The 57,671-nt window shown below is 55.4% G+C and carries 44 protein-coding genes and 1 pseudogene (2 of these 45 only partly in view); 39 read left to right on the top strand and 6 right to left on the bottom strand.

The features are described from left to right. The 4 genes in view from NSQ80_RS15005 to NSQ80_RS14990 are tightly spaced (at most 41 nt apart) and all read left to right on the top strand, a layout consistent with a single transcriptional unit that may run on beyond the window. Positions 1-1,127: the 3' portion of a hypothetical protein gene (locus NSQ80_RS15005; RefSeq protein WP_339302175.1), read on the top strand. 769 nt of this gene lie to the left of the window's left edge; 1,127 of the gene's 1,896 nt are visible here — the last part of the coding sequence; its start codon lies beyond the left edge, outside the window; its stop codon occupies positions 1,125-1,127. 41 nt (positions 1,128-1,168) lie between these two features. Continuing rightward, complete coding sequence (locus NSQ80_RS15000) at positions 1,169-3,409, top strand: glycoside hydrolase family 88 protein (protein ID WP_339299674.1); 2,241 nt, start codon at positions 1,169-1,171, stop codon at positions 3,407-3,409. Between the two features lie 3 nt (positions 3,410-3,412). Further along, on the top strand, positions 3,413-4,957 hold the full coding sequence (locus tag NSQ80_RS14995) for a hypothetical protein (RefSeq protein WP_339299672.1): 1,545 nt from the start codon (positions 3,413-3,415) through the stop codon (positions 4,955-4,957). Positions 4,958-4,981: 24 nt separating this feature from the next. Further along, positions 4,982-5,110 carry a hypothetical protein gene (locus NSQ80_RS14990; protein ID WP_339299670.1) on the top strand — a complete coding sequence of 43 codons (129 nt, stop codon included), beginning with the start codon at positions 4,982-4,984 and terminating at the stop codon, positions 5,108-5,110. Positions 5,111-5,150: 40 nt separating this feature from the next. Here NSQ80_RS14990 and NSQ80_RS14985 read toward each other — a convergent pair whose 3' ends face one another. Beyond that, a complete protein-coding gene (locus NSQ80_RS14985) occupies positions 5,151-5,993 on the bottom strand; it encodes an AraC family transcriptional regulator (RefSeq protein ID WP_260070988.1) in 843 nt (280 codons plus the stop codon). A 212-nt stretch (positions 5,994-6,205) separates the two neighbouring features. On the opposite strand from NSQ80_RS14985, the gene NSQ80_RS14980 reads away from it, so the two are divergent. The 11 genes from NSQ80_RS14980 to NSQ80_RS14930 all read left to right on the top strand — a co-directional run bounded on the left by NSQ80_RS14980 (position 6,206) and on the right by NSQ80_RS14930 (position 18,947). After that, positions 6,206-7,996: an L-fucose isomerase gene (locus NSQ80_RS14980; protein ID WP_339299668.1), complete on the top strand. Its 1,791-nt coding sequence runs from the start codon at positions 6,206-6,208 to the stop codon at positions 7,994-7,996. A 53-nt stretch (positions 7,997-8,049) separates the two neighbouring features. Continuing rightward, positions 8,050-8,709, top strand: coding sequence for a class II aldolase/adducin family protein (locus tag NSQ80_RS14975; RefSeq protein WP_323077231.1), 660 nt, complete (start codon positions 8,050-8,052; stop codon positions 8,707-8,709). 17 nt (positions 8,710-8,726) lie between these two features. Continuing rightward, entirely contained in the window at positions 8,727-10,301 is a 1,575-nt protein-coding gene (locus NSQ80_RS14970) for a rhamnulokinase family protein (protein WP_339299666.1), read from the top strand. Then, positions 10,295-10,726 (top strand): L-fucose mutarotase, encoded by a 432-nt coding sequence (fucU, locus tag NSQ80_RS14965; protein ID WP_009224239.1) that lies wholly within the window; start codon positions 10,295-10,297, stop codon positions 10,724-10,726. The genes NSQ80_RS14970 and fucU overlap by 7 nt, the downstream gene beginning before the upstream one ends. 124 nt (positions 10,727-10,850) lie before the next feature. Continuing rightward, on the top strand, positions 10,851-11,585 hold the full coding sequence (locus NSQ80_RS14960; RefSeq protein ID WP_323077227.1) for an SDR family NAD(P)-dependent oxidoreductase: 735 nt from the start codon (positions 10,851-10,853) through the stop codon (positions 11,583-11,585). Between the two features lie 56 nt (positions 11,586-11,641). Then, complete coding sequence (locus tag NSQ80_RS14955) at positions 11,642-12,619, top strand: aldo/keto reductase (RefSeq protein WP_323077225.1); 978 nt, start codon at positions 11,642-11,644, stop codon at positions 12,617-12,619. A 21-nt stretch (positions 12,620-12,640) separates the two neighbouring features. Then, entirely contained in the window at positions 12,641-13,294 is a 654-nt protein-coding gene (locus tag NSQ80_RS14950; protein ID WP_009224236.1) for a ThuA domain-containing protein, read from the top strand. 503 nt (positions 13,295-13,797) lie between these two features. Then, positions 13,798-15,879, top strand: a complete 2,082-nt coding sequence (locus NSQ80_RS14945) for a bifunctional aldolase/short-chain dehydrogenase (RefSeq protein WP_339299663.1) — start codon at positions 13,798-13,800, stop codon at positions 15,877-15,879. A 116-nt stretch (positions 15,880-15,995) separates the two neighbouring features. After that, positions 15,996-16,724 (top strand): (Fe-S)-binding protein, encoded by a 729-nt coding sequence (locus NSQ80_RS14940; RefSeq protein ID WP_036644777.1) that lies wholly within the window; start codon positions 15,996-15,998, stop codon positions 16,722-16,724. Continuing rightward, positions 16,721-18,232 carry a LutB/LldF family L-lactate oxidation iron-sulfur protein gene (locus tag NSQ80_RS14935; RefSeq protein ID WP_339299661.1) on the top strand — a complete coding sequence of 504 codons (1,512 nt, stop codon included), beginning with the start codon at positions 16,721-16,723 and terminating at the stop codon, positions 18,230-18,232. The genes NSQ80_RS14940 and NSQ80_RS14935 overlap by 4 nt, the downstream gene beginning before the upstream one ends. Continuing rightward, entirely contained in the window at positions 18,216-18,947 is a 732-nt protein-coding gene (locus NSQ80_RS14930; protein WP_009224232.1) for a lactate utilization protein C, read from the top strand. The genes NSQ80_RS14935 and NSQ80_RS14930 overlap by 17 nt, the downstream gene beginning before the upstream one ends. A 21-nt stretch (positions 18,948-18,968) precedes the next feature. Here the strand turns inward: NSQ80_RS14930 and NSQ80_RS14925 are convergent, their stop codons facing one another. Then, on the bottom strand, positions 18,969-19,724 hold the full coding sequence (locus NSQ80_RS14925) for a DeoR/GlpR family DNA-binding transcription regulator (RefSeq protein ID WP_036644643.1): 756 nt from the start codon (positions 19,722-19,724) through the stop codon (positions 18,969-18,971). Positions 19,725-19,980: 256 nt separating this feature from the next. Between NSQ80_RS14925 and rhaB the strand changes: the two genes are divergently transcribed. The 8 genes from rhaB (at position 19,981) to NSQ80_RS14885 (ending at position 31,209) form a co-directional block, all read left to right on the top strand. Beyond that, on the top strand, positions 19,981-21,438 hold the full coding sequence (gene rhaB, locus NSQ80_RS14920) for a rhamnulokinase (protein WP_339299659.1): 1,458 nt from the start codon (positions 19,981-19,983) through the stop codon (positions 21,436-21,438). A gap of 66 nt (positions 21,439-21,504) precedes the next feature. Beyond that, positions 21,505-22,761, top strand: coding sequence for an L-rhamnose isomerase (gene rhaA / locus NSQ80_RS14915; RefSeq protein ID WP_339299657.1), 1,257 nt, complete (start codon positions 21,505-21,507; stop codon positions 22,759-22,761). Positions 22,762-22,817: 56 nt separating this feature from the next. Next, positions 22,818-23,672, top strand: coding sequence for a rhamnulose-1-phosphate aldolase (rhaD, locus tag NSQ80_RS14910; RefSeq protein ID WP_009224227.1), 855 nt, complete (start codon positions 22,818-22,820; stop codon positions 23,670-23,672). A gap of 826 nt (positions 23,673-24,498) precedes the next feature. After that, a complete protein-coding gene (gene araA / locus NSQ80_RS14905) occupies positions 24,499-25,986 on the top strand; it encodes an L-arabinose isomerase (RefSeq protein ID WP_339299656.1) in 1,488 nt (495 codons plus the stop codon). A gap of 152 nt (positions 25,987-26,138) precedes the next feature. Then, on the top strand, positions 26,139-27,239 hold the full coding sequence (locus NSQ80_RS14900) for a GntR family transcriptional regulator (RefSeq protein ID WP_009224225.1): 1,101 nt from the start codon (positions 26,139-26,141) through the stop codon (positions 27,237-27,239). A gap of 165 nt (positions 27,240-27,404) precedes the next feature. Then, positions 27,405-28,100 carry an L-ribulose-5-phosphate 4-epimerase gene (araD, locus tag NSQ80_RS14895; protein ID WP_009224224.1) on the top strand — a complete coding sequence of 232 codons (696 nt, stop codon included), beginning with the start codon at positions 27,405-27,407 and terminating at the stop codon, positions 28,098-28,100. 25 nt (positions 28,101-28,125) lie between these two features. Then, positions 28,126-29,802, top strand: coding sequence for a ribulokinase (locus tag NSQ80_RS14890; protein ID WP_260070999.1), 1,677 nt, complete (start codon positions 28,126-28,128; stop codon positions 29,800-29,802). 252 nt (positions 29,803-30,054) lie between these two features. Then, a complete protein-coding gene (locus NSQ80_RS14885; protein WP_339299653.1) occupies positions 30,055-31,209 on the top strand; it encodes a sn-glycerol-1-phosphate dehydrogenase in 1,155 nt (384 codons plus the stop codon). A gap of 376 nt (positions 31,210-31,585) precedes the next feature. Here NSQ80_RS14885 and NSQ80_RS14880 read toward each other — a convergent pair whose 3' ends face one another. After that, complete coding sequence (locus NSQ80_RS14880; RefSeq protein ID WP_323077214.1) at positions 31,586-32,455, bottom strand: LysR family transcriptional regulator; 870 nt, start codon at positions 32,453-32,455, stop codon at positions 31,586-31,588. Positions 32,456-32,861: 406 nt separating this feature from the next. On the opposite strand from NSQ80_RS14880, the gene NSQ80_RS14875 reads away from it, so the two are divergent. The 3 genes and pseudogenes from NSQ80_RS14875 (at position 32,862) to NSQ80_RS14865 (ending at position 35,923) form a co-directional block, all read left to right on the top strand. Then, on the top strand, positions 32,862-34,106 hold the full coding sequence (locus tag NSQ80_RS14875) for an IS110 family transposase (protein WP_016310842.1): 1,245 nt from the start codon (positions 32,862-32,864) through the stop codon (positions 34,104-34,106). 289 nt (positions 34,107-34,395) lie between these two features. Continuing rightward, positions 34,396-35,304, top strand: coding sequence for an EamA family transporter (locus NSQ80_RS14870; protein WP_339299647.1), 909 nt, complete (start codon positions 34,396-34,398; stop codon positions 35,302-35,304). Then, a pseudogene (locus NSQ80_RS14865) lies at positions 35,301-35,923 on the top strand (SDR family oxidoreductase). Before NSQ80_RS14870 ends, NSQ80_RS14865 begins: the two are co-directional and overlap by 4 nt. Positions 35,924-35,997: 74 nt before the next feature. Here NSQ80_RS14865 and NSQ80_RS14860 read toward each other — a convergent pair. Then, positions 35,998-36,915: a winged helix-turn-helix transcriptional regulator gene (locus NSQ80_RS14860; protein ID WP_009224218.1), complete on the bottom strand. Its 918-nt coding sequence runs from the start codon at positions 36,913-36,915 to the stop codon at positions 35,998-36,000. A 377-nt stretch (positions 36,916-37,292) separates the two neighbouring features. Here NSQ80_RS14860 and NSQ80_RS14855 point away from each other — a divergent pair, with 377 nt between their 5' ends. From NSQ80_RS14855 to NSQ80_RS14800, 12 genes are all read left to right on the top strand, one after another. Further along, positions 37,293-38,813, top strand: coding sequence for an alpha-N-arabinofuranosidase (locus tag NSQ80_RS14855; RefSeq protein WP_036644638.1), 1,521 nt, complete (start codon positions 37,293-37,295; stop codon positions 38,811-38,813). 185 nt (positions 38,814-38,998) lie between these two features. Then, the gene (locus tag NSQ80_RS14850) at positions 38,999-40,330 is read left to right on the top strand and encodes an extracellular solute-binding protein (RefSeq protein ID WP_009224216.1); all 1,332 of its coding nucleotides are present in this window, start codon (positions 38,999-39,001) and stop codon (positions 40,328-40,330) included. A 58-nt stretch (positions 40,331-40,388) separates the two neighbouring features. Beyond that, positions 40,389-41,288 carry a sugar ABC transporter permease gene (locus NSQ80_RS14845; RefSeq protein ID WP_009224215.1) on the top strand — a complete coding sequence of 300 codons (900 nt, stop codon included), beginning with the start codon at positions 40,389-40,391 and terminating at the stop codon, positions 41,286-41,288. After that, on the top strand, positions 41,285-42,127 hold the full coding sequence (locus NSQ80_RS14840; RefSeq protein ID WP_009224214.1) for a carbohydrate ABC transporter permease: 843 nt from the start codon (positions 41,285-41,287) through the stop codon (positions 42,125-42,127). The genes NSQ80_RS14845 and NSQ80_RS14840 overlap by 4 nt, the downstream gene beginning before the upstream one ends. 87 nt (positions 42,128-42,214) lie before the next feature. Next, positions 42,215-43,462, top strand: coding sequence for an extracellular solute-binding protein (locus NSQ80_RS14835; protein ID WP_085168789.1), 1,248 nt, complete (start codon positions 42,215-42,217; stop codon positions 43,460-43,462). Between the two features lie 88 nt (positions 43,463-43,550). Then, positions 43,551-44,426, top strand: a complete 876-nt coding sequence (locus tag NSQ80_RS14830; protein ID WP_009224212.1) for a sugar ABC transporter permease — start codon at positions 43,551-43,553, stop codon at positions 44,424-44,426. Between the two features lie 48 nt (positions 44,427-44,474). Further along, positions 44,475-45,320: a carbohydrate ABC transporter permease gene (locus tag NSQ80_RS14825; protein WP_009224211.1), complete on the top strand. Its 846-nt coding sequence runs from the start codon at positions 44,475-44,477 to the stop codon at positions 45,318-45,320. Between the two features lie 25 nt (positions 45,321-45,345). Further along, entirely contained in the window at positions 45,346-46,836 is a 1,491-nt protein-coding gene (locus NSQ80_RS14820) for an alpha-N-arabinofuranosidase (RefSeq protein WP_028537418.1), read from the top strand. A 37-nt stretch (positions 46,837-46,873) separates the two neighbouring features. Next, the gene (locus tag NSQ80_RS14815) at positions 46,874-48,883 is read left to right on the top strand and encodes a glycoside hydrolase family 43 protein (protein ID WP_339302174.1); all 2,010 of its coding nucleotides are present in this window, start codon (positions 46,874-46,876) and stop codon (positions 48,881-48,883) included. Next, positions 48,880-49,437, top strand: coding sequence for a LamG domain-containing protein (locus tag NSQ80_RS14810; RefSeq protein ID WP_339299642.1), 558 nt, complete (start codon positions 48,880-48,882; stop codon positions 49,435-49,437). Before NSQ80_RS14815 ends, NSQ80_RS14810 begins: the two co-directional genes overlap by 4 nt. A gap of 23 nt (positions 49,438-49,460) precedes the next feature. Next, on the top strand, positions 49,461-50,432 hold the full coding sequence (locus tag NSQ80_RS14805) for a family 43 glycosylhydrolase (RefSeq protein ID WP_339299640.1): 972 nt from the start codon (positions 49,461-49,463) through the stop codon (positions 50,430-50,432). 277 nt (positions 50,433-50,709) lie between these two features. Next, positions 50,710-52,272, top strand: a complete 1,563-nt coding sequence (locus NSQ80_RS14800; RefSeq protein WP_127575715.1) for a response regulator transcription factor — start codon at positions 50,710-50,712, stop codon at positions 52,270-52,272. A gap of 279 nt (positions 52,273-52,551) precedes the next feature. Here the strand turns inward: NSQ80_RS14800 and NSQ80_RS14795 are convergent, their stop codons facing one another. Continuing rightward, positions 52,552-53,454: an IS1595 family transposase gene (locus NSQ80_RS14795; RefSeq protein ID WP_339299637.1), complete on the bottom strand. Its 903-nt coding sequence runs from the start codon at positions 53,452-53,454 to the stop codon at positions 52,552-52,554. A 594-nt stretch (positions 53,455-54,048) separates the two neighbouring features. Between NSQ80_RS14795 and NSQ80_RS14790 the strand changes: the two genes are divergently transcribed. Continuing rightward, positions 54,049-56,910, top strand: a complete 2,862-nt coding sequence (locus NSQ80_RS14790; RefSeq protein ID WP_339299635.1) for a glycoside hydrolase family 3 C-terminal domain-containing protein — start codon at positions 54,049-54,051, stop codon at positions 56,908-56,910. A 52-nt stretch (positions 56,911-56,962) separates the two neighbouring features. On the opposite strand, the gene NSQ80_RS14785 is transcribed toward NSQ80_RS14790, so the two are convergent. Then, positions 56,963-57,671, bottom strand: partial view of an AraC family transcriptional regulator gene (locus NSQ80_RS14785; RefSeq protein WP_339299633.1) — the 3' portion only. Its footprint extends 197 nt past the window's final position; the window shows 709 of its 906 coding nt (coding positions 198-906); its start codon lies beyond the right edge, outside the window; the stop codon is at positions 56,963-56,965.

Below are 57,671 nucleotides of genomic sequence, written 5' to 3'. Positions count from 1 at the left end.
ATTTTGGCAGTCCGTTTGATTTAAGCGGGTATTTCCTCGCCGCCAAATGGCTCGCGTACCGCGACAAAGACCCGCTCTTCGAGGCCATCGCCGAGTTGGCCGGCCGTTCGCTAAGGCATCCGGGCGGCTTGCCGAACCATGCGCTTCTGGGATTGCTTCGTTATCCTGAGCTCCGTCAGCCGGCGGTCCCGCCTGTCCCTTTGCCGGAAGACTATCGGGTCGTTCTCAACCGCAGTTTTCCGCGTGAACACTATTTAAGCGGTATGGAGGCGGCCGGGCATCACGGGCGTATTTATCACAGCAAGCTGCATCCCGATTTCGGCGCGCCGATCGCTCGGCATCGTCACGGGAAAACGAGTGCAACCGTGATGGCGGAAGCGAATTCCTTCTTTGCCTTGCGACACGGCAACGTGCGGCTGCTGGCGGTGCAGCTTGCATCTGCGTTTGCGCCAGGGTACGTGAAACTGGAGCAGATGGAGGAACTGGAGCTAGAGCAGGGAAAAAGCCAGGAGCAGTCGCAGAAGCAAGGGGAGGGACTGTTGAAGAAGCAGGCGGCTGAGGAGATACAGGAGCAGAGGAACGTGCAGGGACAAGGTAAGGCGCAGGAGAATGAGCAGGAGCGAGGGCTAAGGGCAAAGTCAGGCTACCGTTTAACTGCAACGGAACGAAAGGGATACTATGCCCCTGTTGCGAAGGAGCTCTTGCCCGAAACGGCTAGAGGGCCGGTGAGTCCCTGGTATTTGCTGCCCCATCATCGGCGGGAAGTTACCCATGAGCAGCAGCATCGGGTCGAAGTCGAGGTCTTGGAGACCGCGGAGGGATGGAGCCTTCGCGTTCAATGCGCTCGCGAGGAGCCGATTTTGACGCAGCTTACGTTCCTCTTTGGCCAGGAAACCGAGATGACGGGCGGCGAGGCGGTGGAACAAGCGGAAAACGGCATGTTGTTCTGGAAGCAAGGCAAGGTCCGCTTATCATCCGGTGAGGATTGGATTGAGCTAAATGGCGGCGTGATGGAGCATAAGGCCGCGGGGCTAAATAACACCGGAGTTCCCGTCAATTGCCGGGCACTCGTCGTCAACCTGTTGACGCCTTATGACCGGACGTTTGAACTCAAGCTGTCACACTAAACAAAGACATGGCTATGGATAGAAGGGAAGGAGACATCAACTTGGGCGAATATATCGAGGATCGGGAGAGTTCCTATTATTGGTTCGGTGACGAAGACGAACGGATTTTGGAAGTGATCGCCGCAAGGTATATCGGGGCGAATCCGCCGATCCCGTTTGCGCTGCGCACTTTCTCCAAAACGGGAATTTTGCAGACGGCAGAGGGCTTGTATGACATGGACTTTCCCGCCAAGCTTCCGCATGCGGAGGATGGTGATTACGTCTATGCGTACGGGCTGGTCTGGAGTGACGGGGAGCGGGCGATCGACGGTGTCTTGGAGCCGTTGGGGCCGGTGCGGCTGTTCGTAAACGAGAAGTTGGAATACCGTTCTACGGTTGTTGACGAACTCGACCCCAAGGCGCGAATTAAGGTGCCGCTCGTATTCACCTCGGGCTGGAACACACTGCTGATCGAGGCGCGAAAAACTCCCTCCGGCTTCGGCTGCCGGTTCGGGGCCGATGAAGCGAAGGTACGGATTCTGCAGGTCTTAGCCCCGTTTGCCGACCGGCAGGGGAGTGCTGGCTGGGTGTATTCCGAGCCGGTGAAGACGGCCTGCTTCGGTGGAAGCGACCAAGGCCAGGCTTATCCGGATTGGCAAGGATCTGAAGCGGCGACTGGGTTGAAATGGTTTCCGGCAGTAAAATGGCCGGAACAATCACAAGGACTGCCGAATCTGGAACGAATCTGTGGCAATCCGGCTCAGCCTGCAGCGGCTTATGCCTGGAGCTCGGTCCGTATCCCGGCCTCCGCCGATCGCATCGAGCTGAGCGGAACCGTTCGGGGAACGACGCACATCTGGGTGGATGATAGTCTTGCCACCACGGTTACGGGCGGCGGACCGTTCCATGTTCAAACCGAGGTTCAGCCGGGAGTTCGGCAGATCGTGGTGCGAACGGAAAACGCAAAAGAAGGCTGGGGCTTCGAGCTGGCAGCGGAAGCCGGTGGGAAGCCGCTGGCTTTCACTGAACCGGTGAAGGTTCATGGAAATCCTGGCACGTGGTTGTACCTGGGCCCCCTTCCGGCGGAAAGGATGCTAAAGCCGCAAGAGGTCCGTACGCTCAAGAAACCGTTGGACGGCTTAGGCGGCTGTATTTACTGGGCGGTGGATGCTCCGGAGACGCGCGTCCGGCCTTTTTACGAGAATGCGATGTTAAGCAATAAGTGGACGACCGAAGGGGCAACTAATTTCGGACGCTGGGATTATCCGCTGGGCGTGACGATGTACGGTTTGCTTCGCACGGCGAAGGAATTGAACCGCCCGGACATCCGGCAGTATGCACTCTCCCATATTTCCAGTTGCACAGAAATGTATGAATACTCGTTATGGGACCGGGAGGAGTACGGTTTTCCGGGGATCAACCATCAGCTCGTGTTGCTGCGGATGCTCGATAATTGCGGATCCTTTGGATCCGCGATGCTGGAGGCTTATCTGGATGGAGCGGAGCAGGCCGAGTTCCGCAAGATTGCGGACACGATCGCCGATTTTATGCTGCATCGGCTGGAGCGGCGGGAGGACGGAGCTTTTTACCGGCGTTGTGAAGGAGAATATTCGGCCGATACGATGTGGGCGGACGATTTGTATATGAGCGCCCCGTTTCTCACCCGTTATTCGATGGTGACGGGTGAGGCTGACGCCATCAATGAAGCGGCGAAGCAGTTTTTACGGTTTAAGCGTTATTTGTATATGAGCGATCAGCAGGTCATGTCCCATGTTTATGATTTTAAATACGGCCAACCAACCCTAATCCCTTGGGGGCGGGGGAATGGCTGGGTACTGTTTTCGTTAAGCGAGCTGCTGGAGCGGCTGCCCGAAACGCATGAGGATCGGGAGGAGCTGCTGACGATGTTCCGTGAATTAAGCCAAGGCATTGCCGCACTTCAATCCGATTCCGGGTTATGGCACCAGGTCCTCAATCGGCCAGATGCGTATTTGGAGGCTTCCTGTACCGCGATGTTCGTTTATGCCTTTTCACGTGGCGTCCGCTTCGGTTGGCTTGATCGTGAGGGGCCTTACATCGAGGCGGCGCTTAAAGGCTGGAGAGGGCTCGCCGCGCAGGTGATTGACCGCCAGGGCAATGTACATGGCGTTTGCAGCGGTTCCCGGTATTCCTTCTCTCCGGATTATTATATGGAGGATCTGCGGACGGTTCGAAACGACAATCACGGCATCGGCATTATGATGCTGGCTGCTGTGGAAGTGTTGCGGTTGAAGGCCCTGAGGTCTAGCAAGGAAGGAAGATGAAAGATGGCGAGCAGCATGCTGGAGCAAATGACACCGGAGCAAGTGTTTTTGGTGAAGCAGGCGATGGAGGAGATGGATCGTCATTATGACGAGGCAAAACACATGCTGCGAAATGCGGAGGACGGGCGGAGCGAGTGGCATTCGACCCGCGGCAGTGCGCACTACGCTGTCGGTTTGTTGATCCGGAACGGTGAAGGAGATGTGGAACGTGCCTGCGCCGTTTTGGATGAGGTGTTGAACCTGCAATTCGATGCGCCGGACGAAATTTTTCACGGCACGTTTAAAACCTCCCCGCAGGCTGCGGACCCTCCCCGGGGCGGTTATCCGTGGAAGCGCTTCGGGCCGGGCTTCGCGTACTACGTTACAAGCATGTTGGAGAAGATCTCTGATCATCTGGCCGAGGAGCTTGGCGCAGAATGCGAGGGGAGAAAAAACGTAAGAAGGAAGGACGTGGAGGAAGCCTTGGCGAGGGCCGCCGATCGGGTCATTCCCCCAGTCTGGAGGAGCTATGACCCGAACTGGCGGGAGTTTATCGCCTGCGCGTTTGCGGTGATTTTGGAGCATTTCGAGCCCTGGCTCCCCCGGGAGCTGGTCCGGCGCATGGATGAAGCGATGATCAAAGCCGTCACCGGCTCCATCGACCGCAGGCTGTCGGATGCGGTGCCGATGAATACGAACATCGAGCTGATGCATCTGTTTATCACCCATTATTACGGGTATCGTTATGGCAATGAAGCGTGGATTCGTCATGCTGACCATGAAGCCGATCGGTTCCTTGAGGAATTCGCCGAATTCAACACTCTCGCGGAGTTTAATTCGACCACCTATTACGGAGTCGACCTCACCGTGCTCGGCTTAATCCGTAAATTTGCTCGAACCGATCGTTTCAAAGCGATAGGACATACGATTGAACAGGCTTTGTGGGAGACGATTGCGTTATTTTATCACCCGGGCTTGGAAAATATGGCTGGCCCCTATGCCCGTGCCTACGAGATGGAGATGACCGCCCACAGCTCGATGGGAGTGTTCTTGTACCTGGCGTTTGGCGAGCGGTTGAAGCATCTGGCCGCGGTCAATTGTGAGACGGGGCATGATCCGATGATCGCGCTGGTTGGCGTGGATGTGCCGGAGCATGTAAAGCCGAAGCTGATTGGTGAGCCGGAGGAGCGGATGGTGATCCGGCAATATCGCGAGCTGTGCGAAAGGGATAAACCTGGCGAGAACCGCTTCGTGTGCACGGCAACCGCATGGCTGGGGCGAAACCTGATGATCGGCGCGTGTTCGGGCAGCCGGAATACGAACGGCCAACTGCATCCGGCGACGATGCACTGGCGGAGCGATGATGGAGGCCGCTACTCGTTACGGTTGATCCGCCGGGAGCCGGAGAGCAGCTGGAACACCCATCTGCGCGGCTATTACGTTGATGCGGAAGCCTCGCTGGGCAAATTGACCGCCTCGGTGACCTTGGAGACCGGCAAGGCGCTTGATGTCTATTTCGAGGTGTGCGGCCCTTCGGTGACCGCAGCGGGCGTGACCTCCTCGGCCTGATCTTTCCCCGGATTGTCGCTCCATGTGGAAGCTGCGGCTCCGCAGCCGATCGTCCGGGAACGGGACGGCTGCGTGGAAATCATTTATCCCTATCGCCCGGCATCGCCAGAGGCCGTCTCGCATATGGCATTCAAACTGGAGGTCACCCATTGAAACTGGAAAAATAAGCCTTGCAGCCCATCGCTGCAAGGCTTTATTTCATTTCCCGGAAAGTGCTGGGGGATTGGCCGGTCACCTTCTTGAACAGCATGGAGAAATATTTGTCGTTCCCGTAACCCACTCGGGCGGCGACTTCGTGAATCGGCGCATTGGTTTCCCGGAGCAGGCGCTTGGCCTCTTCAATCCGGCGGTTAATGAGGTAGTTGACGGGGGAATCGCCGAGTTCTTTTTTAAAGAGATGAGATAAATAGTGCTGGCTCACGTAGAGGGTATCGGCGATCTCTTTGAGCGTGATGCTGCGGGTGTAGTTCTTATCGATGAACTGCTTGGTGCGGACGGTAATTTCGTTCTTGTCCTTCAGCGGATCAAACGGATGCTTCACGTCCACGATCCGGTACAGAAGCGTGATCAGCGACATGAGCAGGTTATTGCTAAGCGTTTCGTATCCGAGCACTTGGGAGTCGCATTCCTGGAGCATTTCTGACAGGTAGCTCTCCACCTTGTAGGCGTATTTCTCGCACGGGATGACCGGGTCGACGGAGGCAGGCAGCAGCTGTCCCGGTGGTACGCCGTCGATATGCACGTTGCCAACGCCGCAGTAAATGACCTTAAACGGTTCAGTGCTGATTGAACGCTCTTCATGCGGGACGCCCGCATTATAGACAGCGACATCCCCGGGATGCACTTCATAGATTGTGCCGCCGATGCGGAATTCCCCGCGGCCTTCGACGATATAAAGGATCTCGCAATAGTCGTGGATCTGCGGCGGCGCGTAGAAGCGGCGCTCGTCGACGACCTGGCCGGCGTAGAGTAATTCGGGCGTTTTTTTGAAACGAAAACGGTCGCTTTTGCGATAAGGAATTTCGATTTTCGGCACGATGGGTTCCTCCCGAACATTGGATAGCTCCATTATAGCGGATGTGAGGCAGGATGGGAGGATTTTCTAGGAATAGGCAGATGCGGATACGCGGGAAGGTTCACTTTTTTGCGATGTTGTGCGGGCAAGAGGGCAAAATAGTAGGTTCTCGAACGGGCGGAGTGAACTATAGAATGGGACTATAATTCATTGTCCAAGGAGGCAGGTTGGCTATGGTTGAAAACGGTTACAGATGGCGGGACGGTTTCCCGAAGATCGGCATTCGTCCGACGATTGACGGCAGACGAAGAGGGGTACGCGAATCCCTGGAGGAGCAAACGATGAACTTGGCCAAGGCGGTGGCTCGGCTGCTAGAGGCGGAGCTCCGTTATCCGAACGGACAACCGGTAGAATGCGTGATTGCCGATACCTGCATCGGCGGCGTGGCCGAAGCGGCGGCAGCAGCGAAGAAATTCAAGGCGGCGGAGGTCGGGGTGTCCATCACCGTAACGCCGTGCTGGTGCTATGGCACGGAAACGATGGATACCGATCCGCAGATCCCGAAGGCGGTATGGGGCTTTAACGGCACTGGCCGACCGGGAGCGGTGTATTTGGCCGCCGTATTATCCGCCCATGCGCAAAAAGGGCTCCCGGCCTTTGGCATCTACGGCGAGGATGTGCAGGATGAAGGCGATGACCGGATTCCAGCCGACGTGCAAGAGAAGCTGCTGCGTTTTGCCCGCAGCGGACTGGCGGCCGCGATGATGCGTGATCGGGCGTATCTGTCGATGGGCTCGGTGTCGATGGGGATCGCCGGTTCGATGGTGAACGATGCCTTTTTCCAGGAATATCTGGGGATGCGCAACGAGTATATCGACATGACCGAGTTCACACGGCGGATGGAGGAAGGGATTTACGATCCCGAGGAATACCAAGTGGCGCTGGCTTGGGTGAAGCAGAACTGCCAAGAAGGTCCGGACAATAACCCGGCCCATTTGCAAACCTCGCGGGAGCGGAAAGACCTGGAATGGGAGACGGTCGTCAAAATGACGCTGATCACGCGCGACCTGATGATCGGCAACCCGCGCCTCGCAGAATTGGGCTACGAGGAGGAAGCGCAAGGCCATCATGCGATCGCCTCCGGCTTCCAGGGGCAACGCCAGTGGACGGATCATTTCCCGAACGGCGATTTCATGGAGACGATTCTCAACTCGTCGTTTGATTGGAACGGTACGCGTGCGCCATATATTGTGGCAACCGAAAATGACAGCCTCAACGGCGTTGGCATGCTGTTCGGCTATTTGCTGACGAATACGGCGCAAATTTTTGCCGATGTGCGGACGTACTGGAGCCCGGCATCCGTGGAGCGGGTGACCGGCTATAAGCTGGAGGGCCGGGCAGCATTCGGCATCCTGCACCTTATCAACTCCGGTTCGGCGGCGCTTGACGGCACCGGCGAGCAAATAAAAGACGGCGCTCCTGTCATCAAGCCGTTCTGGGAGATCAGCGAGGAAGAGGTCGGGCGCATGCTGCAGGCCACGCAATTCCGGCCGGCTTCGCTGGAGTATTTCCGGGGCGGCGGTTTCTCCACCGACTACTTGACTCGCGGCGGCATGCCGATGACGATGACCCGGCTCAACTTGGTCAAAGGGCTTGGCCCGGTGCTGCAAATCGCCGAGGGCTATTCGGTGGACCTGCCGGAGCATGTGCATGACACGCTCGACAAGCGGACCGACCCGACGTGGCCGTCAACCTGGTTTGCACCCAATCTGACCGGCAGCGGCGCGTTTACCAGCGTCTACGACGTCATGGACCACTGGGGCGCAAACCACGGCGTCATCAGCTATGGCCATATCGGCGCCGACTTGATTACGCTGGCCTCGATCCTGCGCATTCCGGTCAGCATGCATAACGTGCCGAAGGAGAAGGTGTTTCGCCCAAGGGTTTGGGGCCTGTTCGGGACCGAGGATGCGGAGAGCGCCGACTTCCGGGCATGTGCTGCGTTTGGGCCGTTATACAAATAAACCATTACTCGGCATACAAGATACAAGCATCATAAAAAAAGGAGAACAACGCAATGCAAAACATGGAAACGCGCCAAGAACTGTGCAAATATGCCCGCAAAATCGTAGCGAGCGGGTTGGTTGTAGGGCCGGGCGGCAACATCAGCGCCCGGGCCGGCGACAAGATGTACTTGTCGCCCAGCGGCTTCGCGCTGGAGGAGATCGAGCCTGAGCAGTGGATCGAAGTGGATATCCCAACCGGGGAGGTGACCGATATCGGCCTGCGCCCGTCGTCCGAGGTGCTGATGCATCTTTACGGCTACCGCCAAAAGCCTGACATGGGAGCGATGGTGCATACGCACCCGGCCCATTGCATCGCTTTTACGCTGATTGAGCGGGAGTTGCCGATCATGTTCCCGGACCAGGCCGCATTGGTTGGCCGAACGGCATTTATCCCTTATTTGATCCCAACCACGGAATTGCTGGCGAACGCAGTCGCCGAGAAGGTGAATGAGGCGAGCTCGATTTTGCTGGGGAACCATGGGCTGGTGACGACAGGCCGAAATTTGCGGGAGGCCTACTACCGGACCCAGGTTGTGGAGGAGAGCGCGAAAATTTACTTAAGCGCGAAAGCGGCGGGAACGCTTGTCCCGTTAACGGATCAGGAGGTCGCAGATATCGCCGCACTTGAAAGCGAAGACTACCGGATTGCGCTGCTTCAAAAAATGAAGTGATCGGACGGTGAAAACGCATGTCATCGGAACAACAACACGTTCCTTGCGTCCTCGCGTTTGACTTGGGCGCGAGCAGCGGCCGGGCATTCATTGGCGAAATCCGTTCCGAAAGCCCGGATAACTCTACTGGTGCCACTGCTGATGCGCCCGGCGTTCGGAAGTTGCACATCACCGAGATCCACCGTTTCCCGAACGTTCCGGTTCAGATCGGCGGGCACCTGCATTGGGATACGCCGATGCTGCTGCGGGAGATCAAAACCGGCATTCGCAAAGCGTTCCAGGCCGGATATCGGCCGGAGAGCTGTGCCATCGACACCTGGGGCGTCGATTTTGGCCTGTTGGATCGAAACGGCGAGCTGTTAGGCATCCCATACCACTATCGGGATCGTCAAACCGAAGGGTTGGTCGAAGAGGTATCCGCCCTGGTTGGTGCGGAGCGATTGTTCCGCGAAAGCGGACTGCAGTTTATGCCTTTTAACACGTTATATCAGCTATATGCCATGAAAAAAGCCGGCTCCCCCAAGCTCGACTTGGCCGAAACGCTGCTGTTGACGCCGGATCTGCTGAGCTATTTCCTGACCGGTCGGCGGGTCTGCGAATTTACGATGGCGACCACGACGGGGCTGTTCGACCCGGGGCGGGGCGCGTGGAACTCCGCGTTGATGGAGCAGCTGGGCATTCCAAGCACGATCTTCCCCGATCCGGTTCCCCCAGGGACCGTGATCGGGGAACTGACGGCGGAGGTGTGCGCCGAGCTTGATGTGCCGCCGATCAAAACAATCGCTGTCGCCTCGCACGACACGGAGTCCGCAGCGGCGGCGGTACCGGCAGATTCGCCGGCGTTCGCCTACCTTGTCAGCGGCACCTGGTCGCTGTTGGGGACGCAAATGGCGAAGCCCTTGCTGACGCCGGCGGTGCTGGAGCGGCAATTTTCCAACGAGGGCGGCGTAGACGGCACCTACCATTTGCTCAAAAACATCATGGGCCTATGGATCCTCCAGGAATGTAAACGCAAATGGGAGCAGGCCGGCGAAGCCTATACCTTCGCCGAGTTGGTGGAATTGGCGGAACGGGCCAAGCCGCTGCGCAGCTTGATCGATCCGGATGATCTGCGGTTTATGAATCCGGCTGACATGCCGGAAGAGATCCGGGCGTATTGCCGGGAAACCGGCCAGCCGGTGCCGGATTCGCCGGGGGCCTTCGCCCGCTGCATCCTCGAGAGCCTGGCACTCCGCTACCGCCAGGTGCTGGAGCAGGCCGAGGAGCTGACCGGCTCTCGATTTGCCGGGCTGCATATGGTGGGCGGCGGCATTCAAAACGAACTGCTCTGCCGCTTAACTGCGGAGGCGATCGGCCGTCCGGTATGGGCGGGACCGGTGGAGGCCAGCGCGATCGGCAACCTGCTGGTCCAGCTGCGGACCGGCGGCTGGCTTAAAGACCTGCAAGAAGGCCTGGAATTGGTGAAGGCTTCATTCCCGTTTCAAGTGTATGAGCCGAAGCAAGAGACAGAGCCGGAGAACGAGAAGCGCACAGCCCTCTGGGCTGCCGCTTACGAGCGATTCGAACGACTGGGGAGGTCGATCCCATGTTAAAGGGCATATCCAGCCTGCTTTCGCCGGAACTGCTAAAAATATTAATGGAGATGGGGCATTCGGACGAGATTGTGCTTGCTGACGGCAATTTTCCAGCCGCAAGCCATGCCCAGCGATTGATCCGTTGCGACGGCCACGGAATCCCCGATTTGCTGGAAGCGATCCTGCCGTTGTTCCCGCTCGACAGTTACGTGGACCATCCGGTCGCATTGATGGCGGTGATGCCCGGTGATCCGGTGGAAACACCAATCTGGGAGGAGTACCGAAGGATCGTAAGCCGTCACCATCCAGCGGCTCAGCCGTTTGAAGAGGTCGAGCGGTTCGCTTTTTACGAACGGGCCAAACAGGCGTATGCGATCGTCTCTACCGGGGAGAAGGCGTTATACGCTAACCTAATTCTGAAAAAAGGCGTTGTCACATTGTAAAGCTCATACTCGCAGGGGGCTGCCGAAAGGCATGCCCTCTTTTATCGTTGGATAAAAGCGTTTACAATAAAAGAGATTGCGGCCTTGTCAGGAAGAACGGGCGGGCTTCGAAGGAGAGGAGTGGATGGCAATGAGGTATACGGCATTGGTGACCGGCGCTGATTACGGCATCGGACTGGAATTGGTGCGCAAACTGCTGGAGGAAGGGCACCAAGTCTTTGCCGGGAGATTTAACCACAAGGAACAGGCGTTGCCGGAGCTGGCTTCAGCGTACGGAGAACAGTTGACCCTCGTGGATCTGGACGTGGGCAGCGATGCCAGCGTACAGGCAGCAGCAGCCAAAGTGAAGGAGCATACGGAATCGCTCGACCTGCTGATCAATAATGCGGCGATCTTGGGCGATATTGAAACGACGGTGCTTGGCGAACTGAACTTTGAAGAAATGCTGCAGGTATATAACGTGAACGCGCTCGGAAGCCTGCGTATGACAAATGCATTAATCGGGCTGATCCTGAACAGCAACGGTCGCACGATCGCCAATATCTCCTCGGAAGCAGGCAGCGTTGGCCAGTGCTACAGAGACAGATGGTTCGCTTATACGATGTCGAAGGCGGCGGTGAATATGCACTCGAACGTCGTACACAACGGCATAAAGGCGCAAGGAGGACAAGTGCTGGTGCTGCATCCCGGTTGGGTGCAGACCTTTATGCGCGGCGAGAAGGATGCCGCGGCTCCCCTCACACCGGAGCAATCCGCTGGCAAACTGTGGGGCATCATCCGCGAGGCGATGGAACGGGAGGACAAACCTCTTGAGAAGCCCGTATTCCTCGATGTGGATGGACACGTTTTGCCGTGGTAGGTTTAGAGCCTTTTTTTCGTTCGTGAACTTATTCTATAAAAATGGAGGAATCAGCAATGGAATATACGTATTTGGGTCGTTCCGGTTTAAAAGTAAGCAAGCTGTGCCTGGGCACGATGAACTTCGGAGTGAACACCGACGAGAAGGAAGCGTTCCGAATCATGGATGCGGCGCTGGACGCGGGAGTGAACTTCTTCGATACGGCCAACATTTACGGATGGGGCAAGAACGCCGGAAAGACTGAAGAAATCATTGGCCGCTGGTTCGCCCAAGGGGGAGGACGCCGGGAAAAAGTCGTGCTGGCGACAAAAGTCCATGGCGATATGAGCGATCCTTTGGATGGTCCAAATAGTCCGGCAGGGTTGTCTTCCTACAAAATCCGCCGACATCTGGAAGGCTCGCTGCGCCGGCTGCAAACCGACCATATCGAGCTGTACCAAATGCATCACATTGACCGTAACGTATCCTGGGATGAACTGTGGGAAGCGTTCCAAATTGCGATTGTCCAAGGAAAAATCGGTTATGTCGGGTCCAGCAACTTTGCCGGTTGGGACTTGGTGAAGGCGCAATATGAGGCGAAGAATCGCCATATGCTTGGCCTGGTCTCGGAGCAGCATAAATATAATTTGCTCTGCCGATTACCGGAGCTGGAGGTGCTGCCGGCGGCGGAGCATCTCGGGATTGGCGTCGTGGCCTGGAGCCCGCTTGAAGGCGGCTTGCTGGGCGGCAACGCAGCGAAGAAGCTGGAGGGTTCGCGCACGGCCAACGACAACCGCTATGAGAAGTTCCGTTCGCAGCTTGAGGCGTTTTCGGCGCTTTGCCGGGAACTGGGCGAAAGCGAAGCGAACGTGGCGTTGGCTTGGACGCTGGCGCATCCGGCCATGACTGCACCGATCATCGGACCGCGTACATTCGAACAGTTCCAAGATACGCTCCGGGTGGTAGATATCAAGCTGGATGAAGCGGTGATGAAGCGATTGGATGAAATTTTCCCAGGCCCAGGCGGTGCAGCACCTCAAGCTTACGCTTGGTAAAAAAGGAGGGGGAGACAAGAGATGAGCCATGTGCGGAAACAAGCCTTGGTGATCGGGAATAACGCGGATGCGCCGTATCATCCGCTAAATGCCGTGCAGGAACGGTTACAGCAGATCCTGAAGGAGGATTTCGAGCTGACGGTCAGCCTGGACTACGACCAGTTGGCTGGAGACGCGCTGGAGAACTACGACCTCTGTATCTCGTACACCGACCGCTGGGAGGAGGCGGTTAGCGCAGAGCAGGCGGCGGGACTGCTCACTTACGTAGCGAACGGCGGCGGTCTGCTTGTCGTGCACAACGGAATTTCGCTGCAGGTGCGCCCGGAGCTGGCTCAACTGATCGGCGCTAAATTTACGGAGCATCCGCCTTACACAGAGCTGGAGTTTGGGGTGGCAGCTGACTTTGGGAATGCAAGCCATCCGGTTGTGGAGGGAATCGAGCCGTTTACGCTGGCAGAGGAGCCTTACCGCTTCGAATTTGATCCGTTTTGTGCCAAAAAGGTGCTGCTCACATACCGCCATGAGGGCCAGGAATGGCCGGCGGCTTGGGCGCATTCTTATGGACTTGGCAAAGTGGTGTTCCTGATGCCGGGGCATCATCTGCCTTCGTTCCAGCATCCAGAAGTGGCAAAGCTGCTGCGGGGCGGGGCCAAGTGGGCGGCAAAAGCAAAATAAGTTGAAAGAAGAACTGATCCTATAGCACTTCAGTTGCTTATGGGGATCAGTTCTTTTTTTTGATGGGAGAGGGTGGGGGAGGAGGTACTCGCTGCCGGTCTTTTTAACGATTATCCCGTTTAGACAGGTGAAGAACTCAGGGCTCCGTTCCCCATTCCCCGTTTCCCCCTGCTGGTTGCCCATTGCTCGTTGCCTGTTACCCGCTGCTCGTTGTCCGTTGCCCATACCACGTTCCCCGTCATCTACTGCCGATTCTCCGTTCCTCGCGGCCAACAACGATTCCTTCTCGGAAACTGAGCCTCCCGAGACCCTGAAATCCAGAGCTCCTGAGCGAGAGGGATAATGGTGCAAAAGAGGGGGCTATGGGGGGACAACAGAGGCAGAGAACAAAGTTAATTTTTTTGAAAGCGCTATACCCAAAACAACCCAAATCGTTTAAAATTAAAACAAACAAAAATAAAGAAAAAACCAAACAAAACAAAATGGAGGTAATCGAAGGGATTATGGTACAGCACTTATGGGACTCATCTAAAGCATCGGTTTTATCCTCGGGTTTGGAGCAGCTCGTCTACCGTTCGAATCTGCTTGGTGCAGATCGCCGGGTATGCAACTGGGGCGGCGGCAACACGTCAAGCAAAACAATCGAAAAGGACTTCCGCGGCAGGGACGTCGAGGTCATGTGGGTGAAGGGCAGCGGCTCGGATCTGGCGACGATGAAAGCGGGCAATTTCACCGGATTGCGCATGGACGATATCCGTCCGCTGTTTGAGCGGGAGGAAATGACAGATGAAGAGATGGTGGCTTATCTGGCGAATTGCATGATCGACGCCAAGCACCCTCGGGCATCGATTGAAACGCTGCTGCATGCATTTTTGCCGTTTAAGCATGTGGACCATACGCATCCGGATGCGATTATCAGCTTGTGCTGCTCCGACAACGGCCAAGACATTGCCCGGGAAATCTATGGCAACCGTTTCGTCTGGGTTCCCTACATCCGTCCAGGGTTCACGTTGTCCAAAATGATCGCCGAAGGTGTGTTGGCCAACCCCCATGCGGAGCTGGTACTGATGGAGAAGCATGGATTGGTGACCTGGGGTGAAACGCAGGAGGAGTGCTACGCCAAAACGATAGCCATTATCAATGAAGCGGAAGCGTATATTGAAGCAAAAAGCGCTGCTCAAGCCGAGGAAGGCCGCGTATTTGGCGGGCAATCTGCCAAGCCGTTGGAAGCTGAACAACGCCGGGCGATTGCTGCCGAGATCATGCCGCTGGTTCGGGGGCTGGCCAGTGGGGAGAAGCCGGTCATCGTGACGTTTGATGATGAGGCGGATGTGCTCGAATTCGTTTGCAGTCGGGATGCAGGCGAGCTATCGCAGGTTGGCGCCGCTTGTCCCGATCACTTGGTGCATACCAAGGTGGTGCCTTTGTTCATCGACTGGAAGCCGGATGCCGCCGATGTCGCCGGTTTGAAGGAGAAGCTGAAGGCAGGCACCGCGGAGTACAAAGCGCAGTACCAGGCTTATTTTGAACGCAACAAGCAGGCGAATGACGTGATGTTCGATGCAGCGCCGCGTGTGATTTTGATTCCTGGCATCGGTATGTTAAACACTGGAAAAAGTTGGGTGAACTCCAAGCTCAGCGGGGCGTTGTATCATCGGGCGATCGCGGTGATGAAAGGCGCGACGGCGATTGGCCGGTTCGTATCCCTCAGCGAAAACGAATCCTACAACGTTGAATATTGGCCGCTCGAGCTGTACAAATTGTCGCTGGCTCCGTTGGAAGCCGAATTTTCGCGCAAGGTTGCGTTTATCACTGGAGGCGCTGGCGGCATCGGAAGTGAAACGGCACGGCGACTGGCGGAAGAAGGGGCTCATGTCGTGCTGGCGGATCTCAATCTGGAAGGGGCGCAGAAGGTTGCGGCCGAAATCAACGCCAAATACGGGGAGAACCAGGCGCTGGCGGTGAAAATGGACGTGACGCAGGAGGAGCAGGTCGCGGCTGCTTATGCCGAAACGGCTTTGACCTATGGCGGCGTCGATATTATCGTCAACAATGCCGGTTTGGCCACGTCCAGTCCGTTCACCGAAACGTCGCTGCTGGAATGGAATTTGAATATGTCGGTGCTTGGAACAGGGTATTTTCTTGTCGCGCGGGAAGCGTTCAAGCTGATGAAGGAGCAGGGGCTTGGCGGAAGCATGGTGTTTATCGGCTCCAAAAACTCTGTTTATGCCGGCAAAAACGTCACAGCCTACAGCTCCGCCAAGGCACTGGAGGCTCATTTAGCCCGTTGTATTGCGGCAGAAGGCGGGGAGTTGGGCATTCGGGTGAATACGATTTTGCCGGATGCGATTTTGCAAGGCTCCGCGATTTGGAATTCCAATTGGCGGAACGAACGGGCTGCCGCTTATGGAATTGAGCCGGATCAACTGGAGGAGTATTACCGCAAGCGCACGACGCTGCTGGTCAATATTTATCCGCGGGATATCGCAGAAGGGGTTGCCTTTTTTGCATCGTCCAAGGCGGCGAAAACAACCGGCTGCATGCTGACGATTGACGGCGGCGTTCCGGCAGCTTTTGTAAGGTAAGGCAGAAATCTTTGCGAGTGAAGATTCGCTTCTGAGTTGGAGATCAAACCATGGGAGGTGCGAGGATGGAGCGGAGGAATCAAGCGGACACGATAACGGCAGCGGCTAAGACGGACATCAAAGTATCGATGTTCGCCACCTGCATCGGCGATGCGGTGTACCCGCGTATTGCGGAAGCAATGGCCCGTTTGTTGGCCCGGGTGGGGGTCCGGTTGGAATTCCCACAAGGTCAGACTTGCTGCGGCCAGCCGGCGTTTAACAGCGGGTATTGGGATGAAGCGCGGCGGTCGGCGGCTACGCTGCTGGAGGCTTTTGCGGACAGCGATTTTGTGATTGGACCTTCCGGCTCGTGTATCGGGATGATCCATCATTACCCGAAGTTGTTCGAGCACGACCCGGTGCGGCTGGCGATGGCTGAGGAACTGAAAGCGAAGTCGTATGAATTTACCCAGTTCCTCGTCCAGGTGCTGGGCGTTACCGATCTTGGGGCGGCGTTTCCGCATAAGGTCACGTATCATCCGTCCTGTCACGGCAGCCGGCTGCTTGGCATCAAAGAGGAGCCGATGGCGCTGCTGCAAAACGTCAAGGGCCTGGAGCTCGTCCCGCTCCCGTTTGCGGAGGATTGCTGCGGGTTCGGCGGAACGTTTGCGGTGAAGATGGCGGATATTTCCGGAGCGATGGTAGCGGAAAAGGCGGATCACGTGCTTGAAACGTCCGCCGAGGTGCTGACCGGTCTGGATATGGCCTGCCTGATGAACATCGCCGGTCATTTGCGTTACCGCCGCCAGCCGGTACGGGTCATGCACCTGGCCGAGCTGCTGTACGAGGGGGTGAGCGGGGCATGAGTACCGTTAAGGAACGTGCAGAGCTGGCGCTCAACAACGAATTTTTGCGCAAAGCGGTGCGCTTTACAACGGAGCGTCTACGGGACGGGAAACGCAAAGCGGCGGAGGACCATGGCAACTGGGAGGAATGGCGGGAACGGGGGCGGCAAATTCGCCTGCATACGATCGCGCATCTCGATTATTACTTGAATCGGTTTGCTGAGCAGGCCCGGGCGAACGGAGCCCATGTTCATTTTGCCGAAACGGGGGAGGAAGCGGTGCGGATCGCTTTGGAGATTGCCGTCCGCAAAACGGCCCGCTCGGTCGTGAAGTCGAAATCAATGGTCAGCGAAGAGCTGCACATCAACCGGACGCTGGAGGAAGCGGGCATCGAGGCGGTTGAAACCGACCTGGGGGAGTATATCATTCAGCTTGCGGGGGAGGCACCTTCGCATATCATCATCCCAGCGATTCACAAAAACCGTTACCAGATCGCCGAACTGCTATCCCGCGAGGCTGGGGAAGAGCTGCCGCCGGAGACGAGTGTACTTGCCGGGTTTGTGCGCCGGAAGCTGCGGGAGAAGTTTCTCTCCGCGGACATTGGCATGACCGGATGTAACTTCGCCATCGCTGAAACGGGATCGATCGTGCTGTTCGAGAACGAAGGCAATGCCCGCATGGTGTCGACCGTGCCCAAAACGCAAATCACGTTTATGGGCATGGAGCGCATCATCCCCTCCTGGAGCGACCTTGAGGTGATGGCCACACTGCTGCCGCGATCGGCCACCGGTCAGAAGCTGACGGTCTACATGTCCGGCATCACCGGCCCACGCCGTGCGGCGGATGGAGACGGTCCGGAGGAGATGCATATCATCATCCTCGACAACGGCCGGTCCGAGCAGCTGGGCGATCCGGAGTTTCAAGAGCTGCTCAACTGCATCCGCTGCGGCGCTTGCCTGAATGCTTGTCCGGTCTATCGCCATATCGGCGGCTATGCCTACGGCGGAACGTACAGCGGCCCGATCGGAGCGGTGCTGACGCCGGCGCTCAACAAAAACGTAGCGGAATGGGACGATATCGCTTCGGCCTCCAGCTTGTGCGGCGCTTGTTATGAAGCGTGCCCGGTCAAAATCCCGTTGCACGACATGCTCGTTTACTTGCGGCGGCGCAAGGTTGAGCAAGGTTATGGCAACAAGCTGGAGACGGCGGGGATGAAGGGCTTCGCCGCGGTGACGTCCAGCGCCAAACGGTATCATCGGGCACTTAAGGCGGGGAGAGTTGCCCAACGGCTTGTCGTACGCAACGGGGAAATCCCGGCGCGCATCGGTCCGCTTAAGGGGTGGAACCGATATCGTGTTGCGCCAAGCCTGGCGAACCAGCCGTTCCGCGAGCGCTGGGATACGCTTCAGCATGAGCTGCGGGCTTCCGTTGCCCACACCGTGACCGCCCAGGCAGCACAGGAACGGATGAAAGCGGCACTGCAAAAGCGGGGGAAAGAAGGTCAAACCAATGATGGATCACGAATATAACGAATGGCTGAAAACAAAGGAAGCGGAAGCGCGGCAGAAGCAGGAGCAGTTTATGAATCGGATTGCCGGGAAGCTGAAACGGCCGCGGCAGCAGGAGGCACCGGTGCATCCGTTTCAGGGAGCGCCAACGTATTGGCGCGAGCTGGAATGGAGTCTGGAGGAGCGAGCTGCGCGCTTTGAGGAGAATTTTACGGCAGCCGGGGGGCATGTTGCACGGCTTCCCGATCTTAAGGCGGCCAAGGCGTTTATCACGGCCAAAGCGCAAGAGCTTAGCGCCCGTTATGTCCTGCGCCAGGACGATCCGTTACTCACGGAGCTCGGGCTGGATGAGGCGCTTGCCGCCGAAGGGGCCCGGGTGTCCGTGTGGAACGGGCATCGTTCCGAGGCGTGGATCGCTCGGGCCGCAGAGGCGGACTTCGGCATCGTGGCGGCGGACTATGCCGTCGCTTACACCGGTTCGCTGGTCGTTCAGTCCGCGGCGGAGAAAGGGCGCTCGGTCAGCTTGCTGCCGACAGCGCTGTTCGCCATCGTCCCCGTAGAGCGGCTAAAAACCCGCCTGGGCGAGGTGCTGGAGACGTTTGATGCGGCCGGGCGAGAAGCCCTGCCGGCCGGCATCCACTTCATCTCCGGCCCCAGCCGTTCAGCGGATATTGAAAACGATCTCACGATTGGGGTGCACGGCCCGGGCATCGTGTTCGCCCTGCTGGTTGGTTAAGCCGAGAGAGGACATCGTGCGCTAATACAGGACTTCGATGTTCTTGCTTTGCAGCATCTCCAGCCAAGCATCCGAAGGGCGCTGGTCGGTGATTAAATAATCGATCTGCTCCCAATCGGCCAGCTTGATGAAGGCATTTTTGTCAAACTTCGTATGGTCCGCCAGCAAAATCACTTTGTCGGCATGGCGAAGCATATGCTTCTTCAACTCGCATTCCGGCTCATTGGAATCGGAGATGCCTTTGTCCGGCGTCATGCCTTTGCAGCTGATCACCGCGGTGTCAACGTTGTATTTCTGCACCGTTTCCTGGGCGGCGGGACCGACCAGCGACAGGGAACGGGCGCGCAGCGAACCGCCGGTGGAGATGATGTTCAGGTTCGCGCTGGCAAATTCGTGGAGGACGCTGACAGAATTGGTGATGACGGTGATGTTGTTCTTCGAATGCAGCGTCTTCAAAAATTCAAAGCAAGTCGAGCTGGGATCCACCATCAGCGTGTCACCGTCGTTCACCAGATCGATGGCCTTCAGCGCGATAGCCCGCTTGATCTCCACGTTCAGCGTGTTCCGCGTCGTATACGGCAAATCTTCGTTCGTATGCCGGTTGAGCATCGCACCGCCGTAGGAACGGGTCGCGATTCCTTCTTTCTCGAGCTTTTCCAAGTCACGGCGGATGGTCTCCTCCGTTACTTCGAACATCCGGCTGAGTTCGGACACCAGAACACGCTTGTCCTGATACAGCAGGTCGATGATTTTTTGCTTGCGTTCTGCCGCCAGCATGGCGTTCACCTCGGGATCCGTTCTTATTGTCAAGACGCGAGAGCCTTGATTCCTTCCCATCATAGCGAGAAAAAGGGGCGCTTGGCAACCGGTCTTGAGGAAGCGGGCAGGTGCGGCGAATGGAGTTTCTTCACGGAATAGACAAAAACAAAAGAAAAACAACATAATATTTCTTTGTTTGCGTTGACTTCAAAAGAAAACAGACATAGGATGAAATTAGGAACAGGCAGCATTCCAGAGCGAGGTGCGCTTAGCGATGAGAGATTACGTTGCCGTGGATATCGGCGCCTCCAGCGGGAGGCTGGTAAGGGGAACCCTGCAGGACGGACAATTGTTGCTGCAGGAAATCCACCGGTTTGATAACGGGTTTTCTGAGCGTGACGGGCATTGTTATTGGGATATCGACCATTTGTACCGGGAAATTCTCCGCGGTCTGCAACAGGCGAAAAAACTCGGAATCGGCCGTTGCACGCTGGGCATCGATACGTGGGCGGTGGATTATGCGCTGCTGGACGGGGAAGGAGAGCGGATCGGCGAGGTGTACGCTTATCGTGATGCCCGGACGATCGAGGCGGTCCCCCAGCTACACGCGGTTATCCCGTTTTCACGGATCTATGAGAAAACCGGGATTCAGCATTTGGCCTTTAATACGCTGTATCAGTTATATGCGCACGATTGTGAGGAGCTGGCGAAGGCCAAGCACATCTTGCTTGTGCCGGATTATCTCTATTATTTGTTGTCCGGGAAGCGGATCAGCGAGATGACCAACGCCTCAACTACCGCTTTGTTGAATCTGCAAACCCGCGACTACGACCCGGAATTGCTCGCGCTGCTGGGGCTGTCCCGGTCGAAGTTTCCGGCTCTGACGGAGCCCGGGACACGGCTGGGGTCAATCAAATCGGAGCTGGTCCGGGAGTATGGGCTGCCCGAATGCGAGCTGATCGTGGCGGCAACGCATGATACGGCTTCCGCCGTGCTGGGCGTTCCAGCCAGCGGCGATTCGTGGGCATATCTCAGCAGCGGGACCTGGTCGCTGATCGGGGTAGAGCGGCAGACGCCGCTGGCAACGCCGGAAGCGATGGAGCGCAATTATACGAATGAATGGGGCGCGTACGGCACGTACCGTTTTTTGAAAAATATCATGGGCATGTGGCTGATCCAAGAGGTCCGCAAGGATTACGGAAAACAGCACAGCTATGCGGAATTGGTGGAACTGGCCGAGGCCGTGACGCCGTTCCGTTCCTTGATCAACTGCAACGATGACCGTTTCCTAAATCCTGCGCAGATGACCGAAGAAATCCGGCAGTATTGCAAGGAGACGAGTCAGCCCGTTCCGGATATGCCGGGTGAGGTGGCGAGGTGTATTTTTGACAGCTTGGCCTTATCGTACGATGTTTACCTGCGGGAACTTGAACGGCTGACCGGACAAAAGCCAGAAACGCTGCACATCGTCGGCGGCGGCGCCAACAATGAGCTGCTGTGCCAATGGACCGCGGACGTGGCGGGCATTCCGGTAGAAGCCGGGCCAACGGAGTCCACGGCGCTGGGGAATCTGCTGGTGCAGATGATCAGCAGCGGCGCGATTCGCGATATCGGCGAGGGGCGTGAGCTGATTCGGCGGTCTTTTCCGATTCGGACGTATGTTCCTCGGGGGACTCATGCCGGTGAGATTGCAGAGGCACAAAAACGGTTCGCGGATTTGCTGGCGCGGTGACGATTGGATCGACGATTAGAGTATTGGGCGGATAGATAGATTAGTTATGCCAAAGGAGGAGCAAACATGGACAACGCGATTCAAACCAGCTACAACGAGGCGAAAAAGCTGTATGAGCGCCATGGAATTGACGTCGACGCCGCGCTGGCCCGGCTGGCTCAAATCAAAATTTCGCTGCATTGCTGGCAGGGGGATGACGTTAAGGGATTCCTTCATAAGGATCAGGAGCTGGGCGGCGGCCTGGCGGTTACCGGCAGTTATCCAGGCCGTGCGCGGACGCCGGATGAACTGCGTCAAGACTTGGACCAAGCGCTTCGCTTGATTCCGGGTCAACATAAGGTCAACCTTCACGCGATTTACGCGGATACGGATGAACCGGTTGAGCTGGACGCGCTGGAGCCGAGGCATTTTGCCGGTTGGGTCGATTGGGCGAAGGAGCGGGGGCTGGGGCTGGATTTTAACCCGACCTGTTTCTCGCACGAAAAAGCCAAGGACGGGTTTACGCTCAGCCATCCGGACCCGGAAATTCGCAAGTTTTGGATCGACCACTGCAAGGCGTCGCGCAAAATCGCTGAATCGTTTGGGCGGGCGCTTGGGCAGCCTTGCGTCACCAACGTCTGGATCCCGGACGGCTTCAAGGATTCGCCGGTGGATCGGCTTACGCCGCGGGCCCGTTTGATGGAGGCGCTTGATGAAGTTTTTGCCGAGCAGATCGACGAAAAGTACAACATTGACGCGGTGGAGAGCAAACTGTTTGGCATCGGCTCGGAAAGTTATGTCGTTGGCTCGCATGAATTTTACATGGGCTATGCGTTGTCCCGGGGCAAGGCGGTCTGCTTCGACGCCGGCCATTTCCATCCGACGGAGACGATCTCCAACAAGCTGTCCTCCTGGCTGTTGTTTGGCCGCGCACTGCTGTTGCACGTCAGCCGTCCGGTGCGCTGGGACAGCGATCACGTTGTGACGATGGACGACGAGCTGCTGGAAATCGCCCGCGAGTTGGTGCGCGGGGAGCTGCTGGATCGCACACATATCGGTCTCGATTTCTTCGATGGCAGCATCAATCATATCGCGGCTTGGGTCATCGGAACGCGCAACACCCAAAAAGCGCTGCTGCGAGCGATGCTGGAGCCGATTGACACATTGAAGCGGCTGGAACTGGACGGCGACTACACGTCCCGGCTGGCGTTGGTCGAAGAGTTTAAATCGTATCCGTACGGAGCGATTTGGGATTACTTCTGCGCTTCGCAAGGTGTGCCGGTGCGGGAGGCGTGGCTGGCAGACGTGAAAGACTACGAGACGAAGGTGCTGGCGGCGCGGTAACGAAAGCACCCGCATTTTTTAAGCATTATATACTTGAGTAAGGAGAGGAACCTACTGTGAGTACGATGTTATCGGAAGTGGAGAAAGGTTGGCGGATCCCGGGATTGGAAGTCCCGTTTATCCGGGAGATGGCGGAAATCACGTACCATATGTGGCGGCTGGGCTGGGATGAGCGCAACGGAGGCAACATCAGCTATCTGCTCCATGAGGCGGAGGTAGAAAAATATATAGGAACCGCCTCTGCTTCGGAGCGTCGAAAGCTGCCGCTGACGTTTCCGGTGAAGGAGCTGGCGGGACGATATTTTATCGTGACGGGCTCGGGCAAGTATTTCAAAAATGTGATCTCCGATCCGGAGGCGAACTTGGGCGTGCTGCGAGTGGCTGAGGACGGCGACCAAGTCGAGGTGCTGTGGGGGCTGCGTGACGGGGCGGTACCCACTAGCGAGTTGCCGGCGCATTTTATGAGCCATATCGAGCGCTTGAAGGTGGATCCGGCGCACCGGGTCATCATGCACTGCCACGCCACTCATGCGCTGGCGATGACGTTTGTCCATGAGCTGGACGAGAAAAAGCTGACGAAAACGCTGTGGGAAATGTGCACGGAATGTCTCGTGGTGTTCCCCGACGGTATCGGGATCGTGCCGTGGATGGTGCCCGGCAGCCCGGACATCGGGCGGGCGACGGCCGAGAAGATGCGCGAGCACCGAGTCGTGATTTGGCCGCAGCACGGGATTTTTGGCACTGGTACGACGATCGACGAAGCGTTTGGCTTGATCGAGACAGTGGAGAAGGCTGCGCAGATCTACATGCTGCTTGGCGACCGCCCGGTGCTGCAAAAGATCACCGACGCTCAGCTGCGCGACCTGGCCGCCGCGTTTGGCGTGACCCCGCAGCCGGGGATTTTGAGCTAACGGGTGGAAGAGCAGAAGCTAGGGGCAAAGGATAATAAACGGAGCTGTAAGTGGTGAACAAGTAGGATAGTGATAGGGAGTTAGAATAGAGGAGAGAACTAAAGTAGAAATGTACAGAGAACGAAAACGGACTCCCGTTGCATGGGGGCTGTTTTTGTGCGTGATGAGGCTGCCTCGAAAGGAACTTGATGGTAACGGACACAGGGGACGTTATTCAAGCCAATTTGAAGGATTTTTCAATTTAACGGACCGAGGGGCCCTTATTTCGCATAAATAGCAGCTATATGGGCTCCGTGAGGCTGAATAAAGTCCATGGAGTCCGTTACAACGGGAAATATCCGGGTAATGGGCAAATAAGGTCTTTTAGGTCCGTTTTGTGCCGGCCCCAGTTCTTTGATGAGTTTGCGCAGCGCTGCCGGTGTATGGGGATGCTCCCGTAATAGCGGGAGGACTGCCCACCAGCGTCCGCAATTGCAACCGAAATTTTTTCTTTGGATACATCTAAACCGACGAATTTTGTGGTAGACTGCATAGTATCAGCTCTCCTTTGCTATGTAGCTCTGAAATGGTTTGGTTTATCACTATCCATTTTAACCTACGAGATGTAGCAATTTGGAGGGCTGTCTTTTGTTTACGTTCATCTTAGCTAGCGCTTGATGGTGTTTTGCGAATATCAATTTCGTGAACCCTATTGTCAATTGAAGCAGAGGGAAGTACAATGAGGGTAATTCAACTTGTACGTACAATTAGTGAATTAATGTCGGAAAATCTAATATGGTATGTACAAGTTAATGAGCAATCATTTTTCATAAGGAGGCGCTTTGGCATGAAATTGAAACCGCATTCTTTTTGGTTCGTGACTGGAAGCCAGCATTTATACGGCCCTGAAACGCTGGAAGAGGTAGCGGGCCACTCCCGCATTATCGCAGAACAACTGGACAAAGACCCGGCGATTGGGTTCCCGGTGGTGTTTAAACCGATCGTCACGACGCCGGACGAGATCTATAAGCTGATTCTGGCCGCCAATGGCGACGAGACTTGTGCGGGGATTATCACTTGGATGCACACGTTCTCGCCAGCTAAAATGTGGATCGCCGGCTTGTCCCAACTGCAAAAACCGCTGCTGCACTTCCATACGCAGTTTAACCGCGATATTCCGTGGGAAACGATCGATATGGACTTCATGAACCTGAACCAATCAGCCCACGGTGACCGCGAGTATGGGCATATCGGTGCCCGGCTTGGGATCAATCGCAAAATCGTGGTCGGGCATTGGGAGGACGAGGAAGTCCGTGCGTCGCTGGCGGGCTGGATGCGGACGGCGGTCGCTTATGCTGAGAGCCGGCAGCTGAAGGTAGCGCGCTTTGGCGATAACATGCGCGAAGTGGCGGTGACCGAAGGTGACAAGGTCGAAGCGCAAATCAAATTCGGTTGGTCGGTGAACGGGTATGGCGTTGGCGATCTGGTGCAGGTGCTAAACGAAGTTACCGATGCGGAAGCCGAAGCGCTGCTGAAAGAGTATGCCGAGCAGTACACCATTACGCAAGCTGGTTTAAGCAGCGGGCCGATTCGCGACTCCATCGCATATCAGGCGAAGCTTGAAGTCGCCATGAAACGGTTCCTGGAGCAAGGCGGCTTTGGCGCGTTTACGACGACGTTTGAGGATCTGCACGGGCTCAAGCAGCTCCCGGGTCTGGCCGTGCAGCGGCTGATGGAAGCCGGCTACGGCTTTGGCGGCGAAGGCGACTGGAAAACCGCAGCTCTGACTCGTGTGCTCAAAGTGCTGGCAAACAACAAAAGCACCTCGTTTATGGAGGATTACACGTATCATTTTGAGCCGGGCAATCACATGATTCTGGGCGCGCACATGCTGGAGGTGTGCCCGACGATTGCGGCGACGAAGCCGACGATTGAAGTGCACCCGCTGGGCATCGGGGGTAAAGCCGATCCGGCGCGGATGGTGTTCGACGGCCAGGCGGGTCCGGCGGTTAACGCTTCGCTTGTTGATCTGGGCCATCGCTTCCGGTTGCTGGTCAACGTGGTGGACGGCGTGAAGGTGGAGAAGCCGATGCCGAAGCTGCCGGTGGCCCGCGTATTGTGGAAGCCGCAGCCTTCGCTGCGCGAATCGGCGGAAGCGTGGATTTTGGCCGGCGGGGCGCATCATACGGTGCTGTCATACGCGATTACGGCCGAGAACCTGTCCGACTGGGCGGAAATGGCCGGCATTGAAGCGGTGATCATCGACAAGGATACCTCGGTACCGCGCTTCAAGAACGAGCTGCGCTGGAGCGATGCGGCTTACCGGTTGCGCTAATCGCAGTGGCAGTTACGCGAGTCGCAGCTGCGTGACGTGAATCAGGCTTGCTTTTGGATAAGGTGTGGAAACAGCCCTCTGCGTTCGCCCGGCCTATGTTACAATAACGGGTAGTAAAGAGAACGGTGGCATTGGTGAAGGGTGGACGAAACATGAACGACCGGAAAATTCCGAAATATATGCAGCTGAAAAACGAATTATTGTCTTGGCTCGAGCAAGGAAAGCTTCAGCCCGGAAAACAGGTTCCGTCGGAGAACGAGATTGCCGAGCAGTTTGGCTTAAGCCGGCAGACGGTTCGGCAGACGTTTGGCGAACTGGAGAAAGAAGGCTGGCTGGAGCGCATCCAGGGCAAAGGCACGTTTGTCCGGCATCCCGGACGGCGGGAGGGCGAAGCGGTGAAGACGATCGGCATTATGACGACGTATATTTCCGATTATATTTTTCCTCATATCGTTCGAGGAGCGGAGGCGGAGCTGCGCCAGCATGGGTATCGGCTGCTGCTGTCCAGCACGGACAACACGAAGGAGAAGGAAAGGGATAGCCTGCAGCTCATGACGAGCCAACCGCTCAGCGGACTGATCATCGAGCCGACGAAGAGCGCGGAGGGGAACCCGAATTTGGGGTATTTTTTGGAGTTACAGGAGAAGGGGATTCCGTATTTGATGATCAACGCGAGATACCCCGAGCTCGAATGTCCGTGCCTGAAGGTGAACGACGAGGCGGGAGGCCGGAAAGCGGCGCTGTACTTGCTGGAAAAAGGGCACCGGCAGATCGCCGGATTTTTCAAAAGGGATGACCTGCAGGGCGTCAACCGGCTGAAGGGGTTCCTGTCGGCCCATCGGGACTTTGGGATTGCGGTGTCGCCGCAGCATGTGGTGACGTTTACGACGGAGCAAAAAGGCGACTATATCTATCAAAAAGCGCTGGAGCTGCTGCAAAAATCGGAGGATCGGCGGCCAACGGCATGGGTGTGCTACAACGACGAGTTAGCGGTGCGGCTGATGGACGCTGCCGCCGCGTGCGGCTTACGGATTCCGGAGGATTTGTCCGTCATCGGCTTTGACGATTCCAGCCTGGCGGCGGCCTCGGGCACGAAGCTGACGACGCTGACCCACCCCAAAACGGCGATGGGCGAGCTTGCCGCCCGCCAGCTGATCGGGATGATCGAGCGGGGGGAAACGCCGGGCGATACGGTGTTTGAACCGGAGCTGATTGAACGGGATTCGGTGCTGGAACGAACGGTTTTGAAATAAACTGGAACGAGAGAACGAACGGGAACTAGACAACTTGGCGGTGTCACCGTCCTGCTGAAGTTTGGCGGGGCGGTGCCGCTTCGGTTGAAACAGGTGCTTGGTAACTTGTACGTACCTTTTGTTATGTTGGATGACATGGGATAAGGAAAGGGGACGAAGCTTGCGATGTTGGAAGCCTTAAAACAGCAGGTGTGGGAAGCCAATTTGGAGCTTCCGAAGTATGGACTGGTCACGTTTACGTGGGGAAACGTCAGCGGGATCGACCGGGAAAGCGGATTGTTTGTCATTAAACCCAGCGGCGTGCCGTATGAGGAATTAAAGCCGGAGCATATGGTCGTGGTCGACCTGGACGGCAACGTGGTGGAAGGGAATCTGCGCCCGTCCTCCGATACGCCAACGCACCGGGTGTTATATCGCGAATTTCCTGACATCGGCGGGGTTGTGCATACGCATTCGCCGTGGGGAACCAGCTGGGCCCAGGCAGGGCGGGCGTTACCGGCGTATGGAACGACGCATGCGGATTATTTTTACGGTGAGATCCCGGTAACGCGGCCGATGACACGAGCCGAAATTGAAGGCGCTTACGAGTTGGAAACAGGCCATGTGATCGTAGAGCGGTTTAAAGAGCTGGGGCTGGATCCGAACCAGGTGCCGGGGGTGCTTGTGCATTCGCACGCGCCGTTTGTCTGGGGCAAGGATGCGCATCATGCGGTCCATAACGCGGTTGTGCTGGAAGAGGTGGCGAAGATCGCCGCCCGGATGGAGCAGATCAATCCGAATACGCCGGCGATGGATCAGGCGCTGTTGGACCGGCATTTTTTGCGGAAGCATGGAGCCAATGCCTATTATGGGCAGAAATAATGGAGAGTAGCAGGGAGGGATCAAGATGAGCAAGGGGAAAAAATACACGATTGGCATCGACTACGGCACGCAGTCCGGCCGCGCCGTGCTGGTGGATTTGTCGGACGGCCGCGAGGTTGCCGACCATGTGACGCCATATCCGCACCATGTCATTGATGAGCGGTTGCCCGGATCTGGGATTAAGCTGGAGCATGATTGGGCTTTGCAGCATCCCGGCGATTATCTGGAGGTGCTGCGGCGCTCGGTGCCTGCGGTGCTCCAGGAATCGGGAATCGATCCGGCGGATGTGATCGGGATTGGCATTGATTTTACCGCCTGCACGATGCTGCCGGTGGATGCGCAAGGCCAGCCGCTGAGCTTCGATCCGGCGCTGGCCGATAACCCGCATAGCTGGGTGAAGCTGTGGAAGCACCATGCGGCTCAGCCGGAGGCAGATAAGATCAACGCGATTGCGGCGGAGCGGGGAGAAGCGTTTTTGGCGCGGTACGGGGGGAAGATCTCGTCCGAATGGATGATTGCGAAGGTATGGCAAATCCTCGATGAAGCGCCGGAGATCTACGAGAAAGCGGATCTATTTCTGGAAGCGACCGACTGGGTCATCGCGCAAATGACCGGCAACATCGTCCGCAACAGCTGTACGGCGGGCTACAAAGCGATTTGGCATAAGCAGGACGGGTATCCGAGTAAGGAGTATTTTAAAGCTCTGGATCCTCGGCTGGAGGATCTGACGGATACAAAACTGCGCGGCGACGTGATTCCGCTGGGGACGAATGCAGGCGGACTGCTGCCGGAGATGGCCGAGATGATGGGCCTGACGCCAGGCATCGCCGTGGCGGTGGGCAACGTGGACGCGCATGCAGCCGTGCCAGCTGTCGGTGTTGTCTCGCCGGGCAAGCTGGTTATGGCGATGGGGACCTCGATTTGCCACATGCTGCTGGGGACGGAAGAAAAGCAGGTTGAAGGCATGTGCGGCGTGGTCGAGGACGGAATCATTCCGGGCTTGTACGGCTATGAAGCCGGGCAGTCGGCTGTGGGGGATATTTTTGAATGGTATGTTGAAGAAGCGTTGCCGGCGTACGTGAAGGAGGCGGCGGAGAAGGAAGGATTGACTGTGCACCAATGGTTGGAGCGGGAAGCCGCTGCGTATCAACCGGGGCAAACGGGCCTGCTCGCGCTCGATTGGTGGAACGGCAACCGGTCTGTGCTGGTGGATACGGATTTGACCGGGATGATCCTGGGGATGACGCTGCTGACCAAACCGCAGGAGATTTATCGGGCATTGCTCGAGGCAACGGCTTTTGGCACGCGCAAAATTATCGACGCGTTTGTTCAAAACGGCGTGCAAGTTGACGCGTTGTATGCCTGCGGCGGATTGCCGCAGAAAAACCGCCTGCTGATGCAGATCTATGCGGATGTGACGAACCGTGAGATTTTTGTGGCAGATTCCAAGCAGACACCGGCCCTCGGCGCGGCGATGTTCGCAGCAGTAGCTGCAGGCGCGGAAGCGGGCGGCTACGATTCGATCCTAGATGCCGCCGTGAAAATGGCCCGCGTCAAAGAGGAAACGTTCAAGCCGATCCCGGCACACGTGGAAGTGTACGAGAAGCTGTATCAGGAATACAGCCAGCTGCACGACTACTTCGGCCGCGGCGAAAACGACGTGATGAAGCGGCTGAAACGAATCAAGCAAGCGGCGGAGTAAGAGTGGGAGTAAGCGGGGCGAAGGAGTGGCTGGCCTGTCAAGGACTGTGCGCCTCGCCCACCTGTTGTTTATGCAGAAGGTAAAGGATCGAATACCCTCTTGCCCTAAGTCCATGGGCGCCGATTCGAGCTGGAATGGGGTGTCATGGGGTGTCGCGAGGAAAGGGATAGGGCAATTTTTTCGCTTTACGGGGAAATGCGGCAAATCGTAGGGTCCTAAAGAAGTTTTCAGAAAATTGCAGGAAGTTGATGGATGGTCAAGGGAGGGGATAACGTGCTGCAAGACAGACAGTTGGAGCAGTTGAAGGTGATTGAACTAGACCGAGGGGTGATCCGGAAGGTTGCTCCTTACTTGCGGGAACAGGGTTATCGCCATGTCCTGCTGGTGGCGGACGATCATACGTATGCGGCGGCGGGAGAGCAGCTCATGGGTTTGCTGGAAGCGGAGGGCGTGAATACGCGCGTTGTCCTCATTCAACCGGACGCGCAAGGCGATGTGGTCGCCGACGAGATCGCGATTGTTCAGCTGTTGCTGGAGATCCGTCCTGACGAGACGGATGTGCTCCTTGCGGTGGGCTCCGGGACGATCCACGACATCGTCCGGTTTGCCGCCCACAAGACCGGCAAGCCGTTTGTGTCGGTGCCGACCGCGCCGTCCGTGGACGGGTTCACCTCTGCAGGCGCGCCGCTGATTGTACACGGGGTCAAAAAGACGGTGCCGGCTGTGCCGCCGGTGGCGATTTTTGCTGACCTCGATATTCTCATGGCGGCCCCGCAGCGGTTGGTTGCTGCGGGCTTTGGCGATATGCTCGGTAAATACACCAGCCTGTTCGACTGGAAGTTCTCCCGTCTGACGGCGGGGGAACCTTATGACGAACAGGCGGCGGCGATTACCGAGCGCGCGCTGCGCAGCTGCGTGTCGCACGCCGAGGCCATCGGCGCGCGCACGGAAGAAGGGATCCGCGCCTTGATGACGGCGCTGATCGAATCGGGCATCGCCATGCTGCTGTTCGGGCAGTCGCACCCCGCCTCCGGCGCAGAGCACCATCTCTCCCATTACTGGGAGATGGAGTACCTGCGCCAGGGTCGGCGAGCGCTGCTGCACGGTGCCAAAGTTGGCGTTGCCTGCGCCGAGATCGCCCGCGTGTACCACGCCGCGGGCGAAGGGATGCTCCCGGGCGCCGAGCCTGCGGCGCTCCGGGAGCACCGGGAGCAGGTCCGCGCCTGGCTGCGGGACCTGCCCGGCGAAGCCGAGCTCCGCGGCCTGCTGCGCAAGGCCGGCGGGCCGTCGACCCTCGCCGAGCTGGGCATCGGCGAGGAGCTGTTCGCGCGCAGCCTGCGCGAAGCCCACCGCGTGCGCGACCGCCGCACGCTGCTGCGGGCGCTCAACGAGGCGGAGCAGGCCTAGCGCGCGAACCAAGCCGCGGCCGGGCGAGCCGCGGCCGCGTTAAACGAGCCGGCTGGAGCTCCACTTTATCGGAGCTCCAGCCGGCTCGTCCTGTGAATAGCGGTAAATTATTCCGCTATTCTTCAAAAATCCGAATTTTTGGCCAGAATAACGCCAAAAATTTCCCTTATCCAGCCGGATCCCCCCTGAAATGGGGGAGAACCGAGCCACACTCCCAAAATAAGGCCCCAAAATGGCCTTATTCATCAGCAAATCCAGAGACGCAGGCAAAATAAGGCCATTTTATACCGCTATTTCACCCCATCACCGCGATCACCGCCATGATCACCGCACCGCCGTGATTACCTTGATAGGACGCGCCACGCGCCCCTTCCACTTAAGAAACTAACTTCTCCTGCGCCCCCAGCAACTCAATCAAAGCGCGGAGCGCGCTGGTTGGTTGGGAGTTTTTGCGGTAAATGATCTCGGTTTTCATGCGGCGTATCGCCTCGGGAACCTCGTGAATCCGCACGGCGCCTTCCTGCGCCTTCTGCTCGGCGACCGTCCGCGGCAACAGCGAAATGCCAAGACCGGCGGATACGCCGCCAAGGATCGCTTCCAGCGTGCCGAACTCCATCGTGGCTACGTTGGTTCTGCCGTGGGCTTTCTTCATGTCTTCGAGCTGTTCGCGGAAGGTGCAGCCGCGGTTGTAAACCAAGCTTGGCTTCGATAAGGCTTCATCCAAGCTCTCGATGCCCGGCGGAGAAATAACCACAACCTCCTCGTCGAAGACAGGAAGACGGGTGAGTTCATCATGCGTGGATCGGAAGCTCCCGAAGGCGACATCCAGTTCGTACTGCAGCACCTTCTCCAACAGGCGATCGGACATATCTGTCAGCAACATTAACTCCACCTTCGGATACTTTTCGTAATACTGGCTTAGCAGCTTAGGCATACGCACCGCCGCCGTCGTCTGCGTCGAGCCGATCAGCAGCGGGCCGCTAGGCTCGCCGGTGAAGGAGAGTGCCGACGCCGCTTCGTCCAGCAAACCGATGATTTTGTCAGCGTAATTTAACAGCATCTTGCCGCTGGAAGTTAAGGTGATCCCCCGGTTGTGCCGGTAAAACAAATCGGTCCCCAGCTCCGTCTCCAGCTGCTTGATACGGGCCGTCACATTGGACTGCACATAGCCAAGCCGGGCGGCAGCTTTCGTGATCGCCCCGTCCCGAGCAACGGCCTGAAATATACGCAATTCCGCACTGTCCATGCGTGGAGCCTCCTCGTATAGTATCTTTAAAAAGCTCTTTTAGGTTCATTTCCATCCCCCCGGGGGATGGAAAACAGCCTCCAAATTTCCAGCTTGTTCTTTGAAAATTCCATCAGGGACTGGACTTTCCGGTATGCCTCTGGACAATGGAACGTAGGGTCCATTCGGGGAAATCCTTCTGCCTCCAGTAGCATCGTCTACTCCTTAAGTCTGTTTCTCCGGTACGCGTCTGAGCTTCTTACCCGCTGGCTGTTCCCTTCGGCATCCCATGCCCGGTTTTAGCAGATCCGGGGCAGCTCATGGCCCGAAGTGTGTCCTCATACGCGAGGGTGATAGATCTGCGCGTGCGCCGGAGGCATCCCGGAGCGTCCATTCCCTGAATCCCTAGCGAAAGGAGGAATTTCACTTGAAGCTTTTTGTCGGTATTGACGTGAGCTCGCAAGAGCTCGAAGCGTGTTTCATGAACGCTGACGGTGACAAGCTTGAGACACTCACCGTCAAAAACAATTTGAATGGCGCCTCGCACTTGCGTGACCAAATCGTCGCTGCAGCGGACAAGTTGGCCGTCACCGAGATTCACATCGGCTTGGAAGCCACTTCCGTCTACAGCTGGCACCCTGCCATGTACCTGCATCAGGATCCAGCGCTTCGAGAGCGCAAGGCCAAGGTGTTCACCTTGAACCCCAAGCTCATCAGCAAGTTCAGAGAAGCCTATGCGGATATGGACAAGACCGACCGGCTCGACGCCTGGGTCATTGCGGATCGCCTGCGCTTCGGCCGCCTGACGACCACCATCGTCATGCAGGAGCAGTATGTCGCCCTTCAACGCCTCACGCGCATGCGTTTCCACTTGGTCCATAACTTGGCTCGCGAGAAGCAGTACTTCTTGCAGAACCTGTTCTACAAGTGCAATGCGTTTACAACCGAGGTCGACAGCTCCGTGTTTGGCCATGCGCTCATGGAGATGCTCTCCGAGAAGTTCAGCCTCGATGACATCGCCGAGATGGACGTGGCCGATCTGGCCGACTATCTGCGGGACAAGGGACGCAATCGTTTCCCCGATCCCGAGCGGGTCGCCCGCTGCATTCAGCAAGCTGCCCGCGCCTCCTATCGGCTGTCCAAGGTCGTGGAGGATTCGATTGACCTGGTGCTCGGCACCTCCATCGAATCCATCCGCAGCATCCAGAAGCAGCTCAAGGATCTCGACAAAGCGATCGAGCGGGTCCTCGACGGCATTCAAGGCGCTCAGTGCTTGCTGTCAGTGCCCGGCATCGGCAAAGTCTATGCAGCCGGTCTGCTCGGCGAACTCGGCGATATTGAACGGTTCAAGGATCAAGCCGCCGTCGCCAAGTACGCGGGTCTGACGTGGCGCAGGCACCAGTCCGGCGTCTTCGAGGCGGAGGACACCGCCCGCATCAAATCCGGCAACCGATTCCTGCGCTACTACCTCGTTGAAGCTGCCAACTCGGTTAGGATGCGCGATGAAGAATTCGGTGAATATTACCGGAAGAAGTATCACGAAGTGCCCAAGAATCAACACAAACGCGCCCTCGTCTTAACGGCAAGAAAACTCGTGCGTCTGGTCGATGTGCTGCTACGCAGCGGCCAACTCTACACGCCTCGAAGGAAGGTGAATAGCGCCAAGGATTAACGCCTCCTTTGCCTTAGTCCTTCACGAATTCCCAGTAAAAATCTGGTATCTGACATGGTTTTTGGCTGGGTTTGGTTTGATGCGCCCTTTTTTCGTGACTCCGCGCTCAACAGGCACGGGAAATTTCCAATTCGATTAAATCAACAGCTTGACATCATACCGCTGGACTTTTTGGTGCTCTGTAATCACTAATAATGATATCAGATATCTTTATCAATCATTATACATAATTAAAAACCTCCGACACAATACAAATCATGAAACTGACGCCTAAGGAGGAAACGACTTCATGAATATTTACAAATATACAGGTTTGCTGTTGCTGACGACTTTTTTGATGGGGACGGCGTATCCCGCTGCCAAGCTGGGGATGATGCATACCACCCCGCTCATGCTGATGGGGCTCCGCTTTTTGTTCGCCGGGGGATTGCTCGCCGTATTCAGCGCCAAAAGACCTCAACCGAGAGGTGCGAAGTCTTGGCTGCAAATTTTGCTGCTCGGTTTGTTCCAATCGGTTGGGGTGATGGGCTTCACCGCCTACAGTATGCGTTGGATCACCTCTGGGGAGTCGGCGATCATCTCAAGCACCAGCCCGCTGATGCTTATCCTTTGGGGGGCTTTGATGGGTACAGCCTATCGCGTAAGGCAATGGTTTGGCGTGGTAATTGGGTTTATCGGCGTTGTCATCACCTTTGGGATACACTTGAGCGTAAACCCCGGCATGGTCTTTGCCTTGGCGGGAGCAGCCAGCTTCACGGTTGCCACGTTGATCATTAATCACATCGGTCCGGCGTTTGACAAAAGAGTGCTGGCCGCCTACCAAATGCTGCTCGGCGGCGTGATGCTGATCTTCAGCTTTGCAGGGGAGAAACCAAGCTTTGAGCTGAACCTTACGTCGGCGTCTGTGGTTCTTTGGCTCGTCCTATTTTGTTCCATTATTCAATTTACGATCTGGTTTTATTTGCTCAGCCATAGCGATCCAGGCAAAACCAGCTCATTCCTGTTCCTTGTGCCGATCTTTAGCGTCATTTTCAGCTGGCTGCTGCTTGGCGAACAGATCTCGTGGTACGTCTATCTTGGCGGAGCTTTAACCTGTGTGGGGGTATTCTTGGTGAATTGGCAGGGGAGCATTAACAGCCAACCGGCTCAAGAAAACAAATCGAGTGTACTTCGCATGCAGGAGGAGATGGAAGCATGAGTTACCATAACAAGGTTGTTCTTATTACCGGGGGGGGTACGGGGATCGGCCGGGCGACAGCGACGCTGCTGGCCGAACGCGGGGTGATTGTTGCCGTCAATTATTCCCGTTCGGAGGCGGAGACCCAAGAGACCGTGCAAGCTATTCAGCAATTTGGCGGCCGGGCGATCGCGATCCGAGCCGACGTCTCAAGCAACGAGGGTCATCTCTATGGTCGCCCAAATCGTCAAGCAATTTGGAACGATCGATTACCTGGTCAATAACGCCAGCATCACCCGGTATATTGCCATGGGCGATCGTAAACGTGGGCAGCATCGCAGGAATCACGGGCAAAGGCTCCTCGCTCCCGTATGCGGTATCCAAGGCGGCGGTGAACGGTTTGACCAAATCGCTGGCCCATGCTTTGGTGCCGGATGTACGCGTGACCGGTGTAGCTCCTGGAGCAGTCAGCACGCGTTGGTGGGGCGGATGAGAGGAGCAGAGGCGGTCGCTAACTTCCCAACTGCCTTTGGACCGAATCGCTGCGCCGGAGGAGATCGCCGCACTCATCTCGTCGGTTCTGGAGCAGCCTTCGATGACAGGACAGAGCCTCACCATCGACAACGGGCAAACGATGTAAGAAGATATTCATTATGAAAAAAATCAGCCTTCAGGACCTAACGATAACCTGGAGGCTGATTTTTTGGATTGTTGCTATTGCTCCTTCACATCATACAGCACCCGAGCCAGCAGGTCCTGGCTGTAATTGCCGAAGTTCTTGCCGTAGATGGTCAGGCCGCGCTTGTTGATCGGCTTGTCGGTGACGGCGATGCGGAACGTCAGCTCGCTTTTGTAATCCAGCTTGATCTGTTCCAGCGTAACGTCGGAGATGCGGCATCCGTCGATAAAGCTGCCCTCATTGTTAATGCGGATCAGCTTCAGCATCCCGTACTGGTTCAAGTGCGGCGGCCACCAATCCGGATTAAACGTGCCGCGTGCGTCACCGAAATCCCCCGGACTCGTCCAGAAACCGATTTCGACACCGTTCAAGTAAAAATAGATGTCAGACGGATAGTTATCGCAATACCCGGGCGCCTCGGAGCCCAGCTCCATCGAGAATTGAATTTCCCGGAACGTCTGGTTTGGCTTCAGGTAATTCGGGATGCGGTATTCCAGGAAGCCCTCGGACAACCAAATAATCTCCGAGTCGATTCGCTGCGGATCGGCGAAGTAACGCGGATCGTCGAAATCGCCGATGATGCTGTCCTTCGTAGCCAAACCGCAGGTAGGGACCGCATGATAATTGCTGTAATGGCCCACCTGGATTTCCACTTCGTATAAATTGTCGACATCCTTGCTCCGGAGGTCGACCATCAGCTTGTCTTTGTTCAAATAACAAATCTTCTGAATGCCATGCTTGCCAACAGAAGTATTGATTTCGATCAGGCCGCTTTCCTCCAGCTTCTTGATGTGCATCGTAATCGCCCCGTTGCTTAAGCCCAGCTTGGTAGCCAGGTCGTTGAGGTTTAAGGCCTGATTTTTGGCCAGCAGTTCGAGGATTTGAATCCTGATCTCCGAGCTTAACGCTTTAAAAATGTCGATCCCGCTCATCAAATCCTTAATATAGATCATCGGATATTCGAACCTTCTTCCAATAAATAGTGGGTAGTTTTATTTTAGATAATTATAAACTAACTCAGTCGTTTAATAAAGCATCAAATCAAAAAATGTAAATCAGGTTCAGAAAATAGATTAAATTTGTAGTAAACGCACGCTTAATTTTAAAATATTTTAAACTAAATTTCATTATTCCATTGAATTTTCAGGCGGTTTTTCAGCATTTTCACGGGGGTTGGAATCGTTTGCCTCGTTAATTTTATATAAGAATAAAATGTTTTAGATAAATATATTTACAACCCCAATTTCATATGTTATTTTATACCTGTAAACGGATTCATTCAAGGTTATTCGAAATAATTTAATATTTACTAAAACGGAAGGTGGTCAACATGTCATCAACAGCACCGCGAGCAACGATGGTCATCGACAAAGCCTTTAAAATTGCGGAAGTAGATCGGCGCATTTACGGCTCCTTTATTGAACATTTGGGCCGGGCAGTCTACGGGGGGATTTATGAGCCTTCGCATCCGGAAGCAGATCAACATGGATTCCGAAACGACGTAAAGGAGCTGGTTAAACAGCTGGGCGTCCCGATCATCCGGTATCCCGGCGGGAATTTCGTTTCCGGGTATAACTGGGAGGATGGGGTTGGTCCGGTTGAATCGAGGCCGAAACGCTTGGAGTTGGCCTGGAGGACGGTTGAACCGAATTGGGTAGGCACGAACGAGTTTGCCGGATGGGCCAAAGAGGTTGGTGCCGAAGTGATGATGGCGGTGAATCTGGGGACCCGCGGCGTTGATGCGGCCCGCAACCTGCTGGAATACTGCAACCATCCGGGGGGCAGCTACTGGAGCGATTTGCGTCGCAGCCATGGTTACGAGCAGCCCCATAAGATCCGGACCTGGTGTCTGGGCAATGAGATGGACGGTCCTTGGCAAATCGGACAGAAGACGCCGCAGGAATACGGCCGGCTCGCCTATGAGACGGCAAAGGCGATGCGACTGGTCGATCCCGATATCGAGCTGGTGTCCTGCGGCAGCTCCAGCTCGTCGATGCCAACGTTCCCGGAATGGGAAGCGGTAACGCTGGAGCATACCTACGAGGTGGCCGACTATATCTCCCTGCATCAATACTATGGCAACCGGGACAACGATACGGCGAACTTCCTCGCCCGTTCGATGGATATGGACCACTTCATTCGTACGGTGATTTCCACCTGCGATTATGTCAAAGCGAAGAAACGCAGCAAAAAAACGATGTACCTCAGCTTCGACGAGTGGAACGTTTGGTACCATTCCAACGATGCCGACGCCAAGCTGGAGCCTTGGGGAATTGCGCCGCCGCAGCTGGAGGATGTCTATAACTTCGAGGACGCTTTGCTGGTCGGAAGCATGCTGATTACGTTCCTGCGCCACGCCGATCGGGTGAAGATGGCCTGCATGGCCCAATTGGTGAACGTCATCGCCCCGATCATGACGGAGAATGGCGGGCGGTCCTGGAAGCAGACGATCTATTATCCTTACATGCATGCATCGCTCTTTGGACGGGGCGTTTCGCTGCAGCCGGTTGTCGACTCCCCGGTATACGACGCTAAGGATTATACCGATGTTCCGTATTTGGACAGCGCGGTTGTATATAACGAAGCAGACGAGACGTTGACGATTTTTGCGGTGAACCGCCATTTGGAGGAAGCTCTTGAGCTGGATTGCGATATTCGCGGGTTCGAAGGCTACCGTGTGATCGAGCACCTTGTGCTGGAGCACGAAGACCTGAAGGCCGTAAATACGGCGGACCAGGAAAATGTGAAGCCTCACACCGGAGGAAATGCGGTATGCCAGGACGGTTATGTGAAAGCCTGTTTAGCTAAAGCTTCCTGGAACGTGATTCGCCTGGGTCAAGCGAGAGCTTAAGGAAACCGACGCTTCTGGGAAGCAACTGCTTCATTCACCCTTTGAGACGATGACAACACCTAGCTATGCACAACCGGTGAGCGCTTCTTCGGGTCATCGATTGACCATCGGTTCTACTAGAGAAGTGGGAGATAACCGACTGTAAGTGGAGTGTGTAGATTTTATTTTGTCAGGGAGGGTCAAGGATGAAGAAAAAGGTTTGGATTGTGCTGTTCGTGTTAACGATGGCCACATGGCTGTGGGGCTGCGGCAAGACGTCAACCACGGCGGGGGGTGAAACCTCTGTGTTGGACGGCGGCGCGGGGGAAGACGCGATAGAGCTTTCCTATTGGACGTTCGTGGAACTGCATGGACAACATTTTGAGAAAATGCTGGAGAAATGGAACGCCGCCAATCCGGATCGGCAAATCAAGCTGAACGTCACGGTGATGCCATACGACGACATGCACAACAAATTATCGATCGCCGTGCAGACGGGCGTTGGTGCGCCGGACATCGCCGATATCGAGCTGGGCAAATTCCCGGACTTCTTGGCCGGGACGCCGCAGCTGGTTGAATTAAATGACGTCATCGACCCGTACCGGGACACGATCGTCAAGTCCAGAATCGACCTCTACAGCAAGGACGGCGTGAATTACGGTATCCCGACCCACGTTGGCGCCTCGGTGGCGTTCTACAACACGGAAATTTTAGAAGAAGCCGGAGTGGATTACAAGTCGATTGTGACCTGGGAAGATTTCAAAAAAGCCGGAATTCAAGTGTATGAGAAAACGGGCAAGTACATGGGCACCGCCGATACGAGTGCAACATGGCAGCTTTCCCAGCTGCTGGCACAGCAAGGTGCAGATTTCACCGATGACGCCGGGAACCCGATCGTTAACTCGGAGCCCGTAGTGAAGGCGCTCACCCTGCTGAAAGACCTGCAAGACAACCATGTCATCGCCACCATCGCCGGCGGGCAGCCCGATACGGAGGAAGCGTACGGAGAGTTTAATGCGGGCAACTATGCGACCGCTTTCATGCCGCTGTGGCAAATGTCGAGATACACGAACTATATGAAGGACCTCTCCGGCAAAATCGCGATCGCCCCGATTCCGGTCATCAAAGAAGGGATGCCGCGTTCGGTCGGCGGCGGCGGAACCGGGACGGTCGTGACCAAAACGGCCAAAGACATCGAGCTGGCCAAGGATTTCCTCGCATTCGCCAAATTGTCGGAGGATGCCAATATTGAAATCTGGAATACGCTGGGCTTTGACCCGGTCAACATGGACGTTTGGGAGATGAAGGACGTTACTCATAACCCGGACAACCAGTTTGTCCAATACTTCATTAATAATCCATTTGACGTGCTGAACGACATCAAGGACGAAATCCGATTGATTAAATCCACCTCGGCGTCGCCGACGATCAACAACGTGCTTTGCACGGTGACGTTAAACGAGATTTTTGAAGACGGGAAGGATATCAAGCAAGCTCTGGATGATGCGCAAGCGCAAATCGAGCAGGAGCTGAAGTAATCGAAATAAGCAGGAGCTACTCCTTCGGGAGTAGCTCTGTTTAAAAAGGGGTAGGGCGATGGTTAAAAAATTCCTTTACTCGCAAAAGGTTGCTCCTTACGTATTTGTGTTGCCGTTCGTGCTCGTTTTCCTCATCTTTTGGGTGTATCCGCTGATCAGCTCCTTTGGGATGAGCTTCCAGAAAGTGACCCTGGGTCAGGAAGCAGCGTGGATTGGCATAGACAACTACGAGAAATTGATGGGCGACGGGGTCTTCCTCAAGGCAGTGACAAACAGCGCCATCTACATGGTCTTAACCTTGGTGATCCTGATCCCGTTTCCGATGTTGTTTGCCGTTTTGATCAACAACAAGTTCATGTGGGCGAGGGAATTTTTCAAGTCCTCGTTTTTCTTCCCGGCGCTGACGTCGGTGGTGGTGGCCGGGACGATCTTCCGACTGATGTTCGGTGAAATGGAAGGGTCGCTCATCAACAGCTTCTTGGGCTTGTTTGGCGTGGAGCCGATCAAATTCCTGAAAGGACAAACGACCGGCTTTATCGCCTTATTGGCGCTGGCGACCTGGAGATGGACCGGGGTAAACATGCTTTACTTCTTATCTGGACTCAAAAATATTCCCGACGAATACTACGAAGCCGCTTCAATCGATGGCGCCTCTCCCATCCAGCGATTTACGAAGATCACGATGCCGCTGTTGAAGCCAACGACGATATATGTCTTAACGATCAGCATCTATGCCGGTCTGGCGATGTTTATCGAAAGTATGATGCTCTGGAACGGCAACAATTCTCCGAAAAATATCGGCTTGACCATCGTGGGCTACTTATACCGTCAAGGGATCGAGAAGAACAATCTGGGGTATGCGGCCGCCGTCGGCATCGTGCTTCTCGTCATTACGATGGTGATTAACCTGACGCAGTTGGCCTTTACCGGCATGTTTAAGAAGGAGGAGGAAGCATGACGAAATCGAAGCGCGGCTTGCTGATCAAAATCGTTTTGTTCGTGTTTTTCGCCTTCCTGTGCGTGCTGGTGCTTCTGCCGTTTTATGCCGTTACGCTGGCTTCCTTTAAGCCTGGGGAGGATTTGATCCGGTACGGGCTGAACCTGAAGTTTGATTTATCGGTCATGAGCTTGGATAACTTCGTTTACTTATTTACGGGCAATCATTCCTATTTCTTATGGTTTTTCAATTCGCTGCTGCTGACGGTCGTCCAAGTCACGGTGACGCTGCTGGTCAGTGCTACGGTGGCGTACGGGTTTTCGGCTTATGAATTTAAAGGGAAAAATACCCTGTTCATCTGCGTCCTGCTGATCATGATGGTTCCGTTCGAGATTCTGCTCCTGCCGCTGTATACGTTAACGTACGATATCGGGCTGATGAACTCGTATTCGGCCATTATTCTGCCGGGGATCGCCAGCGCGGCGACGATCTTCTTCTTCCGGCAGTATTTGCGGGGAATTCCCCGGGAAATTATCGCCGCGGGACGCGTCGACGGAGCGAGTGAGTACGGAATCTACGTGCGGATCATCTTGCCGGTGATGAAGCCTTCTTTTGCCGCGATGGCCATTCTCAACGGTATGAACAGCTGGAACAACTTCCTGTGGCCGTTTATGGTGCTCAGCGATGCCAATAAATACACGTTGCCGATTGGGCTCAAGACGCTGCTAACCCCTTACGGGAACAACTATGATTTGCTGATTGTTGGTTCCTTTTTCTCCATCATTCCGATCTTCATCTTGTTTGTTGCCTTCCAAAAATACTTTATTGACGGGATGACGGCAGGAGCGGTGAAAGGATAGAACGGCCCTGCGCTGCGGACGTTTGCGGACGGCTTCAGCGCCGGCCGATTTCATATCATATTAATTATTCAAAACGGGGGAAGAAACATGAAAACGAAGTGGTTGTATTTATCTTTGGTTTTAGTTCTTTTAAGCGTGACAGTACTATCTGGATGCAGCAGCGGCTCGGACAAGAAGACGATTACTTTCTGGACGCCGTTAACCGGCGATGACGGAGCTTACATGGATCAATTGGTCAAGAATTACAACGCTACCAATCCCGAGTTCAAAGTGAAGCATGTGATTACCGCAGACATGTATACCAAAATTTCCACGGTGCTCAACTCTGGCAAAGGGGTTCCTGATTTGGCGATCATCCACGCGGACCGTGTTCCCGGCTTTGTGAAGCAAGGCGTGCTGGAACCTATCGGCGGTGCGATTGCCGCGCAGCCGGAAATTAAGGAGGAGAACTACCTTCCGCAGGCTTGGGCGACGGGGAACATCGATGGCACGCAGTATACCGTTCCGCTCGACATTCATAGCAACACGATGTATTACAACAAGGATCTGCTCAAGAAGTACAACGCGGAATCCTTCTTGGACGACGACGTGGTTACCATCGACGAAATGCTGTCGCTTCAAGGCAAGCTGGAGGATGGTGATTACGTTGTCAATGATGCGCTGCTCGGCTGGGTGATTTTAGCTCAAGTGCAAAACCTGGGAGGAGACATCCAAGAAAACGGCAAGCCGGCTGTGAATACGCCGGTGATGAGACAAGCCTTCGAAGAGGTGAAGAAAATTGCCGATGCCGGGTTGATGACCCCATTTGGCGAAGACGGCTACTTAATGTTCCAATCCGGCAACGTCTTGTTCTCGACGGACGGTACTTGGAGTTCTACGGCCCATGCTGCGGTCGAGGGTCTAAACTTCGGGGTGACGAACATCTATTCTCCGACGCCGGACAAGTTCACGAACCGCGCTTCGTCCCACCTGTTTGCGATGCTGAAAAACGAGGATCGATCGGATGAGAAAGAAGCCGGCATCGGCGCTTTCCTGGAATTCATCCGCGCGAACTCCTTGGAATGGGCGAAAGCAGGTCAAATCGTGGCGAGTAAACAAGTGATCGAAAGTCCGGAATATCAGCAATATATGCAATCCTTCTTCACCTCCAATGAGAAGGAGACCCAGTCCCTTTATATTTATACCTACGAATATTACCCTTACATCGCCGAAGCGGTTGATACCTATTGCGCGGATATCGTTCGCGGCAACGTCGATCTGGATGATACGCTGCAGACGATGCAGAAGTTCGTCGAGGACAAGATTGCCGAGAGCACTACGGGCAGTGCGAGCTGAGCCTGCGTTCTAGATAAACAGAAAGAAATCATGTGCCGGAACGATGCGTCTGGCACATGATTTTTCCAAAAGGAGATATGGAAAGGCGATGAACAAGAAATCCTTTGCGCCGTTTTTCTTTGTGGGTCCGCACCTGGTTTTGTTCCTGATCTTCATTCTGATTCCGACCGTATACGGGATATATGCTTCGTTTACTCAGTGGAACTTGATGAACGATCCGACCTGGGTCGGATGGGCTAACTACAAAACGATCCTATTTGATGAAACCTCGACCTTCCACACCCAATTCGTAAACGGGCTTCGGAATACCCTCATTTTTGTCGTGATCAGCGTTCCGCTGTTGATCGTCATCCCATTGTCGGTGGCCGTCGCCTTGGAGCATAAGAAGGTCAAATTGAAGGGCATCATCCAGTCCATTATTTACATTCCGGGCTTGATTTCCATTTCCGCTGCCGCTTTGATCTGGCTGCTTATCTTTAACAAACAGCTGGGGATTACGGGGAACATCTTCCATTCGCAGGTCGCTTGGGCGGCGACGCAGCCTTATGCTTGGATCATTATTTTTGTGATCACCGTATGGGGCGGGGTTGGCGGGAACATGATTATTTACCGCGCCTCGATTGCCGGGGTATCCAAAGACTTGTACGAAGCCGCCGAGATCGACGGAGCCGGCGCGACCCGGCGATTCTTCAGCATCACCTTGCCGTCGATCCGTTTTCCGCTCATTTATACCTTTGTCATGACCACTGCCGGGGCCTTTAACGTCTTTGGCCAACCTTTAATGATGACGGATGGCGGACCGCGGCAATCGACGCATGTTCTCATGATGTACATCCGTCAATTAGCGTTTGGTCATGGCGAATCGATTGCCGGCATGGCATCCGCGATGGCGGTGCTGCTAGGCATGGTCATTTTGGTTATTTCGGCGCTGCAGTATTACGTCATGAACCGAAACGCCAATTGACGCATCCTGTGATGGATTATGGAAACGAGAGGTAAGGTGTAAATCAAGATGTCGAAGAAAATCAGCATATCGAAGTATATCGCATACCTGTATTTGATCCTCCTGTGCGTCATTTGGGTCATTCCCGTGTTATTTGGAATTTCGACTTCCTTCCGCTCCCAATCTGAAGTGGTGTCAACGGGCTTCCGTTTGCTTCCCGTGGAATGGATCCTGGACAATTACGTGACGATTCTGGAGAATACGTCCACGGCTCCGATCCTGCGCTGGCTGACGAACTCCGTATTCATTGCGGTGACACATACGTTCCTCGTGATCGTGATCATCTCCATCACGGGTTACGGGTATGCTCGAATGAACTTTAAAGGCAGAGACACGCTGTTTTTTACATTGCTGGGCATTTCCTTCTTTCCGGGAGTCGTCAACATTATCCCCTCTTACAAAATCATCGATATTTTCGGCTGGGTGAATACCGCATGGGCGATGATTATTCCGGGTTTGGCGGGTATGGGCAACATCTTTCTGGTCAGGCAGTTTCTGAAAGGGATTCCGACCGACCTGGATGAATCCGCTCGGGTTGACGGGGCCGGAGATTTTCGGATCTACTCGTACATCATCCTGCCGCTTATCAAGCCGATCCTCATCGTTTGCGGCCTGTTCTCGTTTGTCGGCTCCTGGAACGACTTCCTCTGGCCGGTCATCGTCTATACCGACGTGGACAAAATGCCGGTGACTGCGGGACTGCTGCTGCTTCAGGATATCTACGGCAACTATCGCATGATCGGACAGCTTATGGGTTCGGCCATGTTGGCCATCATTCCAACGCTGCTGCTGTTTGTTTTTGCGCAAAAATACTTTATTCAATCGATCAATCTGAATTCAGGCATTAAAGGATAAATGAATTTAGGGTGGAGGAAAAACCGTGAACAACAAAGTGATCATTCAAACGGACGTGACGAAAGCGGTCATCAACAAAAATATTTACGGTCATTTTGCCGAGCATTTGGGCAGATGCATCTATGAGGGGATTTGGGTCGGAGAAGATTCCCCGATTCCCAACACGCAAGGGATACGTAACGATGTGCTGGAGGCGTTGAAGCGGATCAAGGTTCCGGTGCTTCGTTGGCCCGGCGGATGTTTTGCGGATGAGTATCACTGGAAGGACGGCGTAGGCCCGAGGGAAGCCCGCAAGCGGATGGTCAACACCCATTGGGGTGGCGTTATCGAGAACAATCACTTCGGGACGCATGAATTTATGCTGCTATGCGAGCTGCTGGAATGCGAGCCGTATATTTGCGGGAATGTGGGGAGCGGCACGGTTCAAGAAATGTCCGAATGGGTCGAGTATATGACATTTGACGGCGAATCCCCGATGGCGAACTGGCGTAAGGAGAATGGCAGAAGCGCGCCGTGGAAGCTGACCTATTTTGGCATCGGAAATGAGAATTGGGGATGCGGCGGCCACATGCGTCCGGAATATTACGCCGATCTGTATCGCCGCTATCAAACCTACGTCCGCAATTATGGGGATAACCGGATATATAAAATCGCCGGCGGGGCCAATGTGGACGATTATCGCTGGACCGAAGTGCTGATGCAACAGGCCGGCGGGCTCATGGACGGGTTAAGCCTGCATTATTACACGATTCCCGGTGATTTCTGGCTGGGGAAGGGTTCGGCGCTGGATTTTTCAGAGGACGAGTGGTTCGTGACCATGAAAAAAGCGCTGCACATGGACGAATTAATTGCGAAGCACAGTACGATCATGGATCGGTACGATCCCGAGAAGCGTATCGGCTTGATTATCGACGAGTGGGGTACTTGGTACGACGTTGAGCCGGGCACGAATCCGGGATTTCTGTATCAGCAAAACACGATCCGTGACGCACTGGTGGCCGGGCTTCACTTCAACATCTTTCATCATCACGCCGACCGGGTGCAGATGACGAACATCGCCCAGACCGTCAACGTCCTGCAAGCGATGATTTTAACAGAAGGTGAGCGGATGATCCTAACGCCGACGTATCATGCGTTTGATATGTTCAAGGTCCATCAAGGAGCAGAGCTGTTGTCGACCGAGTCATCGCTGGTTGATTCGGCGAATGGCGACGACACACTTCCGGCCCTGTCGGTGTCCGCCTCGAAGAACGCCCAAGGCGACATTCAGATCAGCTTGGTTCATATCGATCCGAGACAGGCTGCGGAGGTCAGTCTCGAGTTGCGAGGAAATCACGCGGAATGGGCTTCGGTTTCGGGAACTTTGTTAACGGCTGCAACGATGAATGCGCACAATACGTTTGAGCAACCGGATGTGGTTACGCCGGTTCCGCTCCGGGACGTTCACGTAGCCGGTGACACGCTGCACGTGAAAATGCCGGCCATGTCACTGGTAACCTTGATCATCAAATCATAACCTAAACCTTATGAAGGAGGGAAGTCCGTTGAAAAGTATGGTTAAGTGCCTGGGTTTACTCTTGATCTTCACGATGCTCATCCCTGCCGAAGGGTGGGCGAGCAGCGGCGATACGGATGCCGGGAAACGCGGGGCAACGGAAAGCGAGAGTGCGGGAGGGGCCTCGGGGAAAAAGCGACCGCCCGCGTTTACCAATGTCTCGGTCCACGATCCGAACATCGTCAAGGCCGGCTCGACCTATTATGTCTTTGGGTCGCATATCGAAGCCGCCAAATCAACCGATTTGATGAATTGGACGACGTTTACCAACGGCTATCAAACCCCGGGGAACGTGATCTACGGCGATCTGTCTCAAAATCTGGCCGGTTCGTTCGCTTGGGCGGGAGAGGACGATGCCGACAGTAAAGGCGGGTATGCGGTCTGGGCGCCGGGCGTGATCTGGAATGAGAAATACCGGAATGCGGACGGAACGAGGGGCGCTTATATGATGTATTACAGCGCTTCGTCCACCTATATCCGCTCCGCGATTGGTTATGCGGTATCCAAAAATATCGAAGGCCCCTACACCTACGTGGACACGGTTATTTACTCCGGGTTTACGAAGGAGACGGCGTATGACGAGAACAGCCGGGTCGATAAGAAGTGGACGAATACGAACCTCAAGCAGCTGGTGGACCAGGGAAGGCTGAAGGAGGCCAATCCGAATTGGTTTAACAGCGACGGTTCCTATAATAATGCCATGTATCCGAACGCAATTGACGCCGCTTTGTTCTTCGATAAGGACGGCAAGCTGTGGATGACGTACGGCTCCTGGTCCGGCGGAATCTTCATCGTCGAGTTGGATCCGGTCACCGGTCAGGTGAAATATCCTGGCAAAGACGGCACAACGGCTGACGGACGCCTTGTAGACCGCTATTTCGGCACCAAAATTGCCGGAGGCTATACGAAGTCCGGCGAAGGGCCCTACATTTTATACGATAAAACTTCGGGATACTACTATTTGAACGTTTCCTATGGTTGGCTGGGGGCGAACGGCGGCTACAACCTGCGGCAGTTCCGGGCGAAACGTCCAGACGGCCCTTATCTCGATGCGGCCGGACAAAATGCCGTGCTGCCCAGCGATACGGATAACGCGCCGTACGGCATCAAAATGGTCGGCAATTTCCTGTTCGACCGCAAAATAGGCGATCCCGGCACGGGAATCGGTTACGGTTATGCTTCGCCAGGGCATAACTCGCTATTTTATGACGAGAAGACGAAGCGATATTTCTCGGTGTTCCATACTCGCTTCCCGCAACGGGGAGAGGTTCACGAAGTCAGGGTGCACCAGCTGTTTATGAACCAAAACGGGTGGCTGGTCATGGCACCGACGCGTTACGCCGGGGAATCCCTGCAGAAAGTGACGGCCTCCAAGGTGGTCGGCGACTATCAGTTCGTGAATCATGGGCTTGGCTATTCCGGTGAGGTCCCTACTTCGGTCCACCTTACTTTGAACAAAGACCATACGATTTCGGGTTCGATAACCGGAACCTGGAAGCTAAACGGCTCCTATGGAGCGGAGCTGACCCTTGAGGGAGTAACTTACCACGGCGTATTCGTCAAAGGCTGGGACGAGAACCAAGGGCGGGAGACGATGACCTTTACGGCCATCTCTCGCGAAGGCACCGCCATTTGGGGCATTCAGCAGCCGGAGATGAACGACCGCCAGGTCGTTAAGGCGGTGCAGGAAGCCTTAACGCTCGGCGATACCAGCAAAGTCATGAACAACCTGACATTGCCATTGGAAGGGACGCATGGGGCTCAAATCGTCTGGTCCACCTCCGATCCAGGCGTCATTTCAGAGAGCGGGGTCATCCACCCGCCCGATGCGGGAGAAGCCGATGCTCCCGCTACGTTAACCGCAACGATCACGAAGGGGAAAGCGAAAGCCGTCAAGACGTTTGAGATCGTCGTTGCTCCGATTGATCTTAACTATGGACTGCGAGCCCACTATCGTTTGAGGGGAATTTATCGGAGGTCGAAGGACGGTTTGGCGATGGAGCGGTGACCGGGGCAAAGCTTGATACCGAAGGCGGAGCGATCACTTTTACGGATGGAGTCCAGGGGTTGGCTGCCGAGTTTGATGGGAAATCCGGCATTCGGCTGGATGACGGTCTGATTCAAGGGAACCGTTATTCGGTTTCCCTCTGGTTGCATCCGCAGCAATTTACCCAATTTACGACCAGCTTCTTTGGGGCGAAATCCAATACAAGCTGGATCAGCCTCGTGCCGGATTCCTGGGATCATAACACGATGCTGTGGTCCGGTGAAGCCTGGTATGACGGGACAACGGGTTCGCGGATCTCGGCGGGAGCGTGGCATCACGTAGCCTTTACCGTCGATGCCGGGAACGTGAAGGTGTACGTTGACGGGGAACTGAAGTTTACGGGAACGGGATTCCCGGATATCTTCACGAACAATCAAGGTATGTTCAGCCTAGGGGTGAATTGGTGGGATCCCCCTTTCCAAGGGAAGATGGATGAACTCCGGGTTTACGACGTGCCGATTCCAGAAGCGGTGGTCCGCAAGCTGTATGAGGAAGGCCAGAGCGTAACGAGATGACAGAAAGAGAAGGAGAAACCAAGATGAAGAACACGCAGGAATATCGAAATCCAATCGTAGAGCAACGGGCGGATCCATGGGTTTATAAGCATCAGGACAGGTATTATTACTTTACGGCTTCGGTACCTGAGTATGACCGGATCGAAATTCGCCGGTCCAAGACGCTGCAAGGATTGGGGGATGCCAAGCCGGTGGTGGCCTGGCGCAAATATGATACCGGCCCGCTGAGCGCCAATATTTGGGCTCCGGAAATCCATTTTATCGACGGAAAATGGTATATCTATTTTGCCGCCGCGCGAACGACCGAGACGAACGAAGGATTGTTTGATCACCGAATGTACGTGCTGGAGAACACCTCCGCCAATCCGCTTGAAGGCGTATGGGAGGAGAAAGGGCAAGTCCGTACGCGGTGGGAGTCGTTTGCATTGGATGCGACGACGTTCGAGCACCGGGGGGAACGGTATTACGTTTGGGCGCAGAAGGACCCAGGTATCGAAGGCAACTCCAACCTCTACATCTCCCGGATGAGCAACCCTTGGACGTTGACCGGGGAGCAGGTCATGATCTCCACGCCGGAATACGATTGGGAAACGATCGGCTTCAAAGTAAACGAGGGACCGGCCGTACTGAAGCGGAACGGGCGTATATTCATCAGCTATTCGGCCAGCGCCACCGACCATCATTATTGTATGGGCCTGCTCACCGCGGACGAATCGGCAGATTTGCTGGACCCTAGCTCCTGGTCAAAATCGCCGCTTCCGGTGTTTGCGACCAATGAAGCGGCGGGACAGTATGGACCAGGTCATAATAGTTTTACCGTCTCGGAGGACGGGCGGGACGTATTGGTCTATCATGCCCGGAATTACAAGGAGATTGACGGTGATCCGCTGTACGATCCGAACCGGCATACCCGGGCCCAAATTCTGGAATGGAACGAGGATGGCACGCCAAACTTCGGAGTGCCGGTACCCGACTCGGTCCGCACGAATCCATAGGTTTGGACTACTCCCGGCGCGCGTTACCCCGGTGCGCGTTACTCCAGCGTGCATTACTCCGGCGCGAGTTCCTAGCGGCACGACGAAGCAGAATGGCTGCTCTACCACTCATCTAGGGATGAGGTAGGGCAGCTTTTTTTGGCGAGGCATCAAAATAGTGCAATAAATGAACAGAATAATGTTTGTGAGCTGTTCGAAAATTAACCTATAATTACATTGAAAACGCTTTATCTAATGCTGGGGAAAACAAAATTTTTTCCGGCCGGAGGAATGCAAAATGATTAAAGTGCTGATTGTTGACGACGAACCGAAACTTAGGGAGGGTCTGCGGACCTTTATCGAATGGGGAGCCTATGACTACGAAGTTGTGGATACGGCGGCCAACGGGAATGAAGCGCTGGAAAAGTATCAGCAATATCATCCCGATCTGGTCGTGGCCGATATCCGCATGCCGGGGATGGACGGGTTGCAATTGATCGAGAAGCTCCGCACGCAAGATCCGAATTTGCATATTTTGATTCTTAGCGGTTACGCGGATTTTAGTTATGCCAAGAAGGCGATGACATACCGGGCGGATGGTTATTTGCTGAAGCCGGTAGATGAAGATGAACTCAAGGATTATCTTTGGAGAATCAAGCTGACGATCGACGAAGAGAAAGCATCCGAGCAGTGGAAGCACGTCACAACGGAGTGGAACCGGGAAGCGTTGATCCAGTCCGTGCTGACCGGCGAAGACGAAGAGGACCCTACTCCGCTATGCGAGCGGGCTCATGAAGTAGGTATCAGCGGCAAGGTGTTTCAAATTTTGCTGCTTGCCCCGCAAATGGAAGGGGACGCTGATGCCCAAATTAACGCTCTGATCCGCAAAGCATTGGTCCGGCAGTTCGAGGAGCCTGGCCGCGGCTGGGTGTTTGCGATCCACTCGAAGTTTGGCGTCCTGCTCAAGGAGCCGCTTCTCTCCGTGGAGCTTGCGGGGATCTATCGCGAGCTTGCTGCCGAGCTGTCCGATTTAGGCATCCGCTATTCCGTGGCGCTTGGCGAGAAGGTGGGATGCATGGCGGAGATTCGGGAATCGTACCGGACGGCATGTGATTTGGTCCGCCGCCATTTCTTCCTTGATCAGGGAACGATCTTAACGCCGGACAGCCTGTCTGCCAGAACGGATGCGGGGGCTGGTGCGAGTGCGGGACCGGAGCTTACGACCGAAGAGCTGGGCGAGCAGCTCTTTTATGCGGTAGATATCGGTAATCGCGATGCCGTAAAATCTCTGCTGCATCAGCTGGGCGAAGCGTATAAGGCTGAAGGTGCGATGGAGAACGAAATCAAGAACCGTTATGTGGAGCTGCTGACCACGATTTTCAGTAAGGCGCTGAAGCAGTCGCCGGAGCTGCAAAATCGCAGCAAAGAGTTTTCCGACGGGTACTCGAAAATCCAAAAAGCCTACTCCATTCTGGAGCTAAACGGGCAGGCAGAGCATCTGCTGCAGCAGATCATGAACCAGCTCGGCGAAGACGGGAAACACCGCGAAGTCAAAATTATGTTGGATCTGATTCACCGGAACTATAACGAAAACCTCAAATTGGAGACGCTCTCCGGCATCTTCAACTATAACAGCGCATATTTAGGCAAATTGTTCAAGAACACGACCGGAGAATACTTTAACACGTACCTCGACAAGGTGCGGATCGAGAAAGCTAAACACTATTTAGAGGAAGGCCTGAAGGTCTATCAGGTGGCCGAAAAGGTCGGATACACCAATGTCGATTATTTTCACAGCAAATTCCGCAAATATGTCGGTACCTCACCTTCCGCATATCGCAAGCAGATGAACCATGCCTGATGCTACTCCATACGGCTCCTTTTTGAAGGGGCACTGATGTGTGTATTGGCCCTTTGCTATCGGGGCATATAGTCCATCGGCGGCGCTCTTCTGACGATTATCCCGTTGAATCAGGGAGTGGAGAAAGAGAAAATAGAAAAGAGAGAATTTAAACTGAAACTGAAACGCTCGGATGAAAAAATAAGAGTCCTACACCAACTGATCCATAAGCCAGCCTGTCCCGAAAATGACCATTCTCGTACGTCTGTACGCCTAGCAGCCCGTTCGTTCAGCAGTGGATTAAGCCGCTGCTGCAATGGACGGGTATTTTTGTTGTCGGGCGATTAACTGACGGTATGGGATCGCTGGAATGGACAGGCACATCTGCAACAGGTTCCGGCGCATCTCTTCCTCGGAAAAGGTCATGCGCAGGTAACGGCGGACGGTGTACTCATTCAAATACGCCTGCAAATGTGTTAGCCCCAAGGCAATATATGTGCGCTTAAGCGAGTTCCATGTGGCTCTTACTTCTTTCCGCAAGGGCAAATACAGCCGATAAGCCAAATGGAACGACTGAACGGTGGAGGTATGGACTTCAATATGATCATGGATGAACGCGGCGAGATCATGCCGGTCGGCACGTTGTCCTCTTTTATGCGATATCAGCTGGATCTTCACCCGCTCCGGCTCGCCATATTCCGTGACCGTGCAGCCGGCTACAACCGCGGTGGCATATGGCTGAGCAGCCGGATGATAACGCGACGAATCATACGCATACTGATCGCAGTTTACCTTCACGTCTCCAGAGAGCAGATTCCGGGCATCACATTCACCGAGGGTATGGCGGATTTTGTGCAGCATGAGCCAAGCGGTCTTGTAGGTAACTTGGATCACCTGACTCAACCGCAGCGCCGAGATACCGTCGGGAAGCAGAAACAGCTCCATGGCTTGGAACCACTTCACCAAAGGCAGATGGGTTCTTTCAAAAATGGTGCCGAGCAAAGGTGAGGCTTGATAGCCGCATTTTCTGCACTCAAACAACGGAAGGCGTCGGGAGGACAGACGGGTGCACTCGGTATAAGCGCAGCGCGGGCAGACGAAGCCGTTTGGCCACTTCATAGCGATGATCGCCTCGATACAGTCGGACTCACTTCGAAAACGGCTGCTGATAGATTGAAGCTCTGCATTCGTATAAAAACCCATGCCCGATCCCTCCAATTTAAATCCCTCTAACTCAACAAATGCGTACATATGTTCTCTTTGTTATCATTATACCAAACACCTGTTCGTAAATCAAGAAAAATATCCCAAATAAACCATCTTATCTTCGTAAAAAACGGAATGATCAGCTCCATGAGCCACCTCATTTCTATCCCTCCTATGGATTTCCCAGTTCTGAACCAAAGGGATAATCGTGCAAAAAGGCTGCTAGAAGATCTCTTCCTCGATCTCCCCATTCTGAATAAAAGGGATATTCGTGAAAAGAGGTGCAGCTGGAAGATTCCCTTCCTCGACCCCCCCCGTTCTGAACGAAAGGGATAATCGCAGAAAGAAGGGCGCGAAATAGCCTATGGGGCTGCTGGAGAAGGGTGGATGACGATGGGGCCTTACCGGCGATGAGGCCATGCTGGCGATAGGACGTGCCGGCCATGCGATATTTTTATATGAAAAATGATCTAATATTCCGTGTATCGCTGAAAGAAGACGCGGACTATGATAGGGTGGTAGACCTGATGGTATAAGCAGTGACAAATTCTTAAGCGCTTACAATGAAATGTAGGAGAGCGAGGTAATTGTATGACGGACAACACGTACCAATATCCTTTTCAGAACCCTGATCTGCCGCTGGCGGAGCGGGTGGACGACTTGGTTAGCCGATTTACATTGGATGAGAAAATTGAGCTGATGTGCCAATTCCAAACGGAAGTGCCGCGGCTTGGCGTCAAAAAATACAAGCATGGTACGGAAGGCGCGCACGGCGTAGCTTGGTTGGGGGAAGCCACGTCCTTCCCGCAAAACACCGGACTAGCCTGCACCTGGAATCCCGAGTTGATGCGCCAAATCGGCTCGGTGATTGGGGATGAGGCCCGCGTGTATTTTCAGCGGAATCCGGAAGTGAACGGCTTGACGATCTGGGCGCCAACCGTAGATATGGAGCGCGATCCGCGTTGGGGCCGGACAGAGGAAGCCTACGGCGAAGATCCGCATCTCACGGGAGCGTTAACGACCGAACTGGTGAAGGGGCTGCAAGGCGATCATCCGTTTTATTACAAGGCGGTAGCCACGCTGAAGCATTTTTACGCAAATAACAATGAAATCGGTCGTGGCAGTGAATCGGTGAGCATCGATCCGCGCAACAAACGGGAGTATTATTTGAAAGCGTTTGAGCGGGCGTTCCGGGAAGGTCGCGCAGGTTCGATGATGACGGCTTACAACGGGATCAACGGTACGCCTTGCAACCTGAATTCGGAAGTCAACGAGATCGTCAAAGGCGAATGGGAGATGGACGGGTTTGTTGTCGGCGACGCCGGCGACGTCATGGGCACGGTGCTGGATCACAAATATGTGGAGTCTTATGCCGAAGCGGTTGCAGGGAGCATCAAGGCAGGCATCGACAGCATGACGGATGAGCAGCCGATTATGTTCCAGGCGCTGCGGAATGCGCTGGAGCAAGGATTGCTGGCTGAATCGGACTTGGACCGTGCGCTACGGAATGCCTTCCGCGTTCGCTTCCGGTTGGGTGAATTTGATCCGGAGGAGCGGAACCCGTACAGCCGCGTGCCGGAAGAGAAGCTGTGCGCACCGGAGCATGCGGCCTTGGCGCTAAAGGCTTCCCGCGAAGCGATCGTACTGCTGAAGAACGAAGGCTTACTGCCTTTACCGCAAACGTTAGGTTCTGTCGCGGTTGTCGGGCCGCTGGCCAATGAAGCCTATACCGACTGGTACAGCGGCACGCCGCCGTACCGCATCACCCCGCTTCAGGGCATTAAGAAGAAAATGGGCGATCGCCCCGTCCTGTTCGGAACTGGCCTGGATCGGATTCGCCTGCGCTCGGCCTTGACCGGTAAATATGTCCGGATCACGTCTGGCGAAGGAGCGGAAGCCGTTCTGGAGGCGACCGGCGAGAATGCGGCCGATGCGTCCGTTTTTGAGCGTAACGATTGGGGCTGGGGCTCCATCACGCTGCGGTCGGTGGAGAACGGCAAGTTCGTGACGGAGACCGAATCGGGATTGCTGACGGCGACGGCGAACGAAGCAAGCGGCTGGTTTGTCAAGGAAGTGTTCGACTTCCGCCCGGCTTTGAGCGGCAAGGTCGAGTTGAAGGCGTGGAACGGACGGCCGATCGTCTTGAACGAACGCGGCGGGTTGATTGCTGTGGGTGAGAATGTTTTTGATAATGCCGTGAAGGTGGATAGTCGCCTTCCAGGAGAACAATGGATCGTGGAAATTGTGGAGAGCGGGATCGAGCAAGCCGTACAGGCTGCCAAATCGGCGGAGACGGCGGTTGTCTTCGTGGGCAACAACCCGTTCATCAATGCGAAGGAAACGATCGACCGGGTGGACATCGTGCTTCCGCCGGCGCAGCAAGCATTAATTCAAGCCGTAAGAGCGGTGAATCCTAATACGGTGGTCGTCATCGTCGGCAGCTATCCGTTTGCAGTGAACTGGGAGAACGCGCATGTACCGTCGATCCTGTTTACCTCTCATTCCGCCCAAGAGCTGGGCCATGCCGTGACTGACGTGCTGTTCGGCGACTATAATCCGGCGGGGCGGTTGAATATGACCTGGTACCAATCGGTGGACCAACTGCCGGACATTATGGATTACGACATTATTAAGGGCAAACGGACTTATCAATATTTTGACGGCGAGGTGCTGTATCCGTTTGGTCATGGGCTTAGCTATACGACGTTTGAATATAGCGATCTTGCACTGGATCGGGCCGCGATAGGTCAGGATGGCGAGGTTCAGATTTCGTTTGATGTGCGTAATGCCGGGAACATAGCCGGGGACGAAGTGCCGCAACTGTACGTGCGAATCGGGCAATCGCGCGTGCCGCGGCCGCTGAAGACGTTGAAGGGCTTTACCCGCCTGCATTTGCAGCCGGATGAGACGCAGCGGGTGACCTTTACGCTGAAAGCAGAAGAGCTGGCGTTCTGGGACGTGACCCGAGATCGCTATTGCGTGGAGTCGGGCGAATATACGGTGATGGTTGGCCCTTCCTCGGACGAGATCGCCTTGACGGCAACGCTTCAGGTTGACGGCGAAACCGTGCCTCCGCGCTCGCTGCGTGAACCAGTCCGCGCGGTCAACTATGACGACTACGAGCAAGTTTTCCTCGATGAATGCCGTGAAGGCGGCGAATGCATCCGGCTGAAAAGCGAACGCGGGTGGATTGCCTTCCGTGATGTCGAACTAGGCGAAGGAGCATCCCGATTTGAAGCCCGGGTATCGGGGAATCTGAAGGGCGGTGAAATCGCCGTAACGCTGGATTCTCCGGATGGCGAGTCGGTGATCACCTGCAAGATCCTGCCTACCGGCGGTCGCCAAGCTTGGACAACGGTCACCGCAGAAGCCGCGGCAAGCTTGTCGGGCCGGCAGGATGTGTACCTGCATTTGCAAGGTGAAACGCAAATCAGCTGGTTCCGGCTGGGCTAAACCTACGGCTACTTCCTGTGATTACTTATTGAATCAACCGCAATCAGCGAACCTAGACCTCGACCGAAGCCTGCAGCCGCTTGCGGAATTCCGACGGCGAGCAGTTCATCGCTTTACGGAACACGCGGATGAAGTAGCTGATGTTGTCGAAGCCAACCTCCAGTGCGATATCGGAGATTTTACGTTCCGGATCGCGCAGCAGCTCGGCGGCCTGGCGGATCCGGTACGAATTGATGTAATCCATCGGCGTCTGCCGGGTCATCGACTTGAAGAAGCGGCAAAACTGGCCTTCGCTCATCGGAATCAGCGCGGCCAGCTCTGCCAGCCGGATCGGATGGCTGTAGTTGTGCTGGATATGCTGGATGACCGTCTTGAGCCGGTCAATCTTGGACGACTCGCTGCGGCTGCTGCTATGGGAACGGTTGACGGCCCGGCCGGTGGCCGCGATCTCCGCCAGCATCAAGAAGAGATGCCCTTTGACGGCGCCTTCATAGCCGGGCGATTCGGTGCTGCAGCTGCGCATCAACGCCACAATATGCTCCAGAAGAGCAACGTCTGCCGCTGTGTCGCGCCGGATATGGCGGGGAAACGTCGCCTTTCGTTCCTGCAAGGGCAGCACCAGATTCTCCTGGACCGCATCATAGTGTACGCTGGCCAGCAGCTGCGTATCAAACACGAGGGAGAAGAACGCGCAGCCCTGCTCACCATGCGCATGGGCGGCATGAATGTCTCCGCCGTCGATAAACACCGCTTCCCCAGCC

Source organism: Paenibacillus sp. FSL K6-2441 (assembly GCF_037964765.1).
Classification (GTDB): domain Bacteria; phylum Bacillota; class Bacilli; order Paenibacillales; family Paenibacillaceae; genus Fontibacillus; species Fontibacillus phoenicis.
This window is presented reverse-complemented; position numbering and strand designations above follow the sequence as displayed.

What these genes read in the sequence shown, in the direction of transcription:
- NSQ80_RS14995 (WP_339299672.1), top strand. Translation starts at nt 3,413, where the DNA reads ATGGCGAGCAGCATGCTGGAGCAAATGACACCGGAGCAAGTGTTTTTG.
- NSQ80_RS14980 (WP_339299668.1), top strand. Translation starts at nt 6,206, where the DNA reads ATGGTTGAAAACGGTTACAGATGGCGGGACGGTTTCCCGAAGATCGGC.
- NSQ80_RS14975 (WP_323077231.1), top strand. Translation starts at nt 8,050, where the DNA reads ATGCAAAACATGGAAACGCGCCAAGAACTGTGCAAATATGCCCGCAAA.
- NSQ80_RS14970 (WP_339299666.1), top strand. Translation starts at nt 8,727, where the DNA reads ATGTCATCGGAACAACAACACGTTCCTTGCGTCCTCGCGTTTGACTTG.
- fucU (WP_009224239.1), top strand. Translation starts at nt 10,295, where the DNA reads ATGTTAAAGGGCATATCCAGCCTGCTTTCGCCGGAACTGCTAAAAATA.
- NSQ80_RS14960 (WP_323077227.1), top strand. Translation starts at nt 10,851, where the DNA reads ATGGCAATGAGGTATACGGCATTGGTGACCGGCGCTGATTACGGCATC.
- NSQ80_RS14955 (WP_323077225.1), top strand. Translation starts at nt 11,642, where the DNA reads ATGGAATATACGTATTTGGGTCGTTCCGGTTTAAAAGTAAGCAAGCTG.
- NSQ80_RS14950 (WP_009224236.1), top strand. Translation starts at nt 12,641, where the DNA reads ATGAGCCATGTGCGGAAACAAGCCTTGGTGATCGGGAATAACGCGGAT.
- NSQ80_RS14945 (WP_339299663.1), top strand. Translation starts at nt 13,798, where the DNA reads ATGGTACAGCACTTATGGGACTCATCTAAAGCATCGGTTTTATCCTCG.
- NSQ80_RS14935 (WP_339299661.1), top strand. Translation starts at nt 16,721, where the DNA reads ATGAGTACCGTTAAGGAACGTGCAGAGCTGGCGCTCAACAACGAATTT.
- NSQ80_RS14930 (WP_009224232.1), top strand. Translation starts at nt 18,216, where the DNA reads ATGGATCACGAATATAACGAATGGCTGAAAACAAAGGAAGCGGAAGCG.
- NSQ80_RS14925 (WP_036644643.1), bottom strand. Translation starts at nt 19,724, where the DNA reads ATGCTGGCGGCAGAACGCAAGCAAAAAATCATCGACCTGCTGTATCAG.
- rhaB (WP_339299659.1), top strand. Translation starts at nt 19,981, where the DNA reads ATGAGAGATTACGTTGCCGTGGATATCGGCGCCTCCAGCGGGAGGCTG.
- rhaA (WP_339299657.1), top strand. Translation starts at nt 21,505, where the DNA reads ATGGACAACGCGATTCAAACCAGCTACAACGAGGCGAAAAAGCTGTAT.
- araA (WP_339299656.1), top strand. Translation starts at nt 24,499, where the DNA reads ATGAAATTGAAACCGCATTCTTTTTGGTTCGTGACTGGAAGCCAGCAT.
- NSQ80_RS14900 (WP_009224225.1), top strand. Translation starts at nt 26,139, where the DNA reads ATGAACGACCGGAAAATTCCGAAATATATGCAGCTGAAAAACGAATTA.
- araD (WP_009224224.1), top strand. Translation starts at nt 27,405, where the DNA reads ATGTTGGAAGCCTTAAAACAGCAGGTGTGGGAAGCCAATTTGGAGCTT.
- NSQ80_RS14890 (WP_260070999.1), top strand. Translation starts at nt 28,126, where the DNA reads ATGAGCAAGGGGAAAAAATACACGATTGGCATCGACTACGGCACGCAG.
- NSQ80_RS14885 (WP_339299653.1), top strand. Translation starts at nt 30,055, where the DNA reads ATGGTCAAGGGAGGGGATAACGTGCTGCAAGACAGACAGTTGGAGCAG.
- NSQ80_RS14880 (WP_323077214.1), bottom strand. Translation starts at nt 32,455, where the DNA reads ATGGACAGTGCGGAATTGCGTATATTTCAGGCCGTTGCTCGGGACGGG.
- NSQ80_RS14870 (WP_339299647.1), top strand. Translation starts at nt 34,396, where the DNA reads ATGAATATTTACAAATATACAGGTTTGCTGTTGCTGACGACTTTTTTG.
- NSQ80_RS14860 (WP_009224218.1), bottom strand. Translation starts at nt 36,915, where the DNA reads ATGATCTATATTAAGGATTTGATGAGCGGGATCGACATTTTTAAAGCG.
- NSQ80_RS14855 (WP_036644638.1), top strand. Translation starts at nt 37,293, where the DNA reads ATGTCATCAACAGCACCGCGAGCAACGATGGTCATCGACAAAGCCTTT.
- NSQ80_RS14850 (WP_009224216.1), top strand. Translation starts at nt 38,999, where the DNA reads ATGAAGAAAAAGGTTTGGATTGTGCTGTTCGTGTTAACGATGGCCACA.
- NSQ80_RS14845 (WP_009224215.1), top strand. Translation starts at nt 40,389, where the DNA reads ATGGTTAAAAAATTCCTTTACTCGCAAAAGGTTGCTCCTTACGTATTT.
- NSQ80_RS14840 (WP_009224214.1), top strand. Translation starts at nt 41,285, where the DNA reads ATGACGAAATCGAAGCGCGGCTTGCTGATCAAAATCGTTTTGTTCGTG.
- NSQ80_RS14835 (WP_085168789.1), top strand. Translation starts at nt 42,215, where the DNA reads ATGAAAACGAAGTGGTTGTATTTATCTTTGGTTTTAGTTCTTTTAAGC.
- NSQ80_RS14830 (WP_009224212.1), top strand. Translation starts at nt 43,551, where the DNA reads ATGAACAAGAAATCCTTTGCGCCGTTTTTCTTTGTGGGTCCGCACCTG.
- NSQ80_RS14825 (WP_009224211.1), top strand. Translation starts at nt 44,475, where the DNA reads ATGTCGAAGAAAATCAGCATATCGAAGTATATCGCATACCTGTATTTG.
- NSQ80_RS14815 (WP_339302174.1), top strand. Translation starts at nt 46,874, where the DNA reads ATGGTTAAGTGCCTGGGTTTACTCTTGATCTTCACGATGCTCATCCCT.
- NSQ80_RS14805 (WP_339299640.1), top strand. Translation starts at nt 49,461, where the DNA reads ATGAAGAACACGCAGGAATATCGAAATCCAATCGTAGAGCAACGGGCG.
- NSQ80_RS14800 (WP_127575715.1), top strand. Translation starts at nt 50,710, where the DNA reads ATGATTAAAGTGCTGATTGTTGACGACGAACCGAAACTTAGGGAGGGT.
- NSQ80_RS14795 (WP_339299637.1), bottom strand. Translation starts at nt 53,454, where the DNA reads ATGGGTTTTTATACGAATGCAGAGCTTCAATCTATCAGCAGCCGTTTT.
- NSQ80_RS14790 (WP_339299635.1), top strand. Translation starts at nt 54,049, where the DNA reads ATGACGGACAACACGTACCAATATCCTTTTCAGAACCCTGATCTGCCG.